Raw genomic sequence first — 57,671 nt, 5'->3', positions numbered from 1 at the left:
GCGAGCCCCCTCGCGCACCAGCTTCATACCGTTATAATCCATCGGGTTATGGCTGGCGGTAACTTCAATGCCGCCATCCACGCCGAGATGGAACGTGGCGAAATAGATCTCTTCAGTGCCGGACATGCCGATATCCAGCACATCGACGCCCGCATCCTGTAACCCCTTCGCCAGCGCCAGTTTTAAGGTTTCGCTGGTGAGGCGGACATCACCGCCTAACACGATGGTTTTCGGTTTAAGAAATTCGCCATAGGCGCGACCAATGCGCCAGGCGATATCTTCATTCAGTTCTTCGCCTAATTTTCCGCGAATATCATAGGCTTTAAAGCAAGTTAATTTTTTCATGTCGTTACCCTTTTTCAGGCAATAGTTGACCCTGACCGAAGCGGCCAATTTTGTTTTTGTCGTTATTTACATCGCGGTTCGGCATTCATTGCCTGATGCGACGCTGCCGCGTCTTATCAGGCCTACAAATCCGAACCGTAGGTCGGATAAGACGTTTACACCCGTCCGTAGCGATCCGCAAAGCGCACCACATCATCCTCTTCGAGATAAGAGCCGGAGCGCACTTCAATTAAATCGAGCGGAATTTTCCCCGGGTTTTCCAGGCAGTGCGTCGCCCCCAGCGGAATATAAATAGACTCGTTTTCGCCAAGCAGTTTGATATCACCGTCAATGGTGACTTTTGCCGTTCCCGCGACAACCACCCAGTGTTCCGCGCGGTGATGGTGCATCTGTACCGACAAGCCCTCACCGGGTTTCACGGTGATGCGTTTTACCTGGTAGCGGTCGCCTGCGTCGATAGAGTCATATTTGCCCCACGGGCGATACACTTCGCGATGTACCCGATGCTCATGGCGGCCATCGGCTTTGATTTGCTCGACCACTTTTTTCACATCCTGCACCGCGTTACGGTCGGCAATCAGCACCGCATCTTTGGTCTGCACTACCACCAGATCTTTCACCCCGACGGTGGTGACCAGGCCAGATTCGGCATACACGTAGCTGTTTTCAGTTTTGTGATTAATCACATCGCCGTGGCAAACGTTGCCCTCGGCGGTGTGGGCGCTGATCTCCCATAATGAAGACCAGGAGCCGACATCGCTCCAGCCCGCATCCATCGGCACCACAACGGCGTCTGCCGTGCGTTCCATGACCGCGTAATCCACCGACTCTTCCGGGCAGGCGAGAAACGCTTCTTCATCCACCCGTATAAAATCGAGATCCGGATCGATGGCGCTCATCGCTTTTTCACAGGCATCGAGAATATCCGGGCGATATTTTTTCAGTTCTTCGAGATAACGTCCGGCGCGGAACAGGAACATGCCGCTGTTCCAGTAATATTCGCCGCTTGCCACATAGGCCTGCGCGGTTTCCAGATTCGGTTTTTCGACAAACTGCGCCACTTCAAAGGCCACCGTATCCTGCTCACCCGCCGATACTTCACCGCGACGAATATAGCCATATCCGGTTTCAGGTAGATCCGGCACAATGCCGAAAGTCACCAGTTTGCCTGCTTCAGCATACGGCATGGCGTTACGCACGGCGGCGCGGAACGCGTCTTCATCGGCAATCACATGATCCGCCGCCAATACCAGCATTAACGGGTCGCTCTCCGGGCTATGACGTTTTGCCGCCAGCGCCGCTAGCGCAATGGCCGGTGCAGTGTTACGCCCTGCCGGTTCGAGAATAATGTTCTCGGTAAGTTTGTTCAGTTGACGCAGCTGCTCCGCAACAATAAAGCGGTGCTGCTCATTGCAAATCACCACCGGGCTTTCGCACTCCACGCCGTTCAGGCGGCAGATGGTGGTTTGCAGCATGGTGAGATCGCCTTTCAGGCATAAAAACTGCTTGGGATAAAGCACGCGGGAAAGCGGCCATAAGCGGCTACCGGAGCCACCTGCCATCACGACTGGATAGAGTTTCGACTGTGCCATAATTATCCCCGAATATCATTTATAAATTGACGTAACACGTTCTCTTTATCGAGCGTGCGTTCGGCATATTCACGTGCCACCGTGTTGTGTTTGGGCAGCAGGAGCGCCTGACAAATCCCCGTCACCAGCGCCTCGACCGATTCCGGTTCTACGCAAACCGCAATTCCCGGAAAGGTTTCGCAAAGCTGCCCCAGTTCTGTATGGGCTTCTGCGGTAATCACCGCGTTACCGCCTACCGCCAGAATATTGGTCAGTTTCGACGGCAATACGGCATCTGCCGCGCCGCGTTTTTGCACTACCAGATGGCAATCGCCCATCTTCAGCAGTGCGGGTAAAGCGTCATACGATTGCAGCGGGAAAAACTGCAAATTGGTCAGTCCACGCTGCTGCGCCATTTTTTCCAGCCGCGCTTTGCCGCCGCCCTGCCCGACAATGGCAAAAATCAGCGGTTCATCGCGCAGGCGATCGGCAGCTTCAATAACGTTTTCCAGCCCCTGCTTTTCACCAATATTGCCGGAGTAAAGAATGATTTTTTTGTTATCCGGCAGGCCAAGCTGGTTACGAAGGGCGTCAACATCAGCCTCTGCGACATGCTGAAAACGGGCGATTTCCGACCAGTTGGGGAAGAAGATGACCTTTTCCGCCGCCACGCCTTTTTCGACAGCTTTATTCATCATTGAGCGCGAAATGGTGGAAACGTTATCGACGTTATGCAATCCGCTACGTTCGAACGCCGTTGCCAGTTGTGCCACTTTGCCTTTTCCGGCAAGACCCAGTCCCAGCATGGCATCCACTTCGTAATCCTGAATATGCAGCACCGTGCGCGCGCCAGAGAGTTTCGCCAGCAGGCGCATTCCCGGTGTGCAAAACAGCGTTGGCACCACGCCGATAATGCGATCCGGCTTCCAGCAACGTTGCGCCATCAGCGGGAAAAAACTGCTGACGGCAAAACTGCCGAGATGCAACAGGCGTTTCAGGGTGCTCGGCTGTTTTGGCACATACAGCGGGCAGCGCCACACCGTAGCCACGCCCTCTTCTCGTTTGTAACGCCAGGCAGAATAGTTCTCCCCCACCTGCCACTGCGGGTAGTAAGGCGGTGCGGTAATGACCCGCACCTCGTGACCTTGCGCCGCCAGCCATTCGACCATCTCGCCGGTGTATTTGCCGATACCGGTTAACTCCGGCGAGTAGTTAATGCCGTAGACCAGTATTTTCATAATCCGGGTACTCCGGCACGCTTCTCAGCGAGAAAATAGGCGCGGCTGTTAGCGTGAACTTCGTCACTGGCGAGCAACGCGTCCGGCGTCAACCAGAGGTAATCGTCATGCTGCTCATCCGGCAGTAACAGCTCTTCTTCCGCTACCCTGAAGCGAAAACCGAGCACCACATAGTGAGTGGTGAAATCCGTGCCAGAGAAGTTATCGTCATAAAAGTGCTGCCAGACGCCGTAAAACTGGCCTGCTGTTATCGGCAGACGCAGCCCCAGTTCCGCCATCGTCAGCCGCTCAAATGCGGCTTCCAGCGTTTCGTCTTTCTGCACGCGCCCTCCCGGCACAAACCAGTAACCCTGCGCCGGGCGGTTGGTTCTTTTGCCAAGCAGAAACTCGCCGCGACTGTTCTCGACAATAAAGTCGAGAGAGACAAGCGGTGTGGAGCGCACTACCGTGGCAAAGTCTTCCTGACGTAAAAACATCATTACCCCCGAAAGCGGTCTTGATTCTCAAGGAACCACTGGTAAGTGCTGGCAAGCCCCGCTTCCAGTGAGATTTCGTGATACCAGCCAAGCTGATGCAGGCGCGTCACATCCAGCAGTTTGCGCGGCGTACCGTCCGGTTTGCTGGCATCAAAAACCACCCGACCTTTGTAACCCACCACTTTGGCGATGGTTTGCGCCAGTTCGCGGATAGTGCAGTCAACGCCCGTGCCGACGTTAATGTGCGACAACATCGGCTGGGTGTTTTCCAGCCAGACTTCGTGCGCCAGCTCCATGACATGAATGCTCGCCGCCGCCATATCATCGACGTGCAGAAATTCTCGCATCGGTGTACCGCTGCCCCACACCACCACGTCCGGTGCATTCTGTGCCGTCGCCTCGTGGAAGCGACGCAGCAATGCTGGGATCACATGCGAATTACTCGGGTGGAAGTTGTCATGCGGCCCGTACAGGTTGGTCGGCATGACCGAGCGGTAATCGCGTCCATACTGGCGGTTGTAAGATTCGCACAGTTTGATCCCGGCGATTTTGGCAATGGCGTAAGGCTCGTTGGTCGGCTCCAGCGTACCCTGCAATAACTCGCTTTCTGCCATCGGCTGTTTTGCCAGTTTCGGGTAGATGCAGGACGATCCAAGAAACAGCAGTTTGTTCACGTCGTTCTGATGCGCGGCGTGAATGATGTTGCTCTCAATCATCATGTTCTGGTAGATGAAATCCGCCGGATACGTGTTGTTGGCGACAATGCCGCCCACTTTCGCCGCCGCCAGATAGACCTGGTCAATACGTTCGCTGGCAAAGAAACCATGCACGGCGCGGCTGTCCAGCAGGTTCAGCTCGTCGCGGGTGCGTAATACCAGTTCCACATCACCGCGCTGTTCGAGCTGCCGCCTGATGGCGGAACCGACCATCCCGCGATGGCCAGCGATAAAAATGCGTTGTTTACTCATGCTTATGACTCCAGCGCAATCGCCACGTCGTAGCCGTGAGATTTCAGCAGAGAGTGTTTTTTCGCCGCTTCGAGGTCATTAGCCACCATTTCAGACACCATCTCTCTGAGGGTGATTTCTGGTTTCCAGCCCAGCTTTTCGTGCGCTTTGGTCGGGTCGCCGAGCAGCGTTTCAACTTCAGCCGGACGGAAGTAGCGTGGGTCAACGGCGATAATCACATCGCCCGGTTTAACGCCCGGCGCGTCATGCCCGGTGACGGAAACCACAATGCCCTTCTCTTCAACGCCCGTGCCTTCAAAGCGCAGTTTGATACCCAACTGTGCCGCCGCCATTTCCACGAACTGACGCACGGAGTACTGAACGCCGGTAGCAATTACGAAATCTTCCGGTTGTTCCTGTTGCAGCATCATCCACTGCATTTTTACGTAGTCTTTGGCATGGCCCCAGTCACGCAGGGAATCCATATTGCCGAGGTACAGGCACGACTCCAGCCCCTGGGCGATGTTGGCGATTGCGCGGGTGATTTTGCGGGTGACGAAGGTTTCGCCACGGCGCGGAGATTCATGGTTAAACAGAATGCCGTTGCAGGCGTACATGCCGTAGGATTCACGGTAGTTAACGGTGATCCAGTAGGCGTACAGTTTGGCGACCGCATACGGAGATCGCGGGTAGAACGGCGTGGTCTCTTTCTGCGGGATTTCCTGCACCAGACCGTAAAGTTCAGAAGTGGAGGCTTGATAGAAACGGGTTTTCTTTTCCAGACCGAGAAAACGGATCGCCTCCAGCAGACGCAGCGTGCCCATCGCATCAACGTCTGCGGTATATTCCGGTGACTCAAAAGAAACCGCAACGTGGCTCATTGCGCCCAGGTTGTATACTTCGTCCGGCTGCACTTCACGCAAAATACGCGTCAGGTTGGAAGTATCACTCAGGTCGCCATAATGCAGATGGAATTTCGGGTTGCAGGTGTGCGGATCCTGATAAATGTGATCCACGCGCTCGGTGTTGAATGACGATGCACGACGCTTAATGCCATGCACCTCGTAACCTTTCTCCAGCAGCAATTCTGCCAGGTAAGAACCATCCTGTCCGGTTACACCGGTGATGAGAGCGACTTTTGACATGTCTTATTCCTCTGTATTTTTTGAATTTATTCAGTTTCAACGCGTTCGCGTATCACCACTGCGGGGTTCCCCCGGCAAATGGCATTTGCCGGAAGCGATTTAAAAACACTGCTTCGCGCACCCACGACGGTGCCATCGCCGATCGTGACGCCAGGGGCAACAAAGACATCGGTTGCCAGCCAGCATTTCTCACCAATCACAATGGGCGTGGCGTTAATGGTGAAATGACTACTTGCATGGTCGTGGCTACCGGTGCATAAATAACTTTTTTGCGATATCACCGAATTTGCGCCAATGGTTATTTCACCGAGGGTATATAAATTGACCTCATCGCCGACCCACGCGTAATCACCTAAGGTTAATTTCCACGGATAGGTAATTTTTACTGACGGACGAATAACTACGTTTTTTCCTATTTTTGCGCCGAATAAACGTAATAAAAATGCCCGCCAGCGATACAATACTTGTGGCGACCAGGCAAATATTGTTGCCTGTACTGCCCACCACAATTGCACTTTAATAGCGTTGCCGCCCCGGAACCCTTTCGGCACCGAGAAACCACTTAAATCTTGCATCGTTTTCCCTTATATTCAGCTTTTGTTATATAAGGCTTTCGTCTTTGAGGTAGTACGTTGGCGTAAATGCCAGGATAATTCTGCCCAGAAGCCAGGTACATGTAATATTTGCCGTTGGACTTTTTTCGCGTCTGCACACAATTCCATATTATTAGTGGTAGATACCCCACCCATAGAAAATTCAGACACCAGACCATTGAGTTTTTTAAATGCATAACCGGCTTTATACATTTTGGCTGCCAGGGCATAATCGGAAGAAACTTTATATTCCAGGTCATAACGCCATTTTTTCAAACCGGATACCGGGAAAAATATCGCCTGATGACTGGCGGGCAGGCTGTGATAAATATACCAGCCCGGTTTGGCGCTACGTTTAATTTTATGCCCGTCGCCAAAATCCAGCAGCGCATCGCCGGTGATCATCACGTTATCTTTTTGCATTTTTAACTTACGGACAAAAATTGCGGCATCCTGATGAAAAATATCGCCCGAGTTGAGAAACAACGCGAACTTGCCTTGTGCCATCGCAATGCCCTTGTTCATGGCGTCGTAGATACCGTTATCTGGCTCGCTGACAAAGCGTAGGTTATAGATACCATTGAGGTTTTCCAGATACTCACGGGTGCCGTCGTTGGAACCGCCATCGACAACAATCCATTCGAAGCTGATATCGTCAGCCTGCGCCAGATGCGCCAGCGAGGCATGTGTTTTGACTATCCCTTCGAGGTTACGAAACGCGACAGTGATTATGCTAAGCAACATGTTCTTATTCTTACCTCGTAATATTTAACGCTTTTCGCAAAATAAACGGACAGACGATTAAAAAAGCATATTCCGGGCTAAATATCGAACCGGTAAAAAACAGCGATACCGGCGTAAAAAGATAAAGCTGCACGCGAAAATTACGATTATCGCCAAAAGCGTTGAGCATCATTTTTATCACTTTCCCCATGTACCACAGAGATAAAAACACCGCGAACCAGGAAAAATAAATAATCAGCAGATACAAACCATTGTCTATGGTTTTTCCGACATCCGCACCGTTAAATATTCCGAATGATGCGACATATTCATAAAGTGAGCCAAATCTGACTACACCGTCAATATGGGTCAAAGAATAACCGACCATCACCAGCGGACCGACAATACGATAATACGATGACGACCCTTCTGTGCCTAAATCTCCCAGACGGGTGGAAATATAAGGAAACGCGATTACCACACCAATCAGGAATACAGCCAGAGAAATCAATGCTAACGGTAACTTTTTCTTAATCGCTTCTTTATTCAGATACTGAAATGCCCACTCCAGCAAATAAAACAGGATAAAGGTCATAACACCTGAAAACGATCCGGATAATATTATTCCTGCGAGAATCATAGCATCAGTTTTAGGCGTTTTGATACCAAACTGTTTGATACTGAGCCAAATTGAGATTAACGCCAGAGCGAAAAATGCTGGTTCGAAATAAAGTGCCGTAGTTCGCTTACCGCCGAATTTAATGAAATTCAGTACATAGCTGTTGCTGTAAATCAGATATTTCGAAATCGACTCCATAATACTGCTGCCGCCGGTGAGAATAATTTGCGCCATCTCCACCGCCGCCAGCGCCACCACCAGCCCAACCACCAGATAAAAGAAACGTAATATCTTGCGATGGTTGTGTGGCGAAATCGTTTTAAAGCGAATGCTCCACACCATGCCAATAATGATCACAATATAGACAAATAGCATGGTTGAAGTGACGTATTTACTGGCATCCAAAGACTGACCAAACAAATAGTTAAACGCCGTGAGCCCCGCGCCAATCCCTAACGCTATCATCAATTTTTTAACGCTGATGCGCTCTAAAAACAGCAGTAATAAGACAGGCAAAAAAGTGACGATGGTGATGGGGAAACTTTCGCCAAGCTGGGCGATTTTAACGTTAACCAGCAGGTAGATCAGCGGCAGCAGCAGGTAGCTACAGATTCTGATAGAAGTTGACATACTCCTCCAGCATCTGTTGTCCACTGTAGGCGGCGCGGCTGCGCTGGCTGAACTCAGCCAGGGTGGTACCAAATATCGCCTGTGCGATTTCCGGTTTGCTTAACTGCACCAGTTGCAGCACATCTTCTTCGCTGACGGTTTTACCACCGGATTTTTGCAGCACTTCCCGCGCCGCATCGCTATGGGTGGCGATCACCGGCACGCCAATCGATAGCGCCTCACACAAAATCAGCGGGTAGTTATCGACACGAGAACTGAACACCAGCGCATCCATTTGATTGAGCGCGCTCATCAGCTTACGTTTGTCGGTTTCAAAGCCGTGATTGACCACATTACCAGCGGTGAACGGCGAGAACTTACCGAAGGTATGCAGTTCGATTTTGTCGCCCAGCGCCATCATCTCACGCACCAGTTGCTGGTTAGTTTTGCCGTCGTAACGCAGGTCATGCGCCACCACCGCGATTTTCGGCTTGCCCTGGGTTTCGCGCACCGGAGGCAAATCCGCCAGAATCGCTTCGGTTGCCATATCAATACCGTTATTGATAATCCGGCAACGCCCTGGACCGTACAGGCTATTGAAAGCGTCAGCCACATGCTGGCTGGGGGAAATAAACTGACAGCCCAGCGCCAGCATCTCGCGGAACAACTGGCGTTTACCCGCCACCAGCTGGTGTGCGCGATCAATCTTCACCGGTGGATAGTTATTTAAGGTCGGGCATTTCTGGCAGCCCGTTTTCCAGCCTTCGCAACCGTCGGTAAAGGCGCAGCGCCCGGTAACGCTCCAGTGGTCGTGCAGCGTCCAGACCAGAGTGATGTCTGGTTTGTGGTTTTTCACTTTTTCGCAAAAGCGCACCACGCTGTTAAGATTCAACCAGTAGCTGTGCAACACATGAAAATGCAGGACTACCGGCCCCGAAGTGCGGGTTATGGAACGATACAACTCATTGAAATTGCCAAACAGATCGCGATTAAACAGACGAAACAGCGCGATGTTCGCCATCGCGGTCATCCGAGGCGTATGTTTGATGACCTGCGGATAGTTCTGATGGCTGACGCTCTCTTTGCCGCCTTTGCCGTAGCCGTAGACAAAATGTGACGCCAGCCCCTGTTGCAGCGCACGCTGGTGGAGATCTAACGCCACACCTGCCGCCCCGCCTTCCGCCAGTCGCACATTAAATTGCAGAATATTCATTTAATTACCTTCACTCGCGCTTTTTCTCCCACCACCAGCGCGTTGTCCGGGACAGAGTCGAGTACCACGCTGCCCGCGCCCACGGTGACGTTGTTACCAAGCGTGATATCACCCAGAATAATGACGTTGGCACCAAGTTCGACGCCATTGCCAATGTGTGGACATGCCATGTTATCGGCGCCACGATTGCCGATAGTGACGCCGTGGCGAATGGTGAAATCATCCCCCGCGACCACGTTTTTATTGATCACTACGGCGTAACCGTGATGGATAGTAAAACGGCGGCCAATGGTCGCGGCGGCCTGGATTTCATAACCGAAAAAGCATTCAGTGATAATGCGATACAGCACCAGCAGCGGAGCCGCCCACAGATTATTGAGGGCGTTCTTTTTGCGCCACACCGAGCAAAAATGGGCGACACGATAGGCGAGAACCATGCAGCACGGGCGTAAACTCCAGCTGTTGGCGCGCAGATCTTCCAGCATCCTTAACGCCCCCGTATTCCATCAGCCAGACGTTTGCCGTTACGCACCGACAGTAGCGTCAACAAAGTCCGCCAGGTCATGCGTTTATTGCGGATCTGGTAGAGGGTAAACAGCTGATATTTTTTGCTGGCGCGGTCAAATTTGTCTTTGTGCTTGCGGTAAAAGTGGAAGTATCCGGAGAATTTTTTCGGTGACGAGGTGATCTGCATTTCACCGTGATTGATATGCAGGATCTGCGTCGCTTCTTCCACTTTCCACGGTTCGCCATACTCCACCACCATCCGCAGGAAGATGTCGTAATCCTGTGCCGCTTTCAGTTCGGTATCGAACAAACACTCTTTGAAACGCCACGCCCAGGTAAAGACCTGATTGCCAATGATATTGCGTTTATAGAACAGGCGGCGTGAATACGGCGATTTGGGATACAGTGGCAAACTTGCCGGTTGGGAATAGACTTCGCCCTGGCAAACGTAATCGTTAGCGTACAAAAAGGCGTGAGTGACCAGTTGCTGTTTATGGGCGAGGAAGACGCTCAGGCGGTTGGGCGTCCATTCATCATCGTCATCGATCCCGGTAATGTATTCCCCTTGCGCCAGCATAATAGCCTGGTTACGTACCGCGCACGCCCCGCTGTTAATGTCGTTGTGAATGTAGGTAATACGCGGATCGTTGAGGGCGGTGACGTACTGTTGCAGTTGTTCCCAGGAGGTGGAGCAATCATCCACGATGATCATCTCCCAGTTACTGTAGTCCTGGCGCAGGACCGATTTTATCGCCCGAATCGCCAGTTGTTGGCGGTTCCAGGTCGGCATATAGATTGAGATCAGCGGATTTTCTTTCATAGGTTGTTCTCCCGACTTATGAGCTGGTTTGCTTGCCGGATGCGGCGTGAACGCCTTATCCGGCCTACGGGGCGATGCGAATGCAGTGAACGTAGGTCGGATAAGATGCGTCAGCATCGCATCCGACAGCGGATCTCGTTATTTCACATCCGACTTATATTCGTATTCGTAATAGCCATAATCCTGATACGCGCTGGCGCGGCGGAAGATGGAGTTCAGAATCACCCCTTTCACCGGAATACCGTTTTGCTCAAAGCGGCTCAGGCTGGTTTCCACTTCTTTTAAGGTGTTGACTGCATAACGCGCTACCATCAACGTGGTTCCGGCGTGACGACCAACAATCGCTGCATCGGTTACCGCCAGAATCGGCGGCGTATCAATCAACACCAGGTCGTAGTTTTTACTCGCCCAGTTCACCAGTTCGGCAAAGCGTTCGCTCATCAATAGTTCAGAAGGATTTGGTGGCACCTGACCGCGCGGGATCAGGTCAAATTTGGGAATCGAAGTGGGTTTAGCAGCGGTAGTAATATCGCCCTGACCAAGCAAAATCTCTGACAGGCCATTGACGTTATTGGTGCCCAACAGCTCGTGGGTATAGCCTTTGCGCATATCGCAGTCGATCAACAACACCCGTTTATTGGTCTGGCTGATCACCGCCGCCAGGTTGGCGCAGACAAAGGTTTTACCGATTGACGGGCTAACCCCGGTCATCATCAACACATTGTTCTGCGCCTGCATCATCGCGAAGTGCAGACTGGTACGCAGACTGCGGATGGCTTCAATCGCCAGATCGGTTGGATTCCCCACCGCCAATAGCTGGCTCTGTTTATAGCGTTTAACCCCTTTGATGGTTTTGACGCTATCGCGCGCTTTCTGCCATTCCGACAGCGGGATGCTGGCATAGACGCTAATACCGTGTTCTTCCAGCACTTGTGGACTTTCGATGCCGCGATTAAACAGCGAGCGCAGCAGCACACCAACAATGGAGAGCATCAGGCCAAGAATAATCGCACCGAGAATAATCAACCCTTTCTTCGGTTTCAGCACACCAGGCTGGGTGATTGCCGGGTCAACAATGCGCACATCGCCGACGGTGCTGGCTTCGGTGATTTTCAGCTCCTGCTCTTTATTCAGCAGTTGCATATAGACCTGCTGACCAGACTCGACATCGCGGGTCAGGCGCACAATCTCCTGCTGGGTTTTCGGCATCGCCGTTACGCGCCCGTTAAGTTTGGCTTTTTCGTCTTCCAGCGCCTGCCGTTTCTCCAGCAGCGTGCGGTACGCCGGATGAACTTTGGTGAACAGCTTGGAGATTTCCGCCTCTTTAAAGGTCAGTTCGTTCAGCTGCGCGTCGATGTTCACCATCGAATCGAGCACCGCTTTCGCTTCCAGCGGCAGATCAACAGAATCTTTATCCTGACGGAAGGCATTCAGTTTGTTTTCGGCAACATCGAGGCGGCTACGTACTTCCGGTAACTGTTGCGCGAGGAAAGCGAGGCTTTTCGACGCTTCCGCCGATTTGCGCTCAATATTTTGTTCCTGATAGTTACGAGCGATACTGTTAAGAATGTCGCGGATCTGTTCGCGATCTTCACCGGTATAAGTCAGGCTCAGTACGCCAGCGTCTTTGCCGTTCTCCGTTACCGTCAGACTGTTTTGCAGTTGATTGATCATCCCCAGCGTGGAGTATTTGGTGACGGTAAACTCACTGCCCGGGCTGGCGTGAATGGCTTCAACCATCAGCGTGACGCCTTCTTTTTTCAGCATCTGGCCCGCTTGCCCACGGGCGCTAAAACCACTGTCGCTACTCAGCGTGTAGTTTTTGTTGTCCAGAACATTAAGTGTAAACACCTGATCTGCCATTTCTTTTGGACGGTTAAAGGTGGTGACTTTCACCGTCTCATTCTGACGTCCCATCAGGCGCTCCCAGCCCGCGCCGAAAATCGGGAAGGTGTTTTTGCTCACCGCAATATCGAGGTCAAGATCGTCTACCGTTTTACCGAGTACCAGACGCGAACGAATCAACTGGATCTCAGCGTCCGAGGCTGGCGGTTTGTTGGCTAACGCCGAACCAATGTCCTGCACCAGCGAATTGCCGCCGCTTTGTTCGATTTGTACCAGCGCGTCGGCACTATAAATCGGCGTGGCGAAGAAGGTGTAAATCACAGCACAGAGAGCGAACACGGCGGTGATACCAATCACCCACCAGCGCGCTTCAATGACGGTGCCGACCAGGCGACCGATATCGATTTCATCACTGCCCGTTACCGGAGCGGCATGTTGTTTTACTTTTTCTGTCATTCTTATACCTGCTCTGCGTTCAATGCCTGCGCCCACTGGCGGGCAGACCGTTCAAGTAATGTGTACACCGCTGCAAACGTTTCCCGGCTTTTGCGATACGGATCGGGGATTTCACATTCGTTATCCCAGTGACCAAACAGCATCACTTTGCCGCGCATCTCCGGCGCCATCTCGCATAAGCGTTCAATATGGCGCTTTTCCATGGTCAAAATCAGGTCATAGTTGCGACACAGGCGGCGGCTGATTTGCCGTGCACAGTGACCTTCCAGAGACAGTTGATGCTCGGCGGCGACGCTGATGGCGGTAGGATCAGCGCCCTTACCGACCAGCGCGCCGAGTCCAGCGGACTCCACATTCAGCTCCGGGTGATAACGTTGCAGTAAGCGTTCCGCCGTCGGGGAACGGCAAATATTGCCGACACAGACAACTAAAATGTTGTTAAACATGACGATTACCAGTTATGAATGTCGCTGGCTGTATCCGTCATGTAACGGACACCGCTAATAGTTGGCAGCAACTGATTGATCAGACGGTTCCAGCGGGAAACCGGGGCTGTGGTGACATACACCACGTCATAAGGTTGCAGGCGGAATTCCGTCGCCATCACCAGCGACGTGGCATCGGACATATCCAGCTGGTAGATATTGGCAATCTTGCCGTTACGCCCGCCCTCGCCTTTCAGCGGACGAATGACAAAGATGCCGCTGGCGTTGGAGGTGGTCATGTCGATACCTTCGGCATTGCCTAACGCTTCAGTCAGGGTCATGCCGCTAAAGTCCATTTTCAGGGTGCTCTGTTTCTTCACTTCACCCATCACAAACACTTTCAGATCATCATTACGCGGCACGTAGAGAATATCGCCGGGGTAAAGCAGTCGGTTCTGATTGAGGTCGCCGTTTTGCATCAGCGCCTGCAAAGAAATGCGTTCTTCACGACCATTGTGTGTCAGCACCACATTGCGCCAGTCGGCTGTGTCGGTCAGGCCACCTGCGGCATTAATGGCGTCGAGAATGGTCAGTGGTACGTTGGTGATGGCCTGCTGACCGGATTTATTCACCTGACCTGAGATATAGGCTTTTTGTGAGCGGAAGGCGGCGATATTAACGTCCACCTGCGGGTCAGCGATGTACGTCGCTAAGCGGCTGGTAATATCACTACGGATTTCAGCGAGCGTTTTCCCCACCACGTGAACCTTGCCGATATACGGGTAGAACATGGTGCCGTCAGGCTGTACCCAGTTGCCAGTGTCGCTGGAGCTGCGGTACTGACCGGCTGGCGTAGTGAGTTCCGGGTGATCCCAGACGGTGACATTAAGAACGTCGCCCGGCCCGACGCGATACTGGTAATTAGCAATCTCGCTTTCCAGCGTCATATTGGGGCGCGCCACGTTCGGGCGTGGGCGTAATTGATCAATCAGGCGCGGGGTCAGCGGATAAACATTCACCATTTTGTCGAGGTCGAAATCAGCGTCCTGCTGTTTGATGACGTCTTTACCCAGCGTAGACATATTACTGCCCGGAAGTACTGTGCAACCGCTTATCAAGGTTACTGACACCAATAATGGCATCAATTTCATTTTGGATTTCATCATTGTTTATTTATCACTTTGGCAGAGTAATTATCCTGTGCATTATTTATCGATATACACATTTACCTTGCAGCTAATTGAATAAGAATTTAACTGGCATCAGTCCTAAAAAAATTGATTTCATCCGCAGGCTATTGACAGAATAATTCAGACTGGTCTTTCAGGCATCCAGACACGCTACCGCCCCTGGCTTTTTAGCTACCAATACACTGATTTAGTTTGGTTTTTAAAACCCTCTCAGCATACAGTCGTTTATGAGAAAGGGTTATTCAAGAAATTAACTTCCGAATATAAGGTAGCATTATGGTAATTGAATATTGGCTCTCCAATAATGCAGGAGGAAGTGTTACAGCTAACGGAATAGCAGGCAAGGTAACAATTCGACAATGGGCTATTTTTAAGAATTATAGTAAGTGTAATTTGTGGTGTTTTTTAGGAGTTTCTTTAGGTTGACAATATTTAATATAGCATCTCTATATGCGATATTTCTTAAATAATATTTTATTATTACCCCTTTTAATTCAGGGATAATGCAATGTTATAGTTCTCAAATAAAGTCAGATAAATAGTGCTGCAACATTGCATTTTTGCCCTGAATTATCCATGATCGAATTGTGACATTTGTCATACAACGAATAGGTTTTGTACTTACTATGGAATGGATTGCCGATCCGTCTATCTGGGCCGGGTTAATCACGCTGATTGTGCTCGAACTGGTCCTCGGCATTGATAACCTGGTCTTTATTGCCATCCTCGCCGAAAAACTACCGCCGAAGCAGCGCGACCGCGCACGGGTTACCGGGCTGCTGCTGGCAATGTTAATGCGCCTGTTACTGCTGGCGTCAATCTCCTGGCTGGTCACCCTGACTCAACCACTGTTCAGCTTCCGCTCATTTACCTTTAGCGCCCGCGACTTAATCATGCTGTTTGGTGGTTTCTTCCTGCTGTTCAAAGCCACGATGGAGCTGAACGAGCGACTGGAAGGGAAAGACAGCAATAACCCCACGCAACGCAAAGGTGCGAAGTTCTGGGGTGTGGTGACGCAAATTGTGGTGCTGGACGCCATCTTCTCACTCGACTCGGTGATTACCGCCGTCGGGATGGTCGACCATTTGCTGGTCATGATGGCTGCCGTCGTTATCGCTATCAGCCTGATGCTGATGGCAAGTAAACCGTTAACGCAATTTGTTAACAGTCACCCGACGATCGTTATTCTCTGCTTAAGTTTCCTGTTGATGATTGGCTTTAGCCTGGTGTCGGAAGGTTTCGGCTTCGTCATTCCGAAAGGCTATCTGTACGCTGCGATTGGTTTCTCGGTGATGATCGAGGCGCTCAATCAGTTAGCCATCTTTAACCGGCGACGTTTTCTTTCCGCTAACCAGACCCTGCGCCAGCGCACCACCGAAGCGGTAATGCGCCTGTTAAGCGGGCAAAAAGAAGATGCGGAACTGGACGCCGAAACCGCATCAATGCTGGTGGATCATGATAATCAGCAAATCTTTAATCCGCAGGAGCGGCGGATGATCGAGCGGGTGCTTAATCTTAACCAGCGTACCGTCAGCAGCATCATGACCTCGCGCCACGATATCGAGCATATCGATCTCAACGCGCCGGAAGACGAGATCCGCCAGTTGCTGGAGCGAAATCAACATACGCGGCTGGTCGTTACCGATGGCGATGACGCGGAAGATTTGCTTGGTGTTGTTCACGTTATCGATCTGCTACAACAGTCGCTGCGCGGCGAACCGCTCAATCTGCGGGTGTTGATTCGCCAGCCGCTGGTTTTCCCGGAAACCTTGCCGCTGTTACCTGCCCTGGAGCAGTTCCGTAATGCCCGCACGCACTTTGCTTTTGTGGTGGATGAGTTTGGTTCAGTGGAAGGGATTGTGACATTAAGTGACGTCACCGAAACCATTGCTGGTAACTTACCGAACGAAGTGGAAGAGATCGACGCCCGCCATGATATTCAGAAAAACGCCGACGGTTCCTGGACGGCGAATGGTCATATGCCACTGGAAGATCTGGTGCAATATGTGCCGCTGCCGCTGGATGAAAAACGTGAATATCACACCATCGCCGGGCTGCTGATGGAATATTTACAGCGTATTCCAAAACCTGGCGAAGAAGTTCAGGTGGGGGATTATTTGCTTAAAACGTTGCAAGTGGAAAGCCATCGCGTGCAGAAGGTGCAGATTATTCCGCTGCGTAAGGAAGATAATTTGGAGTACGAGGTGTGATGGTATGTAGGCCTGATAAAACGCGTAAAGCGTCGCATCAGGCCTACAGCATATGTCATCTGGAAACTTACATCTTCTCCAGCAACTTCTTCACATCTTTGCCATTGCGGGAATCTTTATTGCGCTCAGCCCAGTCGTGCAGGCGACGTTTGGCTTCATCCTGTAAGTGTTTGCGCAGTAACTGATCCACTTGCAGGCTGTAATTGAGTTGCTGCCAGTTGCCGTAAACCCGCAGCGGTACTGGCGTTTCTTTGAGGAAATCAATCAGTTTGCTTTCTCCGTTCCAGCCGCCAATGACGCGAATGTCAAACTGGGTATCGCAGGTCTGCTCTGCCAGATTCAACGAGCCTTCCCCTGTCAGTGCCAACACCGGCGATTGACCTTGCATGTCGTTTAACGTCACGAGGCCATTATGTAGCGTGAGATCGGTCGTAAAGCGGTCGAGACGAGTCACATTATCGAAGTTTTCAGCGGCCTTCACATCACCGCCGTTACGTTCTACCGCTTGCTGAATCATCTGCTGGAAGTTCATCCCTTCCATGCGCGTGTCGGTCATTTCAACATGCGCTTGCCCTTGCCAGTTGTGGCGGAATGCGTCGGCATCAATATCAGCGCCAGAGAAGTCGCCAGCCAGAGACATTTTTCCGGTTAACGAAATCGGATAGTTAAATGCCTTCAGAATGGTGCCAATCTCAACGTTCTCCAGCCGTGGCTGGAAGCTTATACGTGGATTTGTTGATGTCGCGTCCAGCGTCCCCGGCAGCGATACCTGTCCACCGTTGAGTTTGCCTTGCAGTTGGGTGATTTCCAGCAAACCCAATTTATTGGTCATTTGCGTAGCAACATCAGTAAAATTCATCCCGCGCCAACGCACGTTACTGGCCTGCAACAAAATATCAGCCGCAAAACCTTTTAACCCCTGATAGGCCGGTTCATCAATACGCGAGGAAATGACCGGACGCGGCAGCATTGGCTGGTTCTGCCCCTGTTGCGTGGTTCCGTTTTCACTGTTAACGGCTTCATTAAGCGGTATGAGATTATCAAGATTCAGTTGCGAAAACTGCAATCTTAACAACCATTCGGGCTTTTCAGTCAGCGTGACCTGCGCTTGTCCACTAAGCGCGCTGTCATTCGCGGTCAAATTGATTTGATTAAATGAAAGGCGTTTATGTGGCTCTTGCCACTGAGCCTGGAAGCTCCCCTGCCCCTGAATACCTTGCTGTGGCAGATCTGCGCCTTGCAGCTGCCAGCTAATTTGCTCAATGGCTGCGGTTAAATCATGCGGATAATCAGAAGCATCCACCGTGCCCTTGAGAGATAACGTGAGATCGCGCTGATCGCGGTTAACCCGCCCGGAGAACTCAAACGAACCGCGATGCTGTGGATCTTGTTCCATTTGCAGACGGATGTTGCGAATCGTCACCTGCTCGTCATCTTCATGCTGGAACACCAGCAGACTGTCCGCCACTTTCAGACTGGAGATATCAAACGACCAGCCGCGATTTTCTGACAGATCCGGCAACGTATTGTCGCGCGGCGCAACAGGGGCATCGTCACGACGAACCGCTTCCGACTGTGGCGTAAGTTGAATTACCGCGCCTTTCAGCATCACCTGCTTAACGCTCAGTTGATGACTCAATAACGGCAATAACGCCACATCAAGGCGCATATTATCGGCGCGCACCAGTGGCTGGCTCGCGCCCTGGGCGGTGAGGGACATTCGCCCGGAGAGGATACTAAGCTGCGGCCAGACGTGCCAACGCAGCGGCCCATCCAACTGCAATTGATAACCGCTACGTGCAGCGACCTGCTTGACCATATAGTCGCGGAAATCATTCGGATTCACCAGCAACACTAACGCAGATAATCCGGCCACCAGCACGACCAGGATTATCATCAGGGTCGTCAGAAATCGTCTCATGGTATCCTCAATGAGCCTGAATTAGTCTTTATCGATTCGGCTGGCAACCGCGCCCTGCTGGTTGCGATATTTCGCATCTTCACGACGGTTGTATGGTCGCGCCGCCGGGCCGGAAAGCGGCTCAAAACTTAACGCGCCAATTAACATGCCCGGACGCAGCGCCAGCGGCAATTTACCGGAGTTGTAAAACTCAAGCACGATGCAGCCAGACCAGCCTGGATCGATACGGTGAGCGGTAACGTGAACCATCAACCCCAGACGCGCCAGTGAGGAGCGCCCATCCAGCCAGCCCACAAGATCGGCAGGCAGCGTGACCGACTCCAGCGTCACCGCCAGCGCCAGTTCTCCCGGATGGAGATAAAACGCCTCGCCCTCGTCGAGCACGATTTCATCGCTCATCACCCGATCGAGCGCGGCGCTCACTTCATCTTTGGGACCGCTCAGATCGATAAACGCTGCCGTGTGACCACGGAAGGTACGAAACTTATTGCCCAGGCGCACATCTACCGTCGCGCCATTAATACGCTCCACCGGCGGACGTGGGTTGATCGACAAACGGCCTTCATCAAGCCAGGCTTCAATATCTCGGTCACACAGACGCATGGCATTTTCTCCTTTCGCGCATCACTCCCTTAACGCCAATTACGTCAAGGGCATACCAGGTTATCACTGAACGGTACACAATTTATCAAGCTTATTCAAAAAACTGACTTATTTTCGCTTTCAATATATCGATCGCGATGCGGTTTTTACCGCCGCGCGGCACGATAATGTCCGCATATTGTTTGGAAGGTTCAATGAATTGCAGGAACATCGGACGCACCGTTTTTTGATATTGTGCCATTACAGAATCCATCGAACGCCCACGCTCGTTAACGTCGCGCTTGATGCGGCGCATCAGGCAGATGTCCAGTGGGGTATCAACGAAAATTGAGAAGTTAAGTTCGTCACGCAAACGCGCATCCGTCAGCAGCAAGATGCCTTCGAGAATAATGACTTTCTTCGGCTCAACCTTCACCGTTTCTTTCATACGCGTATGTTCAACGTAGCTGTAAACCGGCAGGTCGATAGCCGAGCCGCGTTTCAACGCTTGTAAATGTTCAAGCAACAGACTGTGATCCATCGCGCTCGGATGGTCATAGTTGGTCTTAACGCGTTCTTCCATCGACAGATGGCTTTGATCTTTGTAGTAACAATCTTCCGGAATAACGCCGATGTGTTCATCACCCACTTGTTCACGTAATTCACGATAAAGGGTACTGGCAATGAGACTCTTGCCGGAAGCCGATGCGCCAGCAATACCGATAATGACGCACTGATGAGACTGATCAGTCATAAATTTAGCGACCTGATTAACCTGGATGTTAGGAAGGGGGCGCCGAAGCGCCAAACGCGGCAATTATAGGGATTTCATCCGCCTGATACCAGTCGAATAGCGTTGCCGCACACTTAGAGTTAATTGTTGACGATCAATTCCCTGACGCAAATTTAATTGTTCGGTTTTAACGCAAGGTAAAAAATGTTGTGTAAAGTTGCACAAATTATCTGCCACCACGTCACTTTATGAACAATCCGCATATAAAATGTAAAACTTTTGTACTAGCATAAACACAGATACTAATACTGACGACCTGGTCATACGGATAGAGCGGTAATGAGTAAACCATCACAACGTGTTTTAATTACCCTGCCTCATCCCCTGCTTCACCTCGTCAGTTTAGGTTTAGTCTCATTCATCTTTACCCTTTTCTCGCTTGAGCTTTCACAGTTCGGTACGCAACTTGCGCCACTCTGGTTCCCCACGTCCATTATGATGGTGGCATTTTACCGCCATGCCGGACGGATGTGGCCGGGAATCGCATTGGCCTGCTCGCTGGGGAATATCGCCGCATCCGTACTGCTCTTCTCTACCAGTTCGCTGAATATGACGTGGACGGCAATCAACATTGTTGAGGCCGTCGTGGGGGCAATGCTGCTGCGGAAATTGCTGCCGTGGTATAACCCACTGCAAAATCTGGCTGACTGGCTACGTCTCGCATTTGGCAGCGCCATCGTGCCGCCAGTATTGGGTGGCGTGCTGGTTATCCTGCTGGTATCAGACGACGATCCGCTTAGAGCATTTCTAATCTGGGTACTTTCCGAATCAATCGGCGCACTGGCGCTAGTACCGCTAGGATTGTTATTTAAGCCACATTACCTGCTCCGTCACCGTGATCCACGGCTGTTGTTTGAAACACTACTAACGTTAGCCATCACGCTGACGTTAAGCTGGCTCTCGATGCTATATCTACCGTGGCCTTTTACTTTCATTATTGTGCTGCTGATGTGGAGCGCCGTGCGCCTGCCACGGATGGAAGCCTTTTTGATCTTCCTCACTACAGTGATGATGGTGTCGCTGATGATGGCGGCCGATCCGACTTTACTTGCCACGCCGCGAACCTACTTGATGAGTCACGTACCGTGGCTACCATTTTTGCTGATCCTGCTGCCCGCCAACATCATGACCATGGTGATGTACGCCTTTCGCGCTGAACGCAAGCATATTTCAGAAAGCGAAACCCGCTTTCGTAACGCTATGGAATATTCCGCCATCGGCATGGCATTAGTGGGCACCGAGGGGCAATGGCTGCAATCCAACAAAGCGTTATGCCAGTTTCTCGGTTACAGCCAGGAAGAGTTGCGCGCCCTCACCTTCCAGCAACTTACCTGGCCGGAAGATCTCAATAAAGATCTGCAACACGTTGAGAAGCTAATTAGCGGTGAAATAAATACCTACTCGATGGAGAAACGTTATTACAACCGTAATGGCGACGTTGTCTGGGCGCTGCTTGCCGTCTCGCTGGTACGCCACACCGATGGCACGCCGCTCTACTTTATTGCGCAGATTGAAGACATAAACGATCTTAAACGCACCGAACAGATTAACAAACGCCTGATGGAACGGATAACGCTGGCTAATGAAGCGGGTGGGATTGGCATCTGGGAGTGGGAACTGAAGCCGGATATTTTTAGTTGGGATAAGCGGATGTTCGAGCTATATGAAATTTCGCCACATATCAAACCGAACTGGCAGGTGTGGTATGACTGTGTGCTGCCGGAAGATCGCCAACACGCCGAAAAAGTGATTCGTGATTCATTACAGGCTCGCTTGCCTTTTAAGCTGGAATTTCGCATCACCGTGAAAGACGGTATTCGTCATATCCGCGCCCTCGCCAATCGGGTGCTGAATAAAGAAGGCGAAGTCGAACGATTGCTCGGTATTAACATTGATATGACCGAAGTGAAACAGCTGAACGAGGCGCTGTTTCAGGAAAAAGAGCGCCTGCACATTACGCTGGATTCCATCGGCGAAGCCGTAGTCTGTATTGATATGGCGATGAAAATTACCTTTATGAATCCGGTTGCCGAGAAGATGAGCGGCTGGACACAAGAAGAGGCGTTGGGCGTTCCACTATTAACAGCGTTGCAAATTACATTTGGCGACAATGGGCCGTTAATGGAGAACATTTACAGTGCCGACACGTCGCGTTCCGCTATTGAACAAGATGTCGTTCTCCACTGCCGCAACGGCGGAAGCTACGACGTCCATTACAGCATTACGCCGTTAAGTACGCTGGATGGCAGCAATATTGGTTCGGTACTGGTCATTCAGGATGTGACTGAGTCACGCAAAATGCTGCGCCAGCTTAGTTATAGCGCCTCCCATGATGCCCTGACGCATCTCACTAACCGTGCCAGTTTTGAAAAACAACTGCGAATACTGCTGCAAACGGTAAGCAGCACGCATCATCGACATGCACTGGTGTTTATCGATCTTGATCATTTTAAAGCGGTGAATGACAGCGCCGGGCACGCGGCGGGTGATGCTTTACTGCGTGAACTGGCGTCGTTGATGCTCAGTATGTTGCGCTCCAGCGACGTGCTGGCGCGACTCGGCGGTGATGAATTTGGTCTGTTGCTACCGGACTGTAATGTTGAAAGTGCCCGCTTTATCGCCACACGCATTATCAGTGCGATTAATGACTATCACTTTATGTGGGAAGGCCGCGTGCATCGGGTAGGTGCCAGCGCAGGGATTACCCTTATCGATGACAGCAATCATCAGGCGGCAGACGTGATGTCGCAGGCCGATATCGCCTGTTATGCTTCGAAAAATGGTGGGCGTGGTCGGGTGACGATTTACGAACCACAGCAAACTGCCAAACATAGCGAACAGGCGATGATGTCACTCGATGAACAGTGGCGGATGATCAAAGAGAATCAACTGATGATGATCGCCCACGGCGTCGCTTCACCACGAATCCCGGCTACGCGTAATTTGTGGCTGATTTCGCTTAAACTCTGGAGTAGTGAAGGTGAGACTATTGATGAACTGGCATTTCGTCGTAGCTTCAGCGATCCGGCGCTCAATCTCGCTCTTGACCGTCGGATAATACATGAGTTTTTCCAGCAGACAGCAAAAACGGTTGCCAGTAAAGGCTTAAGCATCGCCCTCCCCCTTTCCGTTGCCGGGTTAAGCAGCGCCCCGCTGGTGGATAAACTGCTTGAGCAACTGGAAAGCAGTTCCCTACCGTCACGGTTATTACATCTGATTATTCCGGCTGAAGCGATTTTCGACCACGCAGAAAATATGCATAAATTGCGGCTGGCAGGCTGCCGGATCGTGCTCAGTCAGGTGGGGCGCGATTTGCAGCTCTTCAACACGCTGAAAGCAAATATGGCGGATTATCTGCTACTCGACGGTGAGTTATGCGCCAGCGTACAGGGGAATTTGATGGATGAGATGCTGATATCGATCATTCAGGGTCATGCCCAGCGGCTGGGAGTGAAGACCATCGCGGGGCCAGTAGCGTTGCCGCTGGTGATGGATACGCTTTCCGGCATGGGTGTTGATCTGATTTATGGCGATGTCATTGCCGACGCTCAGCCTCTGGATTTGCTGATTAATAGCAGTTATTTCGCGATTAACTGAGTATTGCCTGATGCGACGCTGACGCGTCTTATCAGGTCTACAATTCGCTCATTCCCCAGGCTGGATAAGACGACCAGCATCATACTTCTTCTGGTTGCCAGCCTTCCGTATACCAGATATGCAACAGCGCATAAGAACGCCAGGGTTTCCAGCGTTCGGCATAACGGCGGATTTGTGCCGGCGTCATTCCTGGAAATCGCTGTTTAATCAAATAATCATCCGGCAGGAAAACATCTTTCGCTTGCCAGCCACGCAAGGCGAAATAATTCGCCGTCCAGCGCCCAATTCCAGGAAATGTTTGCAGCGTTTTCATCGCTTGCTCAACGTCGCCCGGCATTTTCATCGGCAAGGAGCCATCCAATGCCGCATTGGCTAAATGAATCAGCGCCTCTGCCCGTTTCAACGGCATCCCCAACCCTTTTAGTGCCTGCGGGTCGGCTGCAGCCAGTCGTTGGGGGGTGGGAAAGCAGACATATTCAGGGAAATCATCCAGCCGTTCGCCATAAAGCTGCGCCACTTTAGCAGTCAATTTTGCCGCCATCGCCACGCTCACCAGTTGGCCTAAAATCGCGCGCACGCCCTGCTCAAAAGCATCAACACTCCCGGGCAGACGTAGCCCTGGCCGCGCAGCGCCTAACTCGCCCAATGCACCGTTAACAATCTGCGGATTACATTGCAGATCAAACAGGCGGCTCATTTTCGCCAGGCACTCGGTCGCTACCGCTTCTAATCCCGAACTTACATTCACTTGCAACGTATTAGTTTCGACATCAGGAACCACCTTTATCACGCCGCGATGTTCGCCCACCGCCAGACTACGGGCATAATAATTGTCCGTGACTGTTTCTACGCCACTCACCGCACGGACGGCAAGAAATCCCAACATCCACGACCAGTCATACGGCGGCTGCCAGTTCAGGGTATACATCGCATCTCCTTTTTTATCCGCTTTCAGCATAAACGTTATTCAGACGCTGCGCTTTGCTTTCATATTCCGGTTGTCGCGACGGCAACATTTCGCTAAAGTCACGCCCCTTCTTCACCGGCATGGGGATTATTTCGTGTTTATTGGTTTTGATTACGGTACAGCAAACTGTTCAGTGGCGGTGATGCGCGACGGTAAACCGCAGATGTTGAAAATGGAAAATGACAGCACGCTGCTGCCTTCAATGCTTTGCGCACCAACGCGTGAAGCAGTAAGCGAGTGGCTGTACCGCCATCATGATGTTCCGGCAAACGATGATGAAACGCAGGCGCTGTTACGTCGGGCGCTTCGTTATAACCGCGAAGAAGATATCGACGTCACGGCGAAAAGCGTGCAGTTCGGTCTTTCCTCACTGGCGCAGTATATTGATGATCCGGAAGAAGTGTGGTTTGTGAAATCACCGAAATCGTTCCTCGGTGCCAGCGGGTTAAAACCACAGCAGGTGGCGCTGTTTGAGGATCTGGTCTGCGCAATGATGTTGCACATTCGCCAACAAGCGCAGGCGCAACTGCCAGAAACAATTACCCAGGCAGTCATTGGTCGTCCAATCAACTTCCAGGGATTGGGCGGCGATGAAGCAAACGCCCAGGCGCAAGGGATTCTGGAACGTGCGGCGAAGCGTGCCGGATTCAAGGATGTGGTATTCCAGTACGAGCCGGTGGCGGCAGGGCTGGATTACGAAGCAACCTTGCAGGAAGAAAAACGCGTACTGGTGGTGGATATCGGCGGTGGTACTACTGACTGTTCATTGTTGCTGATGGGGCCGCAGTGGCGTTCGCGTCTCGATCGTGAATCCAGCCTACTGGGTCACAGTGGTTGCCGTATTGGTGGTAACGATCTGGATATCGCGCTGGCATTTAAACATCTGATGCCGCTGCTGGGCATGGGTGGCGAAACCGAAAAAGGTATCGCCCTGCCGATCCTACCGTGGTGGAATGCGGTTGCCATCAACGACGTACCTGCGCAGAGTGATTTCTACAGTAGCGCCAACGGTCGCCTGCTTAACGACCTGGTACGCGACGCCCGCGAGCCAGAGAAAGTCGCCCTGTTACAGAAAGTCTGGCGGCAACGTTTAAGTTATCGTCTGGTGCGCAGCGCGGAAGAGTGCAAAATTGCCCTTTCAAGCGCAGCGGAAACCTGCGCGTCGCTGCCGTTTATCGGTGACGAACTGGCAACGTTGATTAGCCAGCATGGACTGGAAAGCGCCCTCAACCAGCCGCTGGCGCGGATTCTGGAACAGGTGCAACTGGCGCTGGATAACGCCCAGGAAAAACCAGACGTCATCTATCTGACAGGTGGTAGCGCCCGATCGCCGCTGATTAAAAAGGCACTGGCGGAACAGCTGCCGGGCATCCCGATTGCAGGTGGCGACGACTTTGGCTCCGTCACCGCCGGGCTGGCGCGCTGGGCAGAAGTAGTATTTCGTTAAATAAGAAATGGCTCAGCAGCGGCTTAAATCTGCCTGCGCCTGAGCCAGTTTTCCTGCCGCCTGATGTAACGGCGCCATCAACGGCATGGTGCGTGCGGGAGCATGAAGGCGAAATCGCTGTAACTCTGCCGCGCCCTCTGTCAATGCGGCTTCCAGCCGATGACGTTTGGCGGTCATTTTCGCCATTACCGCTTGTCTGTCTGCTGGCGTTACCGCTTCGTTCGGCCTGAAAACAAAACGGCGTTCGCAACTCGCTTTCCAGTCGATAACCGCCTGGGTCAGATGATCACCAAAACCTTTTACTTGCTTAACTCCACGGCGGTTCACATCTGCCGCTGTTTCGATACCAAAGGACCGTAACGCCGCTTTACGCGCGGGACCAACGCCGGGAATAGAGGCAACATCAATAAAAAATCCCTCCAGAAACTTCTGCTTCTGGCGTTCCCTTGCGGTGTTGTGAAGTGCTGTCAACTCGCGTTTTTCGTCTTCCGGCAATCCCAAAAGCTCGTCCTTCATTTTTTCAAGCATCGTCCGTTTGGCGATAAAACCTTCCAGCCCACCCACCTGCTGGATCTGGTTAACCAAATGATCATAGTCCATTTTTGCACGATTAAACGCCTCACGGCGTTGCTGGATTTCTGCTTTGTACGCTTTGCTTGTCAGGCTGCCAATAATCCAGATAGCCGCCAGCACAGGAACTAAAATAATATAACGCGGTTCTGCCTGAAGGCCGCAAAGCAGCAGCGATAACGCTGACAGTGCGATCTCAATCAGAATGATGTATTCACTCCGTAACAGGCCTAAAGGAAGCGGTCTGCCAGTCGGTTGGAAGTGATCGGGTAATGGCAGTTGCAATGCTGGCGGTGCTACTGATGCCATCACCATCGCCCAGACTTTCGCCAGCACAAAATCCCCGCCGGTGGTAACAACCTCTTCGCCGAGATCAATAAAATAGATAACGCCTTGATTATCCAGAGCACACCACGGGCAGTCGGTCAAATGACCGGGGTAAACATGCATTACCGAAGCAGTACATTTCTTTAACTGTTGGCGTAGAGAATCCAGTGCCGCTACCCACGCTTTTGCCGTCGGACGCGCGGTTGCCACGCCACTTTCGGTGAATGCCTGCTGAAACATGCCTTCAACATCACCCGGTAACATCGATAGCGGAATAGATCGTGGCGGCGGTTTTAAGCCACGTCGCTGATTGTCTGATGCATAGGCATAACGGAAATGAGCAATATCCTTCTCCAACGCATTACCCGCTTCGGCAATAAGCGGTACACCGGAATAAGGATGCCGACCACCAAACAAGACGTGAAAAATCAGCAACGCAAGGCCAAAATTATCGTGATTTACGGTGCGCTCAAATCCAACAAATGACGGCAAGGTTTGCAGCTCTGGCGGCGTAAAATGCGACACGCCGACTTCGCATAAATGCAGCGTGCCATTAGCGTTAATCTGAAAGGAGTCGCTGTCGATCAACACCACTTTGCTGTCACGGCCTACCATAAAGCTGTTCTGGTTTACGTCACCCACGACATGCCCGTGCTCGTGAACCGTAGCAAAAGATGAAGCAATATTGCGCGCAACATAGAGTAGAAAATCCCATGCACAATGAGGGTAACGTTGACGACGATGTGCCGGGCTATAGATCATATGAATAGGTTCTTTGCCGGAGACTTTCGGCATCATAAAACCGATAACTTTTCCGCCTCGTCCAGCGTGAAGCGTTGACTGCGGCCAGGCGACATAATTGAGCAACTGCGCGTCAGCTGTCGCAGCCATAAAGGCAAGTTTGTCCCGTTTTAAGGCGGGTGGCGGCGTGTGATAAATCTTGGCGACGCTATCGACAAACTCATTGATATCATAAACCGCGCCTTCGCCGCCTTTGCCTAATTCATGACCTGGCGTCACGCAATCGCCAGCTGCGGTATATATAGTTGATTTCACGGCAACCACATGGCCAGCGCCAGCGTTTTATCATCATCGGTGCGTTCATTCACTGCGGGGCAGGACAAAAATTGCTTTAGCAAATCTGGCAATATATCGCGTTGTTCTGACGTTGCTGACGCCAGTCCATTGAAAAATGGCGCAAAGAAAGGTACATGGGGAGAATTTTCCATCATATTTAACGCCAGCCGCTGAATACCGTCCGTAAATGCAGCCACTTTTATCACCTGCGCATCGCAACTGTAAGTCTCAAGGCGCGTGACAGCATCTTCATCAGTAATGAAATAGGTCATATTGGCATATTCGCCATTCATCGGCGTTAGTGGTAGCTGTAGCCCTTCACCAAAAACCACCACCACGCCACCATCGCCAATCTGCATAATCAACGTGCCGGTCGCTGATGATATAACGCCCAGAAAAGTACAGGAAAAATCACGAACCGCCAGTTCTTCAGCTTGTGCACGGGCACTAATACGGTGGCGAATTGCCAGCACAATATCTGTCGCAAGCACATCATTCAGACCACATTCACCACCCTGTACTTTTTGCATCATAAACGCCATCGCTTCATTGACGGCGAGCGTCGCGCCTTCGCCACCCTGCGAAACGCTACCTGCACCATCAGCAAGGAACATCACCAGTAACGGTTGCTGGTCGTTTAGCCAGACAACCTGCATCTGGCAGGCATCCTGGCAAGGTAAGTCCGCGCTGATATGCGACGTTCCGACGGCTGATGAATAGACCAGACGCCAGCTCACACTGACGTCCAGCCTTTTGGCGCTTCCAGTACAACTTCCGTTCCCGGCGTGGAGCGGGAAACCGAACGTAGCGAACTGGATAACCAGCTAAACAGTTCACGGAATTGTAATCCCTGCAACGGCAAAGGCTGACGGACGCTGATTTGTGCCAGAGTATTCATATCAGCCCCCTGAACACCGATGGTAAAGAAGGCAAACTTCTTATCTTCTTCTCCCTGAAACACTTTACTGGCAGCAGCCTGCCACTCATCGGTTGGCGCGCCATCGGTGATCAAGAAAATCCACGGGCGATAATACGAAATACCATTTGCACGGTACTCACGTTTCCGCTCCTCAACCATATTCAGGGCTTTGGTAATTGCAGCGCCCATTGGCGTATTGCCTTGAGCAAACAAGATGGGCGGGAAAAAGTTAGCGGCGCTGGTAAATGGTTGTTCCACATGCACCGGGCCGAAAGTCACAATGCCGAGTTCCACTCTTTTTAAGGCCAGCGGATCTGCAAGCAGTTCATCGCGAAAGGTCACCAATCCTGCGTTAAGTTCGTTAATGGGTCTACCGCTCATAGAGCCAGAAACATCCAGCAGCAAAATACAAGGGCAACGTGGTTCCGGGTTACTGGCAAAATCGCTGGTGGCAAACGTAATTTGTTCGCTCATAAGAAATCCTTTCTTAGAGAATTATTGAGGTTCGGTATCATACCGAGAGCAATAATAAATTTAGAGCAAGCGAAGATACTTTCAGAATTAAGCCCGGCGGCGCAGATAAGTTTGCTATTCGCCTCGCAAGAACGTGGGCTTACAGATTGACAATAAGGGTGGAGTAACATAAGTTCAGGAGTGAGGGTAGAGCGGGGTTTCCCCCGCCCTGGTAGTCTTAGTAAGCTGGCCAGCTAATGACTAAGAGCACCACGATGATGAGTATCTTCATCATGACCCTTTCCTTATTTAGCCCCCTTCCTCGGGAGGGGCTTTCCCGTTTCAGCGTCCCGCTGAAATCGTCGGCTTACCTCCTTTCGCCATGTACGCAGTCTATCGCTGACTCGCGGATAACATAGTTTCATCTGTGATTATTGCGTAACGACTCGCAAAGAATATTTGCTGGCAGGATCGCAGACGGCAAAGCCTGCGGATTGACAATCTGACCGTGAAGGCATATTTTCAGGAGTGAGGGTAGAGCGGGGTTTCCCCCGCCCTGGTAGTCTTAGTAAGCCGGGAAGCTAATGACTAAGAGCACCACGATGATGAGTATCTTCATCATGACCCTGTCCTTATTTAAGGCCCCTTCCTCGGGAGGGGCTTTCCCGTTTCAGCGTCCCGCTGAAATCTTCGGCTTACCTCCTTTCGCCATGTACGTAGTCTATCGCTAACTTGCAGAGAAAATAGTTTCCTGCGTCATTACTGGATGCGCGCTCGCAAAGTGCACCACCATTCAGACTATTCGCGAAACTGTTTCATAATTCCTCCATTTTTCTCCCTTATTGGCTGGCTACACTAGTAACATTGCGCGAAACGTTTCAGGAAGAGAAACTCTTAACGATGAAAGACAGTTATAAATCCCGTTGGGTAATCGTAATCGTGGTGGTTATCGCCGCCATCGCTGCATTCTGGTTCTGGCAAGGCCGCAATGAATCCCAGAGCGCAGCCCCAGGTGCGACGAAACAAGCACAGCAGCCGCCAGCGGGTGGTCGCCGTGGTATGCGTTCCGGCCCTTTAGCACCAGTACAGGCGGCAACCGCCATTGAACAGGCCGTTCCACGTTATCTCACCGGGCTTGGCACTATTACCGCCGCTAATACTGTTACGGTGCGCAGCCGCGTGGACGGTCAACTGATGGCGTTGCATTTCCAGGAAGGCCAGCAGGTCAAAGCAGGCGATTTACTGGCAGAGATTGACCCCAGCCAGTTCAAAGTCGCATTAGCACAAGCCCAGGGGCAACTGGCAAAAGATAAAGCCACACTTGCCAACGCGCGCCGTGATTTGGCGCGTTATCAACAACTGGCAAAAACCAATCTCGTATCTCGTCAGGAACTGGATGCCCAACAGGCGCTGGTCAGTGAAACCGAAGGCACCATTAAGGCTGATGAAGCAAGCGTCGCCAGCGCGCAACTGCAACTCGACTGGAGCCGGATTACTGCGCCAGTCGATGGTCGCGTTGGCCTGAAGCAGGTTGATGTCGGTAACCAAATCTCCAGTGGTGATACCAGCGGGATTGTGGTGATCACCCAGACGCATCCTATCGATTTGCTCTTCACCCTGCCGGAAAGCGATATCGCCACCGTTGTGCAGGCACAAAAAGCCGGAAAACCGCTGGTTGTTGAAGCCTGGGATCGCACCAACTCGAAGAAGTTAAGTGAAGGCACGCTGTTAAGTCTCGATAACCAAATCGATGCCACTACTGGCACCATTAAAGTGAAAGCGCGCTTCAATAATCAGGATGATGCGCTGTTTCCCAATCAGTTTGTTAACGCACGCATGTTAGTGGACACCGAACAAAACGCCGTGGTGATCCCCACCGCCGCCCTGCAAATGGGCAACGAAGGCCATTTTGTCTGGGTGCTGAATAGCGAAAACAAAGTCAGCAAACATCTGGTGACGCCGGGCATTCAGGACAGTCAGAAAGTGGTGATCCGCGCGGGTATTTCCGCAGGCGATCGCGTAGTAACAGACGGCATTGATCGCCTGACTGAAGGAGCGAAAGTGGAAGTGGTGGAAGCCCAGAGCGCCACCTCGCCGGAAGAGAAAGCCACCAGCCGTGAATACGCGAAAAAAGGAGTGCGCTCCTGATGCAGGTGTTACCTCCGAGCAGCACAGGCGGCCCGTCGCGCCTGTTTATTATGCGCCCTGTCGCCACCACGCTGCTGATGGTGGCGATCTTACTCGCCGGGATTATCGGCTATCGCGCCCTGCCCGTTTCGGCGCTGCCGGAAGTGGACTACCCGACTATTCAGGTGGTCACGCTCTACCCCGGCGCCAGCCCGGATGTCATGACCTCTGCCGTTACCGCGCCGCTCGAACGCCAGTTTGGGCAGATGTCTGGCCTGAAACAGATGTCATCGCAGAGTTCCGGCGGCGCGTCAGTTATCACCTTGCAGTTCCAGCTAACATTACCGCTGGATGTCGCCGAGCAGGAAGTGCAGGCCGCGATTAACGCCGCCACTAACCTGTTGCCGAGCGACCTGCCTAACCCGCCGGTTTACAGCAAAGTGAACCCGGCAGATCCGCCAATCATGACACTCGCTGTCACCTCAACCGCCATGCCGATGACGCAGGTGGAAGATATGGTGGAAACCCGCGTCGCGCAGAAAATCTCGCAGATTTCCGGCGTCGGGCTGGTGACGCTTTCCGGCGGTCAGCGTCCGGCTGTTCGTGTCAAACTTAACGCCCAGGCGATTGCCGCTCTTGGACTAACCAGCGAAACCGTGCGCACCGCCATTACTGGCGCTAACGTTAACTCAGCCAAAGGTAGCCTCGACGGCCCTTCCCGCGCGGTCACGCTGTCGGCGAACGACCAGATGCAATCCGCAGAAGAGTATCGCCAGCTAATCATCGCCTACCAGAACGGCGCGCCGATTCGTCTGGGCGATGTCGCAACTGTAGAGCAAGGTGCAGAAAACAGCTGGCTCGGCGCGTGGGCGAACAAAGAACAGGCCATAGTGATGAATGTTCAGCGCCAGCCCGGTGCTAACATTATCTCTACCGCCGACAGCATCCGGCAGATGCTGCCACAACTCACCGAAAGTTTGCCGAAATCGGTAAAAGTAACGGTGCTTTCCGATCGCACCACCAATATCCGCGCATCCGTCGATGATACTCAGTTTGAATTGATGATGGCTATCGCGCTGGTAGTCATGATTATCTACCTGTTTTTGCGCAACATTCCGGCGACCATCATTCCCGGCGTTGCGGTGCCGCTGTCATTAATCGGCACCTTCGCAGTCATGGTGTTTCTCGATTTTTCGATCAACAACCTGACGCTGATGGCGTTAACTATCGCCACCGGATTCGTGGTCGATGACGCCATCGTGGTGATCGAGAACATTTCGCGCTATATCGAAAAAGGCGAAAAACCGCTGGCGGCGGCGCTCAAAGGCGCAGGTGAAATCGGTTTTACCATTATCTCGCTGACCTTCTCGCTGATTGCAGTGCTGATCCCGCTACTGTTTATGGGCGATATCGTCGGGCGACTGTTCCGCGAGTTTGCCATTACCCTGGCGGTAGCAATTTTGATCTCAGCCGTGGTGTCGCTGACCCTGACGCCGATGATGTGCGCGCGGATGCTCAGCCAGGAGTCGTTGCGTAAACAGAACCGCTTCTCCCGTGCCTCGGAGAAAATGTTCGACAGGATAATCGCCGCCTATGGTCGTGGACTGGCGAAAGTGCTGAATCATCCGTGGCTGACCTTAAGCGTGGCGCTCAGCACGCTGCTGCTTAGCGTGCTGCTGTGGGTGTTCATTCCGAAAGGTTTCTTCCCGGTACAGGACAACGGCATTATTCAGGGCACCTTGCAGGCACCGCAATCCAGCTCCTTTGCCAATATGGCCCAGCGGCAACGCCAGGTCGCGGATGTGATTTTACAAGATCCGGCAGTGCAAAGCCTGACCTCATTTGTTGGCGTTGATGGCACTAACCCGTCGCTGAACAGTGCGCGTTTACAGATCAACCTCAAACCGTTGGATGAACGTGATGATCGGGTGCAAAAAGTCATCGCCCGTCTGCAAACGGCGGTGGATAAAGTGCCGGGCGTCGATCTCTTCCTGCAACCAACGCAGGACCTGACCATCGATACTCAGGTCAGCCGCACCCAGTACCAGTTTACCTTGCAGGCCACGTCACTGGATGCGCTCAGTACCTGGGTGCCGCAGCTCATGGAAAAACTCCAGCAGCTTCCACAGCTTTCTGATGTCTCCAGCGACTGGCAGGACAAAGGGCTGGTGGCGTATGTCAATGTTGATCGCGACAGCGCCAGCCGTCTGGGGATCAGCATGGCGGATGTCGATAACGCCCTGTACAACGCGTTTGGTCAGCGACTGATTTCCACTATTTATACTCAGGCTAACCAGTATCGCGTGGTGCTGGAACACAACACCGAAAATACCCCAGGCCTCGCGGCGCTGGATACCATTCGCCTGACCAGCAGCGACGGCGGCGTGGTGCCGTTAAGCTCAATTGCCAAAATTGAGCAGCGTTTTGCGCCGCTCTCCATCAACCATCTGGATCAGTTCCCGGTAACGACCATCTCCTTTAACGTGCCGGATAACTATTCGCTGGGCGATGCGGTGCAGGCGATTATGGACACCGAAAAGACGCTGAATCTACCGGTGGATATCACCACGCAGTTCCAGGGCAGCACCCTCGCCTTCCAGTCGGCGCTTGGCAGCACTGTCTGGCTGATTGTCGCGGCAGTGGTGGCGATGTACATCGTGCTCGGCATTCTGTACGAAAGTTTTATTCACCCGATCACCATTCTCTCGACGCTGCCCACGGCAGGTGTGGGCGCATTGCTGGCATTACTGATTGCCGGTAGTGAACTGGATGTGATTGCGATTATCGGCATTATTTTGCTGATCGGTATCGTGAAGAAGAACGCCATCATGATGATCGACTTCGCGCTGGCTGCTGAGCGTGAGCAAGGCATGTCGCCGCGCGATGCAATCTACCAGGCTTGTCTGTTGCGTTTTCGTCCGATCCTGATGACCACTCTGGCGGCACTGCTTGGCGCGCTGCCGCTGATGTTAAGTACCGGAGTCGGCGCGGAACTGCGCCGTCCGTTAGGCATCGGCATGGTCGGTGGTCTGGTTGTCAGCCAGGTGCTGACACTGTTTACCACGCCGGTGATTTATCTGCTGTTCGACCGTCTGGCATTGTGGGCAAAAAGCCGCTTTGCCCGTCATGAAGAGGAGGCGTAAGTGAAGTTTTTTGCCCTCTTCATTTACCGCCCGGTGGCGACGATTTTACTGTCGGTTGCCATTACCCTGTGCGGCATACTGGGCTTCCGTATGCTGCCGGTCGCCCCGCTGCCGCAGGTCGATTTTCCGGTGATTATGGTCAGCGCCTCGCTGCCCGGTGCGTCGCCAGAGACAATGGCGTCTTCCGTTGCCACGCCACTGGAACGCTCGCTTGGGCGTATTGCCGGGGTCAGTGAAATGACCTCCAGCAGTTCGCTCGGCAGCACGCGCATTATTTTGCAGTTTGATTTTGACCGGGATATCAACGGCGCGGCGCGCGATGTGCAGGCGGCGATCAACGCCGCACAAAGTTTGCTGCCCAGCGGGATGCCCAGCCGCCCGACCTATCGCAAAGCAAACCCGTCGGATGCGCCAATTATGATCCTGACGCTGACGTCCGATACTTATTCCCAGGGTGAACTGTACGATTTCGCCTCGACGCAGCTGGCTCCGACGATTGCGCAAATCGACGGCGTCGGTGATGTCGATGTCGGCGGCAGCTCGCTGCCCGCCGTGCGCGTCGGGCTGAATCCGCAGGCGCTGTTTAATCAGGGCGTATCGCTGGACGATGTGCGCACCGCCATCAGCAATGCCAACGTGCGTAAACCGCAGGGGGCGCTGGAAGATGGTACTCACCGCTGGCAGATCCAGACTAACGATGAACTGAAAACCGCCGCTGAATATCAGCCGCTGATTATTCATTACAACAACGGCGGCGCGGTTCGTCTGGGCGATGTGGCGACGGTGACCGACTCTGTACAAGATGTGCGCAACGCCGGGATGACCAACGCCAAACCGGCTATTTTGCTGATGATCCGCAAACTGCCGGAAGCCAATATTATCCAGACGGTTGACAGCATCCGGGCAAAATTACCGGAGTTGCAGGAGACCATTCCGGCGGCGATTGATCTGCAAATTGCCCAGGATCGCTCCCCCACCATTCGCGCCTCGCTGGAGGAAGTCGAGCAAACGCTGATTATCTCGGTGGCGCTGGTGATTCTGGTGGTCTTTTTATTCCTGCGCTCAGGTCGCGCCACCATTATTCCCGCCGTTGCGGTGCCGGTTTCGCTGATTGGTACGTTTGCGGCGATGTACCTGTGCGGTTTCAGTCTCAATAATCTTTCGTTAATGGCGCTCACCATTGCTACTGGTTTCGTAGTGGATGACGCCATCGTGGTGCTGGAAAACATCGCCCGTCATCTGGAAGCGGGGATGAAACCGCTACAGGCCGCACTGCAAGGTACTCGCGAAGTCGGCTTTACGGTGCTGTCGATGAGTCTGTCACTGGTGGCGGTGTTCCTGCCGCTACTGTTGATGGGTGGATTGCCGGGGCGCTTATTGCGCGAATTTGCCGTGACGCTTTCAGTCGCCATTGGCATTTCGCTGTTGGTTTCTCTGACGCTAACGCCGATGATGTGCGGCTGGATGCTGAAAGCCAGCAAGCCGCGTGAACAAACACGGTTACGTGGTTTTGGCCGGATGCTGGTTGCCCTGCAACAAGGCTACGGTAAGTCGCTGAAATGGGTACTCAATCACACCCGTCTGGTGGGCGTGGTGCTGCTTGGCACCATTGCGCTCAATATCTGGCTGTATATCTCGATCCCGAAAACCTTCTTCCCGGAGCAGGACACCGGCGTGCTGATGGGCGGGATACAGGCGGATCAGAGCATTTCGTTTCAGGCAATGCACGGTAAGTTGCAGGATTTCATGAAAATTATCCGTGACGATCCGGCAGTGGATAATGTCACCGGATTTACCGGCGGTTCGCGAGTGAACAGCGGGATGATGTTTATCACCCTCAAGCCACGCGCCGAACGCAGCGAAACGGCGCAGCAAATTATCGACCGTCTGCGCGTAAAACTGGCGAAAGAACCGGGGGCGAATCTGTTCCTGATGGCAGTGCAGGATATTCGCGTTGGTGGGCGTCAGTCGAACGCCAGCTACCAGTACACGTTGTTATCCGACGACCTGGCGGCGCTGCGCGAATGGGAGCCGAAAATCCGCAAAAAACTGGCAACGTTGCCGGAACTGGCGGACGTTAACTCCGACCAGCAGGATAACGGCGCGGAGATGAACCTGGTTTACGATCGCGACACGATGGCGCGGCTGGGGATCGATGTGCAGGCCGCCAACAGCCTGCTGAATAACGCCTTTGGTCAGCGGCAAATCTCGACCATTTACCAGCCAATGAACCAGTATAAAGTGGTGATGGAAGTGGATCCGCGCTATACCCAGGACATCAGCGCGCTGGAAAAAATGTTCGTCATTAATAACGAAGGCAAAGCGATCCCGTTGTCGTATTTCGCCAAATGGCAACCGGCAAACGCGCCGCTGTCGGTGAATCATCAGGGATTATCGGCGGCCTCGACCATCTCGTTCAACCTGCCGACCGGGAAATCGCTTTCGGACGCCAGTGCGGCAATCGATCGTGCGATGACGCAGCTTGGCGTGCCTTCGACGGTGCGCGGCAGTTTTGCCGGAACGGCGCAGGTGTTCCAGGAGACGATGAACTCGCAGGTGATCCTGATTATCGCGGCGATCGCCACGGTCTATATCGTGCTGGGAATGTTGTACGAGAGCTACGTGCACCCGCTGACCATTCTCTCCACCCTACCCTCGGCGGGCGTTGGGGCGCTGCTGGCGCTGGAGCTGTTCAATGCCCCGTTCAGCCTAATCGCCCTGATAGGGATCATGTTATTAATCGGCATTGTGAAGAAAAACGCCATCATGATGGTCGATTTTGCGCTCGAAGCTCAAAGGAATGGAAATCTGACGCCGCAGGAAGCCATTTTCCAGGCCTGTCTGCTGCGTTTTCGTCCGATTATGATGACTACCCTGGCGGCGCTGTTTGGTGCGCTGCCGCTGGTGTTATCTGGCGGCGACGGCTCGGAACTGCGTCAACCATTAGGGATCACTATTGTCGGCGGTCTGGTAATGAGTCAGCTCCTGACGCTATATACCACGCCGGTGGTGTATCTTTTTTTCGACCGTCTGCGGCTGCGTTTTTCGCGAAAATCTAAAGAAACGGTAACCGAGTAAATGACAGATCTTCCTGACAGCACCCGCTGGCAATTGTGGATTGTGGCTTTCGGCTTCTTTATGCAGTCGCTGGACACCACCATCGTAAACACCGCCCTTCCCTCAATGGCGCAAAGCCTGGGGGAAAGCCCGCTGCATATGCACATGGTCATTGTCTCTTATGTGCTGACCGTGGCGGTGATGCTGCCTGCCAGCGGCTGGCTGGCGGACAAAGTCGGCGTGCGCAATATTTTCTTTACCGCTATCGTGCTGTTTACCCTCGGTTCGCTGTTTTGCGCGCTTTCCGGCACCCTTAATGAACTGTTGCTGGCACGTGCGTTACAGGGCGTAGGCGGTGCGATGATGGTGCCGGTCGGCAGGCTAACGGTGATGAAAATTGTTCCGCGCGAGCAATATATGGCGGCGATGACCTTTGTCACGCTGCCCGGTCAGGTCGGCCCGCTGCTCGGTCCGGCACTGGGAGGCCTGCTGGTGGAGTACGCGTCGTGGCACTGGATCTTTTTGATCAACATTCCGGTGGGGATTATCGGTGCGATCGCCACGCTAATGTTAATGCCAAACTACACCATGCAGACGCGGCGCTTCGATCTCTCCGGCTTTCTGTTGCTGGCGGTTGGCATGGCAGTGTTAACGCTGGCGCTGGATGGCAGTAAAGGCACAGGACTTTCGCCGCTGGCGATTGTCGGCCTGGTGGCGGTTGGCGTAGTGGCACTGGTGCTTTATCTGCTGCACGCCAGAAATAACAACCGCGCCCTTTTCAGTCTGAAACTGTTCCGCACCCGCACCTTTTCGCTGGGTCTGGCGGGAAGTTTTGCCGGACGTATTGGCAGCGGTATGTTGCCCTTTATGACGCCGGTTTTCCTGCAAATCGGCCTCGGTTTTTCGCCGTTCCATGCCGGACTGATGATGATCCCCATGGTGCTCGGCAGCATGGGAATGAAACGTATTGTGGTGCAGGTGGTTAACCGCTTTGGTTATCGTCGGGTGCTGGTGGCAACCACGCTGGGTCTGTCGCTGGTCACATTGCTGTTTATGGCCACCGCGATGCTTGGCTGGTACTACGTTTTGCCATTCGTTCTGTTTTTACAAGGAATGGTCAACTCAACGCGTTTCTCCTCCATGAACACCCTGACGCTGAAAGATCTACCAGACAATCTGGCGAGCAGCGGCAACAGCCTGCTGTCGATGATTATGCAATTGTCGATGAGTATCGGTGTGACCATCGCCGGGCTGCTGCTGGGTCTTTTTGGCTCCCAACATGTCAGCGTTGACAGCGGCACCACACAAACCGTCTTTATGTACACCTGGCTTAGCATGGCGTTTCTCATCGCCCTTCCGGCGTTCATCTTTGCCAGAGTTCCGAACGATACGCATCAAAACGTGGCTATTTCGCGGAGAAAAAGGAGCGCGCAATGAAGTTCTGGCGACCCGGCATTACCGGCAAACTGTTTCTGGCGATCTTCGCCACCTGCATTGTGTTATTGATAACAATGCACTGGGCAGTACGGATCAGTTTTGAGCGCGGCTTTATCGATTACATTAAGCATGGTAATGAACAGCGGCTGCAAATGCTCGGAGATGCACTTGGCGAGCAGTACGCCCAGCACGGTAACTGGCGCTTTCTGCGTAATAACGATCGTTTTGTATTTCAGATACTGCGCTCATTTGAACATGATAATAATGAAGACAAACCGGGTCCCGGTATGCCGCCACACGGCTGGCGTACTCAGTTCTGGGTGGTCGATCAAAACAACAAAGTGCTGGTTGGCCCACGCTCTCCCATTCCACCGGACGGTACAAGGCGCCCTATTCTGGTCAATGGTGTTGAAGTTGGCGCGGTGATCGCCTCACCCGTTGAACGGTTAACCCGCAATACCGATATCAATTTCGATAAACAACAGCGGCAAACCAGTTGGTTGATTGTCGCTTTATCTACCTTACTGGCGGCGCTGGCGACATTCCCACTGGCGCGCGGTTTGCTCGCTCCAGTGAAACGGCTGGTGGATGGCACGCACAAACTTGCGGCGGGCGATTTCACAACCCGCGTGACGCCCACCAGTGAAGATGAACTGGGCAAACTGGCACAAGACTTCAACCAGCTCGCCAGCACGCTGGAGAAAAACCAACAGATGCGCCGCGATTTTATGGCTGATATCTCTCACGAACTGCGCACGCCTTTAGCAGTACTGCGCGGAGAACTGGAAGCTATTCAGGATGGCGTGCGTAAGTTCACACCGGAGACAGTGGCTTCTTTACAGGCGGAGGTCGGTACACTGACCAAACTGGTGGATGACCTGCATCAACTGTCGATGTCAGATGAAGGTGCTCTCGCCTATCAAAAAGCGCCTGTGGATCTGATCCCGCTGCTGGAAGTGGCAGGCGGCGCTTTTCGTGAACGTTTCGCCAGCCGTGGCCTGAAGCTGCAATTTTCCCTACCGGATAGCATTACCGTATTTGGCGATCGCGACCGTTTAATGCAGTTATTCAATAACTTACTGGAAAACAGTCTACGTTACACCGACAGCGGCGGCAGCCTGCAAATCTCCGCCGAGCAGCGCGACAAAACGGTGCGCCTGACCTTTGCCGACAGTGCGCCGGGCGTCAGCGACGAACAACTGCAAAAATTGTTTGAGCGTTTTTACCGCACCGAAGGTTCCCGCAACCGTGCCAGCGGCGGTTCCGGCCTGGGACTGGCGATTTGCCTTAACATTGTTGAAGCGCACAGTGGTCGCATTGTTGCCACTCATTCGCCTTTTGGCGGGGTAAGCATTACAGTAGAGTTACCGCTGGAACGGGATTTACAGAGAGAAGTATGACCGAGTTACCAATCGACGAAAACACACCGCGTATTTTGATCGTGGAAGATGAACCGAAGCTGGGGCAGTTGCTCATTGATTATCTGCGTGCTGCGAGCTATGCGCCGACCCTTATCAGTCACGGTGATCAGGTACTGCCGTATGTGCGGCAGACCCCACCGGATCTGATCCTGTTGGATCTGATGCTACCAGGCACTGATGGTCTGACACTTTGCCGGGAAATTCGTCGTTTTTCCGATGTCCCCATCGTGATGGTTACGGCAAAAATCGAAGAAATCGACCGTTTGCTGGGGCTGGAGATTGGCGCCGATGACTATATCTGCAAACCGTACAGCCCACGGGAAGTGGTGGCGCGTGTTAAGACCATTTTGCGCCGCTGCAAACCGCAGCGCGAGTTGCAGCAACAGGATGCCGAAAGCCCGTTGATTATCGACGAAGGTCGTTTTCAGGCTTCATGGCGTGGCAAAATGCTTGATCTGACGCCTGCAGAATTTCGTCTTTTGAAAACCCTCTCCCATGAACCGGGAAAAGTATTCTCCCGCGAGCAATTACTCAATCATCTTTATGACGATTACCGCGTGGTAACCGACCGCACCATCGACAGCCACATTAAAAACCTGCGCCGTAAACTGGAGTCGCTGGACGAAGAGCAGTCATTTATCCGTGCCGTTTACGGTGTCGGTTACCGCTGGGAAGCTGACGCCTGTCGTATCGTTTAATGTATCGTTGCCCTGGCGAGGGCAAAATTTCCTGTTTATTAACCCGTCATGCCCCTCTCTGAAAGGAGAGGGATAACACCGTATCCGCATTCAGATTCCTGCATATTTATCAGTAATCTCCCCCACCCTTTAGAGGGTATTCCCCTGATTGGCAGTCAACTGAATATCACCCATACTTAAATCGTTACATACTGTTTTCGATACGCAATTTCAATCAAGGAGTCATTATGGCTGGTTGGTTTGAACTCAATAAGAGCAGTGAAAATCAGTTCCGGTTTGTGCTAAAAGCGGGCAATGGCGAGATCATTCTCACCAGCGAACTGTATACCTCAAAAGCCGCTGCGGAAAAGGGCATTGCCTCGGTGCAAAGCAACAGCCCGCAGGACGAACGCTATGAGAAAAAAACAGCGAGCAACGGCAAATTTTATTTCAATCTGAAAGCTGGCAATCATCAGATAATCGGTTCCAGCCAGATGTATGCCACCGCTCAATCACGCGAAGTCGGAATTGCTTCTGTAAAAACCAATGGCGCAAGTCAGAAGGTGAAAGACAATACTTAATAGTTAAGCCGGGCGCGGATAACGCGTCCGGCTTTATTTCTAATAAACACTTATTTATTGATGATTAAGATTAATCTGCGCCATTAAAATAGTAGGCACAGGCAAGCACTCATTCTCCTCTCTTTGTTTAACACTCCCCATCCTTATCCTCCTGAACATGTTCATATAGCAAAATATCTTCTAATACTTTTCGTGGCGCTATCCGGTTTATGACATACACTGACGTAAGATTTTTACTTACAAGAGAGCATAAACATGGCCAGAACGATGACGGTTGATCTCGGCGATGAGTTGCGTGAATTTATCGAGTCCTTAATTGAATCCGGCGACTATCGCACCCAAAGCGAAGTGATCCGTGAGTCACTGCGCTTGCTTCGAGAAAAACAAGCAGAGTCTCGCCTGCAAGCGTTACGTGACATGCTTGCAGAAGGGTTGAATAGTGGTGAAGCTCAGCCGTGGGAAAAGGATGCGTTTTTACGGAAGGTGAAAGCAGGGATAAGGAAATAATGTGCGTATTATTAAGCTCATGCCAAAAGCCAACGAGGATTGAGAAGGCATCTGGTATTACAGTTATCACCATTTCGGCGAACCACAAGCCGACAAATATGTTGAACATCTTTCAGACGTTCTCCAGATTCTGAGTAACAATAATATTGGTACTCCCAGACCTGAATTAGGCGAAGGCATTTTTGTTCTTCCTTTTGAACACCACGTTATTTATTTCCTGTAATCACTAGGGGAAATTATCGTCACTCGTATCCTTAACCAAAACCAGGACGCTACCAGACATTTACACTGGAGCTAAACCCGCCGATTGCGCTACAATGCCCGCCCTTAAAGTGGGGACACTCCCCTAACCGCTTCATCAGGTGAAGCGGTTCTGACCTGTCATCAGAACGAGAGAATTATGTTTAAACCGGAACTCCTTTCCCCGGCGGGAACGCTGAAAAATATGCGTTACGCTTTCGCTTATGGCGCAGATGCTGTTTATGCGGGACAACCGCGTTATTCCCTGCGTGTGCGCAACAACGAATTCAACCACGAAAATCTTCAGCTCGGCATCAATGAAGCCCATGCGCTGGGGAAAAAGTTTTATGTCGTGGTCAACATTGCGCCGCATAACGCTAAGCTGAAAACCTTTATCCGTGACCTGAAACCGGTAGTGGAAATGGGGCCGGATGCGCTGATTATGTCCGATCCGGGGCTGATTATGCTGGTGCGTGAGCACTTCCCTGAAATGCCGATCCACCTTTCGGTGCAGGCCAACGCCGTAAACTGGGCGACGGTAAAATTCTGGCAGCAAATGGGCCTGACTCGCGTGATCCTCTCCCGCGAACTGTCGCTGGAAGAGATCGAAGAGATCCGCAATCAGGTGCCGGATATGGAACTCGAAATTTTCGTTCACGGCGCGCTGTGCATGGCCTACTCTGGTCGCTGCCTGCTCTCTGGCTACATCAACAAGCGCGATCCGAATCAGGGCACCTGCACTAACGCCTGTCGCTGGGAGTACAACGTCCAGGAAGGCAAAGAAGATGACGTCGGCAACATCGTACACAAATACGAGCCGATTCCGGTGCAAAACGTCGAACCGACGCTGGGTATCGGCGCGCCAACTGACAAAGTGTTTATGATTGAAGAAGCCCAGCGCCCGGGCGAGTATATGACCGCGTTTGAAGATGAACACGGCACTTACATCATGAACTCGAAAGATCTGCGCGCTATCGCCCACGTTGAACGTCTGACTAAAATGGGCGTGCATTCGCTGAAAATCGAAGGCCGTACCAAATCTTTCTATTATTGCGCACGCACCGCGCAGGTTTATCGTAAAGCGATTGATGACGCAGCCGCAGGAAAACCGTTCGATACCAGCCTGCTGGAAACTCTGGAAGGTCTGGCGCATCGTGGTTACACCGAAGGTTTCCTGCGTCGTCATACTCACGACGATTATCAGAACTACGAATACGGTTATTCCGTTTCTGACCGCCAGCAGTTTGTTGGGGAGTTTACCGGTGAGCGCAAAGGCGATCTCGCGGCGGTAGCGGTGAAAAATAAGTTCTCCGTTGGCGACAGCCTTGAACTGATGACGCCACAGGGCAACATCAACTTTACCCTTGAGCATATGGAAAATGCCAAAGGTGAAGCGATGCCGGTTGCACCTGGCGATGGTTATACCGTGTGGCTCCCGGTTCCGCAGGATCTTGAGCTCAATTACGCACTGCTGATGCGTAATTTCTCTGGTGAAACCACGCGTAACCCGCACGGTAAGTGATTAATTTCGATTATTTTTCCCGGATGGAAAATTCTTAGAAACCGATCACATACAGCTGCATTTATTAAGGTTATCATCCGTTTCGCTGAAAAACATAACCCATAAAATGCTAGCTGTACCAGGAACCACCTCCTTAGCCTGTGTAATCTCCCTTACACGGGCTTATTTTTTTGTACCACGACTTTCATCCTGTTCTGACACCGCCTTTTCTTTTCTGCTCTACACTATCTACAGACCAATCATAAAGGCATACGACCATGGCAGATTTTCCCGCCAGCTTACTGATTCTTAACGGCAAAAGTGCTGACAATGAAACATTACGCGAAGCAATTATGCTGCTGCGTGAGGAAGGAATGACTATTCATGTGCGGGTTACCTGGGAGAAAGGTGATGCTGCGCGTTTTGTTGAGGAAGCCCGCCAGCTTGGCGTGGCAACGGTGATTGCCGGCGGTGGCGATGGCACTATTAATGAAGTCTCCACGGCGTTGATTCAGTGTGAGGGCAATGAAATTCCTGCGTTGGGGATATTGCCGCTAGGTACAGCGAACGATTTTGCCACCAGTGTGGGTATTCCTGAGGCGCTGGATAAGGCACTTAAACTGGCAATTGCTGGTAACGCTATTGCGATTGATATGGCACAGGTCAACAAACAAACCTGTTTTATCAACATGGCGACGGGCGGATTTGGTACGCGCATCACCACGGAAACACCCGAGAAATTAAAAGCCGCGCTAGGTGGCGTCTCTTACATCATTCACGGCTTAATGCGCATGGATACGCTGCAACCGGATCGCTGTGAAATCCGTGGTGAAAATTTTCACTGGCAAGGCGATGCGCTGGTTATTGGTATTGGCAACGGGCGTCAAGCCGGTGGCGGTCAACAACTGTGCCCAAATGCGCTGATCAATGATGGTTTGCTACAACTGCGTATTTTCACCGGCGATGAAATTCTTCCAGCTCTCTTCTCAACCTTAAAACCTGACGAAGAAAACCCGAATATTATTGATGGCGCTTCGGCATGGTTCGAGATACAAGCGCCGCATGAAATCACCTTTAATCTTGATGGCGAACCGTTAAGCGGACAACGTTTTCATATCGAAATACTTCCGGCAGCATTGCGTTGCCGGCTACCACCAGATTGCCCGCTGTTAAGGTAAGTACAAAGCAAGCGCAGAAGCAGGATCCGCAGACCGGCATCATCCCAGGATTCTTCTGCGCTCGCAATTTTTTCATGCGGCCACCGTTTCCAGTAACTGCTCAAGTGATGCATACCTGGCTACCGCAGAGTTAAAGCACGGCTGTTGAAAATCCTCGGCTACAACAACCGTTTTAATTCCCGCTGCCTGTGCAGCTTTAAAACCACTCAGGCTATCTTCTATAACCAGACAATCTGCGGCGGGCAGGCGTAATTTTCGTAGTGCGGAGAGGTAAACTGCCGGATGTGGTTTGCCGTGGCTTTCGTCGTCGGCACTGCAAATCACCGAAAAACAGTGTTCGATTTTGAGTTTTGTCAGCACCGCATCAATCACCTGATAAGATGAAGAGGTCGCCAGTGCCAGTTGGTATCCTGACTGGCATAAAAAGGTGAGCACATCCTTTACCCCCGGCATAGCTTCCCCTTTTTCAGCAATTAATGCAGTAATCAGGCGACGGATCTCCGCCTCCAGTTGCGTGGGCGTAACAGACAGATGACAGTATTCGCACCAGGTTCGGGCTATCTCATCAAGCCTTTTCCCTTTCGTCAGCCTGATACACTCTTCATCGCTAACGCTGGCACCCCATCGTGCCAGCGCCCCTTGTTGCGCCTGACGCCATAATCCTTCCGAATCAATAATGACGCCGTCCATATCAAAAATGACTGCTTTGCAATTAAACATCGTTCCTCACAATAAAGCCTGGCCTTACACCAGGCTGCCTCCATCAGGAAATAACGGCGGGTTCACCTTCACAGACTTGCTGGTTTGAGAATCCCGGTTGTTCGACGCGAATAAACGGACAAATGATAAACGCGATGATGTACAGGGTTGTATAAGCGATAACCACACCAATTGTACTGAAATAAGGTAACAGCACCACCGCTATCGCAGGGGCCAAAAAGTTAGACAGACCGGCAGAAAGGTTATAAACCGAAATCGCCGCGCCTTTGTGTTTTGGCTCCAGCGCCGGGAAAACCGCCGCCATCGGCACGAACGCTGCAACAAAGATCCCCAGCGCAACGGCGGGCACCATTGCCATCCAGTAGTTATGCCCGAAGTATTGCGGCATGTAGTAGAAAGCCAGACTGGAAAGCGCCATTCCCACACAGCCGAACCAGCGAACAACTTTCATCCAGCCAATTTTCTCTGCCAGTACGCCCCAGAAAATGTTGGTGAAAATCGTCGTGAAGAAGAAGACCGCCCACACCTGTAGCCACTCGGACGTGGTAAAGCCCAGCTCATCGACAAACATCATCGGCATAATCACCGCAAAGCCAAACAGTGACAATGTATTGATAATTCGCACAATACTGGAGAGCAAAATATTGCGGTTGGTATAGAGCAAGGTGACAGCACGGCCAAGCTCGCTGAACTTCTCTTTAGTCGTCAGAGCTTGCATATGATGCGGAGTCTGGATTTTACGCATTGAAACCAGCGCAAGAATACCGCCAGTTACGCAAAACGCCAGCGCCAACCATAGAGTACCCATTTCGCCGATAACCGGGATGGTAAAGCTGGGAATGTAACTACCGAAAACACCAATACCAATGGAATAAACGGCCCAGAACCAGCCCAGCGCGGCACTGGTACTGTCGCTGCGCACGTTATGCACAACGGCAACGATAAAGGCGTAAAGGAAGAGAGGATATGCCAGACCACGAATGCCGTAGAACAGCAGAATTAATGCATAGTTCGCCTGCCCCAGACCGAAGACCAGAAACAGCACATGGAAAATACACCACAGCACAAAACCGATGAACATGGTTTTTTGCGGCGTGATAATTTCCGCCACCACGCCGGATACCCATGCAGAGAGCGCCGCCGCCAGGCCATACAGCGTAAAAGCAAATGAGGCTTGTGCAGGCGTAAAGCCCAGCGCCTTAATATAGTGCGAGAGGAATGCCAGTTCAAAACCATCGCCGGTCATAAAGATAGCAATGGCAATATATCCCCAGACCAGATTTAAAGGTAATCCCAGCCATTGTTTATTCGTTAACGACATAGTGACCTCGTTTGTAGGGTACAAAACGCCGCTCCGGCGTCACCACCGGAGAGCATTAATGACAGTTGTTATTGGTTGCGATAGTTAAGATCGTTGCTATATAGCGAGTTAAATTGTTGATAACGTTGCATCAAAGCCTGATGACGTTCAGCATCGCCGTGCCAGGTTTGGTAGACTTCCGGTTTTTCGCAGACCGCCGCCAGCGGTTTACCGGCGGCGAGACAAGCCAGACGCGCCGCGCCAAGCGCGCCACCGGTTTCCCCACCTTTATGCGTTACCACCGGCATGTTGAGAATATCCGCCAGCAGTTGCGCCCAGAACGGACTTCTCGCCCCGCCTCCCACCAGCGAACATTGTTCAATAGCCGTTCCACTCTCTTGCAAAACACGCAGCCCGTCAGCGATACCAAAACTCACGCCTTCCAGTACGGCATAGCCCATCAGTGCCCGCTGGCTGGAATGGGTCAGCCCCCAGAACATCCCTCTGGCATCAGGATCGTTATGTGGTGTCCGTTCTCCGGAAAGATATGGCAGAAACATCGGGGCACTGGCTTTTTCTGCTGGTGAAAGCTGGGCTATCTCTTCGAGTAATTCTGTTTCGGTAACGCCCACCAGACGGCAAAACCATTGCAAACAACTGGCGGCGCTAAGCATAACGCTCATCTGATGCCATAAATTCGGCAGCACATGGCAAAATGCGTGAACGGCTGATTGCGGTGCCGGACGATAAGCATCAGTCACCACAAACAGAACGCCCGATGTCCCCAGAGAAATAAACGCATCGCCGGGAGATACTGCGCCCACACCGATGGCGCTGACCGCGTTATCCCCTCCGCCGCCTGCCACCACCACCGAAGGCGTCAGCCCCCAGCGTTCGGCTACGCGCGGATCGAGCGTGGCAGAGACATCACAACCTTCCACCAGTTCCGGCATATTTGCCCGCGTCAGGCCGCACTTTTGCAACAGCGTGTCTGACCAGTCACGTTTTGCCACGTCGAGCCACAACGTGCCCGCCGAATCCGACATATCGGAGATTTTTTTGCCGGTCATTTTGAAACGCAAGTAGTCTTTCGGCAGTAACACCGTCGCAATACGCGCAAAGTGCTGCGGTTCATGGCGCCGTACCCACAACAGTTTCGGCGCAGTAAATCCGGGCATCGCCAGATTGCCAGCCACCTGATGCAGCTCCGGTGCTATCTCTTCCAGCTCCGCACACTCAAGTGCACTGCGGGTATCGTTCCATAAAATCGCCGGACGAATCGCCTCCCCGGTAGCATCCAGCAGCACTGCGCCGTGCATCTGGCCAGAAAGGCCAATCGCTTTAATCGCCTGCCAGTGATGACCGCATTTTTCCCGTAGCGTTGACATCAGATATTCCGTCGCCTCCCACCAGGCCTGCGGCGATTGTTCTGACCAGTGTGGATGGGGCCGCTGAATAGTCAGTGGCGCGCTATGTGTGGCGACTATTTCATTATTTTCATCAATGACCAGCGCCTTAACTTCCGATGTTCCCAGATCGATGCCCAGATACATAACCGCCTCCAGGTTAATTAATCAGCGTGTAGACGTCAGCAATTTTTTCGCGCAGCAGCGCGGCAAAATCGGCACGGTCGGTTAAATCGCCGAACAGCGCCTTGTCACTGGCATAAACGGCTATCGGGTCGGCGGATTCGAACATCGCATGTACCGCAGGCGCATCAAGAATCCCGTCCTGGTATTCATACGGAAGTTTGCCGAGATGCCACTGCTGCATAAACACATAGAACAGTGCCGGTAACATGGCGGTAGCGTTCGGACGGACACCGCGCTGGTAACATTCGCGCAGAGTAGGCGCAATCATCGCCGGAATTTTTGAGAAGCCATCGGCGGCAACGCGCTGGTTGGTGTCCTGAATATGTGGATTGGTAAAACGTCTGAGCACCACATCACGATAAGTCGCAAGATCAATGCCGTTGTCACCCAGGCAAGGTATGACATCCTCCGTTACGTAGCGATCGGCAATCTGATAAATAAAATCAGTCAGCGTACTTTCGTGGATATATTTCTGACCAACCAGAGTACCTGCCCAGGCGATACAGCTATGAGAAGAGTTAAGAATACGAATTTTCGCTTCTTCATAAGGAATAACCGACTCCACCAGCTCCACGCCGACATTCTCCAGCGCCGGACGTACATCGCGGAAATTATCTTCCACTACCCACTGGATAAAGGTTTCGCCCATGACCGGGGCTTTATCACTCATCCCGGTTTGCGCTTTGATACGTGCCGGAAGTTCTGCCGACGGGCGTGGCGTAATACGATCCACCATGGTATTCGGGCAGGTCGCATTGGCGCTTAACCAGTCGATAACGGTCTGTTTACCCGTAAGTTGTAAGAACTCCACCAGGCCATCATGGAAACGCTCGCCGTTATGCCGCACGTTATCGCAGTTCAGCAGGGTCAGCGATCCGGCGTTATTTGCCATACGAGCTTCAAGAATGCGGGTAACAACACCATAAATGGTTTTGCATTCCCCCTTGAGGTCGGCAGCTAAATCAGAGTTTGTAACTTCCAGCTTATGGCTGGTATTGAGGTAGTAGCCCCCCTCAGTCACCGTAAAGGCAATCACTTTGGTTTTCGGGTCAGCGCCTTCGGTAATCAGCGGTTGTAAGTCGGCCTGCCAGGGCAACAATTTCTGAATTGAGGTGATCTCTTCATATTCGTTCTCCCCTTCCGGGCTAACCGTTTCCAGAACATAGCGGCCTTTTTGCGCCATCAACGCCTGCACAACGTGTTCGGCATCGTTACGAATATTGCCCGCCGCGATACTCCAGCGAGTATCCCCCGCCACCAACAGGCGATGCAGATACCACGCCTGGTGTGCGCGGTGGAAAGAACCTAAACCGATATGCAGCCATGTGTATTTTTCGTTCATTGTCTGTTCTCCATTGACGTTATGGCTGCACTGTAAATGAACATTTAGCTTAAATAAGAGCGTTAGATCACAAAAGAGCAAATGATCTTTAAAATTACAAATGACCAGATGCAGGTAAAAACTTGCCTCACGGCAGAGCTGTCGCCAGAATGACGCTATCTGTTGTGGGATTTTCTCTATCCCACACGCAATCTTGAGGCAGGGAAACGTGAACAAAGAAGATGACATCAGGCTCGATCAAAAAGTACGAGCAGCATGGATGTATTACATCGCCGGACTTAACCAAAGCGAAATCGCCAGTCAGTTAGGAACTTCTCGTCCGGTAGTCCAGCGGCTCATTGCCGCCGCTAAAGACGAAGGGATTGTGTCGATTGGATTGCATCATCCTGTGGCGAATTGTCTCGATTACGCGCAACTTTTAAAGGAAAAGTACCATTTAACCGACTGTAATATTGTGCCGGTATACAGTGTTGATAGTACCCTCGATAGCGTGGCATTTGGCTGTTATCAACTGATGGCGCGTTATTTACAAGGTGATAAACCGACTATTGTCGGTATCGGTTCTGGCTTAACCCTAAAGAAAACCATCAGACGGATTGATTTTGATAGCCAAAACACCCGTTGTGTTGCCCTGATCAGCGCCATGAACGAACACGGACAATGTAACTATTACGACGATGTACCACTACTGCTGGCGAGAAAGATTCAGGGCAAATATTATCAATGGCCTGCCCCGCGCTATGCCCAATCGCGGGAAGAGCATCAAATGTGGTCAACCAACCGACTGTTTCGCAATGTCTCTGCGGTCGCCTGTAATTCCGATGTCATTTTTGTCGGTATTGGCGCATTAGGTCGGCAAAGCCCGATCTTCAAAGATGGCTTTATCAATGAACAGCAACTGGAAGAGTTAACGATGCTCGGCGGCGTTGGGGAAATTCTCGGGCGCTTTATCGACGCCGACGGCAACGTGGTGGAAAACCATATTAACCGGATGATCACCAGCTACGATATCCGCGAAAGTCAGTGCCCGCGCATCGCCGCCGCCTGCGGTGAAGATAAACGCCCGGCAATTCTCGCGGCGTTAAAAGGCGGATGGATCAACGGCCTGGTGACCGATGAACACACCGCACGTTGGTTATTGACTCGCTAGCCCCCGCCTGGAACTATTTCATCTTCTGCTTGCGAAATAAATCCCGATAGCACAGGTTATCGGGATTTTTATAAACTGAATGATCACCTTATTCGCTTTGCTCTACACCGTAATTAATTTCACCCGTGTATTCTGCAATGCCAGTTTATCCACCTCTGACACGGCATCATCAGTAATAATAATGTCAATTTTTTCGATTGGCAGTACCTGATTAAATCCACGGCGGTTGAATTTCGTTGAGTCCAGTACAGCAACCACTTTATTTGCTGCGGTGACCATAGCACCGCCAATCGAATAACCTTCATTAAAGGTGGTAATGCCATTTACCGCATCGATACCGTCAGCGCCGACAAACATTAAATCGGCATTAATATCCTGCAATGAACGCTCGGCAATGGAACCATGCATCGAGCGCGTTTTATGGCGTACCGTGCCACCACAAACCACCAGCGTAATATCTTTATTTTCAGAAAGGGCAAATGCCGCCGGGAGACTGTTGGTAATCACCGTGATATTTTTGGCAGTCATTAATCCTTCGGCGATAAGCATTGTCGTACTTCCGCTGTCGAGAATAACGGTCATCCCTTCGTGGATCATTTTTACTGCTGCCTGTGCAATTCTGTTTTTCGGCGCACTGGCGAGCTGAAAGCGATCTTTAAATCCTACTTCCTGTGTCTCGGTTTCGCTATTGCCGGACATTATTTTCGCCGCACCACCATGAAAGCGCGTGACCACGCCTTTTTGTTCGAGAAAGCGCAAATCGGCACGGATTGTCGCTTCCGAGGCAGCAAATATTCCCGCCAGATCCTGAACAAGCACGGTTCCCTGTTCATTCACTAATTGGATGATCTTATTCCTTCGCTCGAATGAATTCATCGTCATTTACCCATATTCAATTGCGCATAGTGTAAACGAAGGGGGGGCATTGGTGAATGATCTGTTTTTCACAACGGTGAGCCAGCATCACGCTGGCCCACGGTTTCAGGGAATGAGTAGCACCTTACCCGGCATGGTATTGCGAGCGATGTCACGCACCGCCTGAGCGAAGCTTTCAAAACCGCCACGGTGAGCGATTAATGGCTCCAGGCTTAACTTACGTTCTGCCAGCAACCGGCTCGCTGTTTCCCACTCCTGCCCAGGCCACGGGCTGGAGTAGTTCATCCAACTGCCGATAACCGTCAGCTCTTTACGCAATATTTTGCCAAACGTCGCCGACGTTAAATGCAGATCCTGATGCAACGTGCCCACCAACGCCAGTTGTGCATGAGGCCCGGCAATCTCTACCGCCAGTTCGACAGTTTGCGGTACGCCAGCCGTCTCAAGGATAAGCTGATTAAAACGCAGTTCGCGTAAAACAGCCTGCATATGTGGCGCACTCATTTCACTGCTGTTAAATGTTTGCGTGGCACCAAAGGATTTTGCCAGTGCCAGTTTTTCTGGGCTAATGTCGATAGCCGTCACACTCTTCGCCCCCAGCGCACTGGCGCACTGGATCGCCAGCAGGCCGATAGTTCCGGCACCAATAATAATGACGTTTTTATTTTCACAGCCTTGCGCCAAATGGAAAGCGTGCAGGCCGACGGTAATTGGTTCAATAAAAGCGCCATCCTGAATCGGCATTTCCTCCGGTAGTGCGAAGACATTTTTTCGATTCACCACAATATATTCTGTCAATCCCCCGTTGCGCCGTGATCCAATAAAATCATATTTCGCACACTGGGAATAAAAGCCTTTCAGACATTCCGGACATTGAAAACAGGGTAATAACGGCACACAGGCGACCGCATCGCCAGGTTGTAAATCATTTACCCCACTCCCCACAGCATCAACAAAACCACTAAATTCATGCCCTAATGTTATGGGGTAATAATGTGCACCATTTTTAAATATCCGGGGCAAATCGGAACCACATAATCCCGAACTGGAAATTTTAATTCGCACATCATCCTGATGATGAATTTCGGGTAACTCGTGCTCTTCCACGCGGACAATACCATCAGTATCATTAACAACTGATTTCATAAAAACTCCTGAGTGATAAAGGGGGATATTCTCCCCCTTGGGTATAATTTATTGTGCGACAGCAGCTTTATCTTTGTTAATAACACCGCGCGCCCGACGCCAGGTCATAAAAATACCGGTGAGATAAATAGCACCGATAATAATGAAACCGGGGATATTCTGCGGGGAGAAAACCTGAATCAGTAACCAGGTGATGGGTGAACCGCCCTGATCCATCGAGGCCACCATGCCTCCGGCTTTTAACGCGCCCGCATTGGCAGCCAGTTGGGTATGCAGGCCAATAGTTTGCGTCGCAATCCACAGGGTGATGCTCATAATGATGATGCCTGAGATCAGGGTGCGGAACAGGTTTCCACGATGCACCGCGACCGCCATCGCTACAAAGAAGCCGATGGTGGCAAGGTCACCAAACGGCAGCACCTGATTACCCGGCACACAAACGGCAATCAATATAGTGAGCGGGATAAAAATCAGGCTTGCCGACACCACAGCCGTATGCCCCAGCAGCAACGCCGGATCAAGCCCAATCAAAAACTCCTGACCGCCGAACTTCGCCTGTAAACGGCTACGCGCCTGCTTCGCGATGGGTGTTAAACCATCCATGATGGGCTTGATCACCCGTGGCATCAGCAGCATCACCGCTGCCGTTTTTACTGCCAGTTGCAATACACCTTTGACATCGTAACCGGCAAGAATGCCGATAATCAGTCCCATCACAAAACCCACAGTGACCGGTTCGCCAAAAGGGCCAAATTTGCGCTGAATATCGTCGGCGCTAAATTTTATTCGGTTAATACCAGGGATTTTTTCGATAATGGCATCGACCAGCACCGCAATCGGCCCCATATACGCCGATGTGCCGTGCGGAATGGCAATGCCTTCCAGCTCAAAGAAATCACGGGTATCGCGTGCAAACCAGTCGCCCAGCTTATAAACAAACGCTGCGTGAATCACCACACCCGCGATGCCAATCATCCATGAACCCGTCGCCAGATGCAGCAACGCGCCGGTGAAGGTCATATGCCAGATATTCCAGATATCGACATTCACTACCCGCGTCATACGCGTGAGCAGCATTGCCACGTTAACCAGAATCGCAATCGGAATAGCCACCAGCGCAATTTGCGACGCCCAGGTCATTGGAGATGATCCCGGCCAGCCGACATCGACCACATGCAGATTTAAGTCGAAATTTTCCGCCATCGCTTTCGCCGCCGGGCCAATGGAATCCAGCATTAAGCCAATCACCAGACCGATGCCAACAAAGCCAATCCCGATATGCAGACCCGCTTTAAAGCAATCGCCTGCTTTCATGCCTAATATTTTTGAAAAAATAATAATGACAATCGGCAACATGACCGTAGGGCCAAGGTCGAGAATATAACGCATGACTTCTGAAAACATAGGTCACCCCTGTAAGATAGTCAGAATTTTATTTTGTAATGCTTCGATCCCTACACCAGAAACAAAAGGCATACCGTGAACTAACGGAATATCACCAAAACTGCGGTCAACTTTGGCAGTCGTACAAATCAGATGGACTCCATCCATATAAGTTTCTATTTCATTAACCCGACACTGGATTAATTCAACAGGGATATTATGGCTCTGACACAGCTCTTTAATTTCTTCCGCCGCCATCGTAGAAGTCGCAACCGCGCCTCCGCAAGCGACAATAATCTTGCGTTTCATAAATAGTCCTTTTTATTAGTACAGAGGGATTTTATTCATTTGAATCTAAAACAGATGTTTTGAAATATTCCATTAATTGCACTTCAGGAATGCTGATAAGCGTTTCGACCACATCGGGTTGTTGCAGCTTGCCAAATAAACGGCGTAAAAGTTTCAGTTGCTGCTGTGGATTTTCTACAATCAGGGCGATGATTAATGAAACCGCCACTTCATTATCATCATCGGCTTGCTGAAAATTGATTTTATCCGCGAGTCTTAACAGATAAATGGCTGACGTTTTTGCATGAATCGCCTCGCAGTGCGGTATTGCAATGGCGTGCTGTTCCAGCATGATCCCGGTGGGGAACTCCGCTTCTCTGCCAATTAATGCCTGCGGCCAGGAGTCATGAACAACGCCTTGTGCGACCATTTCGTTGCCAATATGGGTTAGTGCTTCGCGGCGATTGGCAAAAGAAATTCCGCTACGAACAAATAACTTTGTCATATTACATCCTTATTATTTTGCACAACCGTAACGATAGGCGCGCAGAACATCAAAAATTTTATCCATAATAAGCTGATGTGGTATCGCCTTGAGTTCCTCACTCTGGATGCGTTCAAATTGCTTTGGTAAATACTGACTAATTATACCCAGTGGAATTTCGACACAGTCAAGGTTCGCCATCATCATCTCGACGCTATTTTTAATTCGGCTATGCGGCCAGTAATAACGGATACGATCAGAAAGGCTATAACGAATATCCAGTAAAGAATCGTTAAATCCAGTACGGTAATATTTTTTCCAGTATTGCGGTTCGTCGAGCATGACTTCTTCAATCACGTCAAGACAACTGCTGCGATTTTCCGGCGCGATAAGTTCCTGCTCAATTTGTGCCAGCGCAAATATCGCCTCACGTAAAGCAAAGGTTAATGCTGGCCCTACTTTCAAAATTGCAAAGTGATCGCGGACTAATTCCCAATAAGCCGTCCGGGTCTGGTAATCGGTGGAATGTGCTTCATAAACCATTTTGCTGTTTTCTATCCATTGCGCCAGCGCCTGCGCTTCTTGCGGCTGATAATGGATAATATTGCTGTGATCAAATTCAACGCCAGGCTGTACCACTATCGCAATCACGCGCGTTAACGCCTCTGTCAGGCCACGGGCAATAAACGCTTTTTGATGTGTGCGTAAAGTATTGGCAGCATCTTCTACCTTTGTGATGTGCACCGACTGAATGGCGCTGGCCTCACCGCCCGGAACCGGAACTTCGGTGCCAATCACATAAGTCAGTTGTTCACGCTGGTCATCTGTCGCCACGCTTTCCGCAGCAAAGCAAAGTACAGCGGCACGTTCAGCTACCGTTTCTGGCGCTAACGGTACAGGATCACCCGCACAGGACATTGACGCATCAAGATGAATTTTACTGAAACCGGCACGAACATATGCCTTTACCAGCTCGACGGATTTTTCCATCGCCGCATCCGCATTTTCTTGCTGCCAGCAGTTTGGCCCCAGATGATCACCGCCGAGAATAATGCGCTCGCGCGCAAACCCAACTCTATCGGCAATCGCAAAAACAAATTCGCGAAAATCTGCCGGTGTCATTCCGGTATAACCGCCAAATTGATTGACCTGGTTTGACGTTGCTTCAATCAGCACTTTGCGTGTGCTGTTGAGATCGAAAGCCAGCGCCGCTTCAATAACCAACGGATGCGCCGAACAGACTGAACAAATTCCGATATGTTCACCGGCTTTATGCCGGGCAATTAACGTTTTCATGGTTTTTCCTTGTTAAATGGCAGATGCGTTATGCCCTGCCTTCGCAGCCGCAATCGGCAATCACTTTGCGCACCACATCGCGCATTGCGAATTTTGCCGACTGTAAATAATCCCGGGGATCGGTCGCCTCTGGATGCTCCGTCAGATAACGTTTTAACGCCTGCGAGAAGGCATTTTTCAGCTCCGTCGCGACATTGATTTTGCAAATTCCCAGGTTAATGCTTTGACGAATGTCCGCAGAAGACAGTCCCGACGCACCATGCAGTACCAGCGGTAGCGCAACCTGCTGACGAATGGCCTCAAGGCGGGAGAAATCCAGCGCCGGTGCGCTGGCATACATACCGTGAGCGGTGCCGATTGCGACCGCCAGGGAATCAATCCCGGTTGCCTCGGCATATTCACGCGCCTGTACGGGGTTGGTGTACAACGCATCGGCTTCATTGACTTGCACATCATCTTCCTGGCCGCCAAGTTGCCCCAGCTCCGCTTCGACGCTGACATCAAAGCGATGGCAAAAATCCACCACCTCTTTGACCCGTGAAATATTTTGCGCATAAGGCAAATGCGAGGCGTCAATCATTACTGAGCGCACGCCGGAGCGCACTTTCTGAGCGATATCTTCAAACTTTGTGTGATGGTC

At 51.9% G+C, this 57,671-nt stretch carries 48 protein-coding genes and 2 pseudogenes (2 of these 50 cut by a window edge); 15 read left to right on the top strand and 35 right to left on the bottom strand.

All coding sequences use genetic code 11. From position 1 onward, the window contains the following. The 15 genes from cpsG to wza form a co-directional block, all read right to left on the bottom strand. Positions 1 to 345, bottom strand: partial view of a colanic acid biosynthesis phosphomannomutase CpsG gene (gene cpsG, locus A7Z29_RS06905; RefSeq protein ID WP_105289992.1) — the 5' portion only. 1,026 nt of this gene lie to the left of the window's left edge; only the first 345 of its 1,371 coding nucleotides appear in the window; the start codon lies at positions 343 to 345; its stop codon lies off the left edge, out of view. Positions 346 to 500: 155 nt separating this feature from the next. After that, on the bottom strand, positions 501 to 1,937 hold the full coding sequence (gene cpsB, locus A7Z29_RS06900) for a mannose-1-phosphate guanyltransferase (protein ID WP_000079280.1): 1,437 nt from the start codon (positions 1,935 to 1,937) through the stop codon (positions 501 to 503). Between the two features lie 2 nt (positions 1,938 to 1,939). Then, positions 1,940 to 3,154 (bottom strand): colanic acid biosynthesis fucosyltransferase WcaI, encoded by a 1,215-nt coding sequence (gene wcaI / locus A7Z29_RS06895; RefSeq protein WP_105289991.1) that lies wholly within the window; start codon positions 3,152 to 3,154, stop codon positions 1,940 to 1,942. Then, the gene (gene gmm / locus A7Z29_RS06890; RefSeq protein WP_105289990.1) at positions 3,151 to 3,630 is read right to left on the bottom strand and encodes a GDP-mannose mannosyl hydrolase; all 480 of its coding nucleotides are present in this window, start codon (positions 3,628 to 3,630) and stop codon (positions 3,151 to 3,153) included. The genes wcaI and gmm overlap by 4 nt, the downstream gene beginning before the upstream one ends. 2 nt (positions 3,631 to 3,632) lie before the next feature. Continuing rightward, complete coding sequence (gene fcl / locus A7Z29_RS06885; RefSeq protein WP_105289989.1) at positions 3,633 to 4,598, bottom strand: GDP-L-fucose synthase; 966 nt, start codon at positions 4,596 to 4,598, stop codon at positions 3,633 to 3,635. Between the two features lie 2 nt (positions 4,599 to 4,600). Then, positions 4,601 to 5,722: a GDP-mannose 4,6-dehydratase gene (gene gmd / locus A7Z29_RS06880; protein WP_000048207.1), complete on the bottom strand. Its 1,122-nt coding sequence runs from the start codon at positions 5,720 to 5,722 to the stop codon at positions 4,601 to 4,603. A 26-nt stretch (positions 5,723 to 5,748) separates the two neighbouring features. Continuing rightward, complete coding sequence (wcaF, locus tag A7Z29_RS06875) at positions 5,749 to 6,297, bottom strand: colanic acid biosynthesis acetyltransferase WcaF (protein ID WP_001153565.1); 549 nt, start codon at positions 6,295 to 6,297, stop codon at positions 5,749 to 5,751. A gap of 15 nt (positions 6,298 to 6,312) precedes the next feature. Then, positions 6,313 to 7,059, bottom strand: coding sequence for a colanic acid biosynthesis glycosyltransferase WcaE (wcaE, locus tag A7Z29_RS06870; protein ID WP_000927036.1), 747 nt, complete (start codon positions 7,057 to 7,059; stop codon positions 6,313 to 6,315). A 10-nt stretch (positions 7,060 to 7,069) separates the two neighbouring features. Continuing rightward, positions 7,070 to 8,287: a colanic acid polymerase WcaD gene (wcaD, locus tag A7Z29_RS06865; RefSeq protein ID WP_000107803.1), complete on the bottom strand. Its 1,218-nt coding sequence runs from the start codon at positions 8,285 to 8,287 to the stop codon at positions 7,070 to 7,072. Then, positions 8,262 to 9,479: a colanic acid biosynthesis glycosyltransferase WcaC gene (gene wcaC / locus A7Z29_RS06860; RefSeq protein WP_001023868.1), complete on the bottom strand. Its 1,218-nt coding sequence runs from the start codon at positions 9,477 to 9,479 to the stop codon at positions 8,262 to 8,264. Before wcaC ends, wcaD begins: the two co-directional genes overlap by 26 nt. Then, complete coding sequence (gene wcaB / locus A7Z29_RS06855) at positions 9,476 to 9,964, bottom strand: colanic acid biosynthesis acetyltransferase WcaB (RefSeq protein WP_000888726.1); 489 nt, start codon at positions 9,962 to 9,964, stop codon at positions 9,476 to 9,478. Before wcaB ends, wcaC begins: the two co-directional genes overlap by 4 nt. A gap of 2 nt (positions 9,965 to 9,966) precedes the next feature. Continuing rightward, complete coding sequence (gene wcaA, locus A7Z29_RS06850; RefSeq protein ID WP_000662438.1) at positions 9,967 to 10,806, bottom strand: colanic acid biosynthesis glycosyltransferase WcaA; 840 nt, start codon at positions 10,804 to 10,806, stop codon at positions 9,967 to 9,969. A gap of 138 nt (positions 10,807 to 10,944) precedes the next feature. Beyond that, positions 10,945 to 13,107 carry a tyrosine-protein kinase Wzc gene (gene wzc / locus A7Z29_RS06845; protein WP_105289988.1) on the bottom strand — a complete coding sequence of 721 codons (2,163 nt, stop codon included), beginning with the start codon at positions 13,105 to 13,107 and terminating at the stop codon, positions 10,945 to 10,947. Between the two features lie 2 nt (positions 13,108 to 13,109). Then, positions 13,110 to 13,553, bottom strand: coding sequence for a low molecular weight protein-tyrosine-phosphatase Wzb (wzb, locus tag A7Z29_RS06840; protein ID WP_000482919.1), 444 nt, complete (start codon positions 13,551 to 13,553; stop codon positions 13,110 to 13,112). A gap of 5 nt (positions 13,554 to 13,558) precedes the next feature. After that, entirely contained in the window at positions 13,559 to 14,698 is a 1,140-nt protein-coding gene (wza, locus tag A7Z29_RS06835) for a polysaccharide export protein Wza (RefSeq protein WP_000978081.1), read from the bottom strand. Positions 14,699 to 15,348: 650 nt separating this feature from the next. Here wza and A7Z29_RS06830 point away from each other — a divergent pair. Continuing rightward, positions 15,349 to 16,932 carry a TerC family protein gene (locus A7Z29_RS06830; protein WP_105289987.1) on the top strand — a complete coding sequence of 528 codons (1,584 nt, stop codon included), beginning with the start codon at positions 15,349 to 15,351 and terminating at the stop codon, positions 16,930 to 16,932. Between the two features lie 67 nt (positions 16,933 to 16,999). On the opposite strand, the gene asmA is transcribed toward A7Z29_RS06830, so the two are convergent. From asmA to udk, 3 genes are all read right to left on the bottom strand, one after another. Further along, positions 17,000 to 18,853, bottom strand: coding sequence for an outer membrane assembly protein AsmA (asmA, locus tag A7Z29_RS06825; protein ID WP_105289986.1), 1,854 nt, complete (start codon positions 18,851 to 18,853; stop codon positions 17,000 to 17,002). Between the two features lie 21 nt (positions 18,854 to 18,874). Next, a complete protein-coding gene (dcd, locus tag A7Z29_RS06820; RefSeq protein WP_001234767.1) occupies positions 18,875 to 19,456 on the bottom strand; it encodes a dCTP deaminase in 582 nt (193 codons plus the stop codon). A 91-nt stretch (positions 19,457 to 19,547) separates the two neighbouring features. Then, positions 19,548 to 20,189, bottom strand: a complete 642-nt coding sequence (gene udk, locus A7Z29_RS06815) for a uridine kinase (protein ID WP_000132077.1) — start codon at positions 20,187 to 20,189, stop codon at positions 19,548 to 19,550. Between the two features lie 318 nt (positions 20,190 to 20,507). Between udk and A7Z29_RS06810 the strand changes: the two genes are divergently transcribed. Then, the gene (locus tag A7Z29_RS06810; RefSeq protein ID WP_105289985.1) at positions 20,508 to 23,825 is read left to right on the top strand and encodes a diguanylate cyclase; all 3,318 of its coding nucleotides are present in this window, start codon (positions 20,508 to 20,510) and stop codon (positions 23,823 to 23,825) included. Positions 23,826 to 23,904: 79 nt separating this feature from the next. Here the strand turns inward: A7Z29_RS06810 and alkA are convergent, their stop codons facing one another. Further along, the gene (gene alkA, locus A7Z29_RS06805; protein WP_105290028.1) at positions 23,905 to 24,753 is read right to left on the bottom strand and encodes a DNA-3-methyladenine glycosylase 2; all 849 of its coding nucleotides are present in this window, start codon (positions 24,751 to 24,753) and stop codon (positions 23,905 to 23,907) included. A 133-nt stretch (positions 24,754 to 24,886) separates the two neighbouring features. On the opposite strand from alkA, the gene yegD reads away from it, so the two are divergent. Beyond that, positions 24,887 to 26,239 carry a molecular chaperone gene (gene yegD, locus A7Z29_RS06795; RefSeq protein ID WP_105289984.1) on the top strand — a complete coding sequence of 451 codons (1,353 nt, stop codon included), beginning with the start codon at positions 24,887 to 24,889 and terminating at the stop codon, positions 26,237 to 26,239. Between the two features lie 12 nt (positions 26,240 to 26,251). On the opposite strand, the gene A7Z29_RS06790 is transcribed toward yegD, so the two are convergent. From A7Z29_RS06790 to A7Z29_RS06770, 5 genes are all read right to left on the bottom strand, one after another. Further along, the gene (locus A7Z29_RS06790) at positions 26,252 to 28,192 is read right to left on the bottom strand and encodes a helix-hairpin-helix domain-containing protein (protein WP_105290027.1); all 1,941 of its coding nucleotides are present in this window, start codon (positions 28,190 to 28,192) and stop codon (positions 26,252 to 26,254) included. After that, entirely contained in the window at positions 28,189 to 28,950 is a 762-nt protein-coding gene (locus tag A7Z29_RS06785; protein ID WP_105289983.1) for a PP2C family serine/threonine-protein phosphatase, read from the bottom strand. Before A7Z29_RS06785 ends, A7Z29_RS06790 begins: the two co-directional genes overlap by 4 nt. Next, entirely contained in the window at positions 28,947 to 29,606 is a 660-nt protein-coding gene (locus tag A7Z29_RS06780; protein WP_000003183.1) for a vWA domain-containing protein, read from the bottom strand. The genes A7Z29_RS06785 and A7Z29_RS06780 overlap by 4 nt, the downstream gene beginning before the upstream one ends. 217 nt (positions 29,607 to 29,823) lie before the next feature. Continuing rightward, positions 29,824 to 29,880, bottom strand: coding sequence for a type I toxin-antitoxin system Ibs family toxin (locus tag A7Z29_RS06775; protein ID WP_100692412.1), 57 nt, complete (start codon positions 29,878 to 29,880; stop codon positions 29,824 to 29,826). A gap of 270 nt (positions 29,881 to 30,150) precedes the next feature. Continuing rightward, the gene (locus tag A7Z29_RS06770) at positions 30,151 to 30,207 is read right to left on the bottom strand and encodes a type I toxin-antitoxin system Ibs family toxin (protein WP_100792650.1); all 57 of its coding nucleotides are present in this window, start codon (positions 30,205 to 30,207) and stop codon (positions 30,151 to 30,153) included. 278 nt (positions 30,208 to 30,485) lie between these two features. Here A7Z29_RS06770 and mdtA point away from each other — a divergent pair, with 278 nt between their 5' ends. The 11 genes and pseudogenes from mdtA (at position 30,486) to yegS (ending at position 45,454) form a co-directional block, all read left to right on the top strand. Further along, positions 30,486 to 31,733 carry a multidrug efflux RND transporter subunit MdtA gene (mdtA, locus tag A7Z29_RS06765; RefSeq protein ID WP_000655413.1) on the top strand — a complete coding sequence of 416 codons (1,248 nt, stop codon included), beginning with the start codon at positions 30,486 to 30,488 and terminating at the stop codon, positions 31,731 to 31,733. Continuing rightward, positions 31,733 to 34,855, top strand: a complete 3,123-nt coding sequence (gene mdtB, locus A7Z29_RS06760; RefSeq protein WP_105289982.1) for a multidrug efflux RND transporter permease subunit MdtB — start codon at positions 31,733 to 31,735, stop codon at positions 34,853 to 34,855. The genes mdtA and mdtB overlap by 1 nt, the downstream gene beginning before the upstream one ends. Then, positions 34,856 to 37,933, top strand: a complete 3,078-nt coding sequence (gene mdtC / locus A7Z29_RS06755) for a multidrug efflux RND transporter permease subunit MdtC (protein ID WP_105289981.1) — start codon at positions 34,856 to 34,858, stop codon at positions 37,931 to 37,933. It begins immediately after the preceding gene. Further along, on the top strand, positions 37,934 to 39,349 hold the full coding sequence (mdtD, locus tag A7Z29_RS06750; protein ID WP_105280174.1) for an MFS transporter: 1,416 nt from the start codon (positions 37,934 to 37,936) through the stop codon (positions 39,347 to 39,349). Next, a complete protein-coding gene (gene baeS / locus A7Z29_RS06745; protein WP_000675167.1) occupies positions 39,346 to 40,749 on the top strand; it encodes an envelope stress sensor histidine kinase BaeS in 1,404 nt (467 codons plus the stop codon). The genes mdtD and baeS overlap by 4 nt, the downstream gene beginning before the upstream one ends. Beyond that, on the top strand, positions 40,746 to 41,468 hold the full coding sequence (baeR, locus tag A7Z29_RS06740; protein ID WP_000137883.1) for an envelope stress response regulator BaeR: 723 nt from the start codon (positions 40,746 to 40,748) through the stop codon (positions 41,466 to 41,468). The genes baeS and baeR overlap by 4 nt, the downstream gene beginning before the upstream one ends. A gap of 227 nt (positions 41,469 to 41,695) precedes the next feature. Further along, entirely contained in the window at positions 41,696 to 42,028 is a 333-nt protein-coding gene (locus A7Z29_RS06735) for a YegP family protein (RefSeq protein ID WP_000929406.1), read from the top strand. 209 nt (positions 42,029 to 42,237) lie between these two features. Further along, positions 42,238 to 42,535, top strand: a pseudogene (locus A7Z29_RS06730) (type II toxin-antitoxin system ParD family antitoxin). Positions 42,536 to 42,584: 49 nt separating this feature from the next. Then, positions 42,585 to 42,833, top strand: a pseudogene (locus A7Z29_RS06725) (type II toxin-antitoxin system RelE/ParE family toxin). Positions 42,834 to 42,935: 102 nt separating this feature from the next. Then, positions 42,936 to 44,297, top strand: coding sequence for a prephenate-dependent tRNA uridine(34) hydroxylase TrhP (gene trhP / locus A7Z29_RS06720; protein ID WP_000476029.1), 1,362 nt, complete (start codon positions 42,936 to 42,938; stop codon positions 44,295 to 44,297). A gap of 257 nt (positions 44,298 to 44,554) precedes the next feature. Then, positions 44,555 to 45,454: a lipid kinase YegS gene (gene yegS / locus A7Z29_RS06715; RefSeq protein ID WP_105289980.1), complete on the top strand. Its 900-nt coding sequence runs from the start codon at positions 44,555 to 44,557 to the stop codon at positions 45,452 to 45,454. 72 nt (positions 45,455 to 45,526) lie between these two features. Here the strand turns inward: yegS and A7Z29_RS06710 are convergent, their stop codons facing one another. The 4 genes from A7Z29_RS06710 to dalD form a co-directional block, all read right to left on the bottom strand. Further along, positions 45,527 to 46,174 carry an HAD family hydrolase gene (locus A7Z29_RS06710; protein ID WP_000481299.1) on the bottom strand — a complete coding sequence of 216 codons (648 nt, stop codon included), beginning with the start codon at positions 46,172 to 46,174 and terminating at the stop codon, positions 45,527 to 45,529. 43 nt (positions 46,175 to 46,217) lie between these two features. Continuing rightward, entirely contained in the window at positions 46,218 to 47,495 is a 1,278-nt protein-coding gene (locus tag A7Z29_RS06705; RefSeq protein WP_000060036.1) for an RbtT/DalT/CsbX family MFS transporter, read from the bottom strand. Between the two features lie 68 nt (positions 47,496 to 47,563). Next, positions 47,564 to 49,027: a xylulokinase gene (xylB, locus tag A7Z29_RS06700; RefSeq protein ID WP_000280577.1), complete on the bottom strand. Its 1,464-nt coding sequence runs from the start codon at positions 49,025 to 49,027 to the stop codon at positions 47,564 to 47,566. Positions 49,028 to 49,040: 13 nt separating this feature from the next. Then, entirely contained in the window at positions 49,041 to 50,408 is a 1,368-nt protein-coding gene (gene dalD, locus A7Z29_RS06695) for a D-arabinitol 4-dehydrogenase (RefSeq protein ID WP_001003647.1), read from the bottom strand. Positions 50,409 to 50,616: 208 nt separating this feature from the next. On the opposite strand from dalD, the gene A7Z29_RS06690 reads away from it, so the two are divergent. Continuing rightward, the gene (locus tag A7Z29_RS06690) at positions 50,617 to 51,558 is read left to right on the top strand and encodes a sugar-binding transcriptional regulator (protein ID WP_105289979.1); all 942 of its coding nucleotides are present in this window, start codon (positions 50,617 to 50,619) and stop codon (positions 51,556 to 51,558) included. A gap of 102 nt (positions 51,559 to 51,660) precedes the next feature. Here A7Z29_RS06690 and A7Z29_RS06685 read toward each other — a convergent pair whose 3' ends face one another. The 7 genes from A7Z29_RS06685 to A7Z29_RS06655 form a co-directional block, all read right to left on the bottom strand. Next, positions 51,661 to 52,434 (bottom strand): DeoR/GlpR family DNA-binding transcription regulator, encoded by a 774-nt coding sequence (locus A7Z29_RS06685; RefSeq protein WP_198599417.1) that lies wholly within the window; start codon positions 52,432 to 52,434, stop codon positions 51,661 to 51,663. A gap of 105 nt (positions 52,435 to 52,539) precedes the next feature. Beyond that, positions 52,540 to 53,580: a galactitol-1-phosphate 5-dehydrogenase gene (gene gatD, locus A7Z29_RS06680; RefSeq protein ID WP_105289977.1), complete on the bottom strand. Its 1,041-nt coding sequence runs from the start codon at positions 53,578 to 53,580 to the stop codon at positions 52,540 to 52,542. Between the two features lie 48 nt (positions 53,581 to 53,628). After that, positions 53,629 to 54,984 carry a PTS galactitol transporter subunit IIC gene (locus tag A7Z29_RS06675; protein ID WP_000490656.1) on the bottom strand — a complete coding sequence of 452 codons (1,356 nt, stop codon included), beginning with the start codon at positions 54,982 to 54,984 and terminating at the stop codon, positions 53,629 to 53,631. Between the two features lie 3 nt (positions 54,985 to 54,987). Beyond that, positions 54,988 to 55,272: a PTS galactitol transporter subunit IIB gene (gene gatB / locus A7Z29_RS06670; RefSeq protein ID WP_000823282.1), complete on the bottom strand. Its 285-nt coding sequence runs from the start codon at positions 55,270 to 55,272 to the stop codon at positions 54,988 to 54,990. Between the two features lie 31 nt (positions 55,273 to 55,303). After that, positions 55,304 to 55,756 (bottom strand): PTS galactitol transporter subunit IIA, encoded by a 453-nt coding sequence (gene gatA / locus A7Z29_RS06665; protein ID WP_085460879.1) that lies wholly within the window; start codon positions 55,754 to 55,756, stop codon positions 55,304 to 55,306. A gap of 12 nt (positions 55,757 to 55,768) precedes the next feature. Next, positions 55,769 to 57,031 (bottom strand): tagatose-bisphosphate aldolase subunit GatZ, encoded by a 1,263-nt coding sequence (gene gatZ, locus A7Z29_RS06660; protein ID WP_105289976.1) that lies wholly within the window; start codon positions 57,029 to 57,031, stop codon positions 55,769 to 55,771. 28 nt (positions 57,032 to 57,059) lie between these two features. Then, positions 57,060 to 57,671 carry the 3' portion of a tagatose bisphosphate family class II aldolase gene (locus tag A7Z29_RS06655; RefSeq protein ID WP_105289975.1) on the bottom strand. Its footprint extends 243 nt past the window's final position, so only the last 612 of its 855 coding nucleotides appear in the window; its start codon lies beyond the right edge, outside the window — the gene reads right to left on this strand; the stop codon is at positions 57,060 to 57,062.

Origin of the sequence: Escherichia sp. MOD1-EC6842 (genome assembly GCF_002965705.1) — a bacterium.
Taxonomy (GTDB): domain Bacteria; phylum Pseudomonadota; class Gammaproteobacteria; order Enterobacterales; family Enterobacteriaceae; genus Escherichia; species Escherichia ruysiae.
The sequence above is the reverse complement of the archived record's forward strand: the minus strand, read 5'-3'. Positions and strand labels throughout refer to the sequence as shown.

Excerpts from the sequence above, each read along its gene's own strand:
- xylB (WP_000280577.1), bottom strand. The coding sequence starts at position 49,027 with ATGTATCTGGGCATCGATCTGGGAACATCGGAAGTTAAGGCGCTGGTC.
- A7Z29_RS06830 (WP_105289987.1), top strand. The coding sequence starts at position 15,349 with ATGGAATGGATTGCCGATCCGTCTATCTGGGCCGGGTTAATCACGCTG.
- A7Z29_RS06675 (WP_000490656.1), bottom strand. The coding sequence starts at position 54,984 with ATGTTTTCAGAAGTCATGCGTTATATTCTCGACCTTGGCCCTACGGTC.
- A7Z29_RS06735 (WP_000929406.1), top strand. The coding sequence starts at position 41,696 with ATGGCTGGTTGGTTTGAACTCAATAAGAGCAGTGAAAATCAGTTCCGG.
- gmd (WP_000048207.1), bottom strand. The coding sequence starts at position 5,722 with ATGTCAAAAGTCGCTCTCATCACCGGTGTAACCGGACAGGATGGTTCT.
- trhP (WP_000476029.1), top strand. The coding sequence starts at position 42,936 with ATGTTTAAACCGGAACTCCTTTCCCCGGCGGGAACGCTGAAAAATATG.
- asmA (WP_105289986.1), bottom strand. The coding sequence starts at position 18,853 with ATGAGACGATTTCTGACGACCCTGATGATAATCCTGGTCGTGCTGGTG.
- wcaC (WP_001023868.1), bottom strand. The coding sequence starts at position 9,479 with ATGAATATTCTGCAATTTAATGTGCGACTGGCGGAAGGCGGGGCGGCA.
- wzc (WP_105289988.1), bottom strand. The coding sequence starts at position 13,107 with ATGACAGAAAAAGTAAAACAACATGCCGCTCCGGTAACGGGCAGTGAT.
- wcaE (WP_000927036.1), bottom strand. The coding sequence starts at position 7,059 with ATGTTGCTTAGCATAATCACTGTCGCGTTTCGTAACCTCGAAGGGATA.
- wcaB (WP_000888726.1), bottom strand. The coding sequence starts at position 9,964 with ATGCTGGAAGATCTGCGCGCCAACAGCTGGAGTTTACGCCCGTGCTGC.
- A7Z29_RS06705 (WP_000060036.1), bottom strand. The coding sequence starts at position 47,495 with ATGTCGTTAACGAATAAACAATGGCTGGGATTACCTTTAAATCTGGTC.
- A7Z29_RS06710 (WP_000481299.1), bottom strand. The coding sequence starts at position 46,174 with ATGTTTAATTGCAAAGCAGTCATTTTTGATATGGACGGCGTCATTATT.
- wcaI (WP_105289991.1), bottom strand. The coding sequence starts at position 3,154 with ATGAAAATACTGGTCTACGGCATTAACTACTCGCCGGAGTTAACCGGT.
- A7Z29_RS06780 (WP_000003183.1), bottom strand. The coding sequence starts at position 29,606 with ATGAGCGAACAAATTACGTTTGCCACCAGCGATTTTGCCAGTAACCCG.
- A7Z29_RS06810 (WP_105289985.1), top strand. The coding sequence starts at position 20,508 with ATGAGTAAACCATCACAACGTGTTTTAATTACCCTGCCTCATCCCCTG.
- wza (WP_000978081.1), bottom strand. The coding sequence starts at position 14,698 with ATGATGAAATCCAAAATGAAATTGATGCCATTATTGGTGTCAGTAACC.
- gatD (WP_105289977.1), bottom strand. The coding sequence starts at position 53,580 with ATGAAATCAGTTGTTAATGATACTGATGGTATTGTCCGCGTGGAAGAG.
- dcd (WP_001234767.1), bottom strand. The coding sequence starts at position 19,456 with ATGCGTCTGTGTGACCGAGATATTGAAGCCTGGCTTGATGAAGGCCGT.
- gatB (WP_000823282.1), bottom strand. The coding sequence starts at position 55,272 with ATGAAACGCAAGATTATTGTCGCTTGCGGAGGCGCGGTTGCGACTTCT.
- wcaD (WP_000107803.1), bottom strand. The coding sequence starts at position 8,287 with ATGTCAACTTCTATCAGAATCTGTAGCTACCTGCTGCTGCCGCTGATC.
- fcl (WP_105289989.1), bottom strand. The coding sequence starts at position 4,598 with ATGAGTAAACAACGCATTTTTATCGCTGGCCATCGCGGGATGGTCGGT.
- gatZ (WP_105289976.1), bottom strand. The coding sequence starts at position 57,031 with ATGAAAACGTTAATTGCCCGGCATAAAGCCGGTGAACATATCGGAATT.
- alkA (WP_105290028.1), bottom strand. The coding sequence starts at position 24,753 with ATGTATACCCTGAACTGGCAGCCGCCGTATGACTGGTCGTGGATGTTG.
- dalD (WP_001003647.1), bottom strand. The coding sequence starts at position 50,408 with ATGAACGAAAAATACACATGGCTGCATATCGGTTTAGGTTCTTTCCAC.
- cpsB (WP_000079280.1), bottom strand. The coding sequence starts at position 1,937 with ATGGCACAGTCGAAACTCTATCCAGTCGTGATGGCAGGTGGCTCCGGT.
- baeS (WP_000675167.1), top strand. The coding sequence starts at position 39,346 with ATGAAGTTCTGGCGACCCGGCATTACCGGCAAACTGTTTCTGGCGATC.
- mdtB (WP_105289982.1), top strand. The coding sequence starts at position 31,733 with ATGCAGGTGTTACCTCCGAGCAGCACAGGCGGCCCGTCGCGCCTGTTT.
- udk (WP_000132077.1), bottom strand. The coding sequence starts at position 20,189 with ATGACTGATCAGTCTCATCAGTGCGTCATTATCGGTATTGCTGGCGCA.
- A7Z29_RS06685 (WP_198599417.1), bottom strand. The coding sequence starts at position 52,434 with ATGAATTCATTCGAGCGAAGGAATAAGATCATCCAATTAGTGAATGAA.
- wcaF (WP_001153565.1), bottom strand. The coding sequence starts at position 6,297 with ATGCAAGATTTAAGTGGTTTCTCGGTGCCGAAAGGGTTCCGGGGCGGC.
- wcaA (WP_000662438.1), bottom strand. The coding sequence starts at position 10,806 with ATGAAAGAAAATCCGCTGATCTCAATCTATATGCCGACCTGGAACCGC.
- mdtD (WP_105280174.1), top strand. The coding sequence starts at position 37,934 with ATGACAGATCTTCCTGACAGCACCCGCTGGCAATTGTGGATTGTGGCT.
- baeR (WP_000137883.1), top strand. The coding sequence starts at position 40,746 with ATGACCGAGTTACCAATCGACGAAAACACACCGCGTATTTTGATCGTG.
- yegS (WP_105289980.1), top strand. The coding sequence starts at position 44,555 with ATGGCAGATTTTCCCGCCAGCTTACTGATTCTTAACGGCAAAAGTGCT.
- mdtA (WP_000655413.1), top strand. The coding sequence starts at position 30,486 with ATGAAAGACAGTTATAAATCCCGTTGGGTAATCGTAATCGTGGTGGTT.
- gatA (WP_085460879.1), bottom strand. The coding sequence starts at position 55,756 with ATGACAAAGTTATTTGTTCGTAGCGGAATTTCTTTTGCCAATCGCCGC.
- gmm (WP_105289990.1), bottom strand. The coding sequence starts at position 3,630 with ATGTTTTTACGTCAGGAAGACTTTGCCACGGTAGTGCGCTCCACACCG.
- wzb (WP_000482919.1), bottom strand. The coding sequence starts at position 13,553 with ATGTTTAACAACATTTTAGTTGTCTGTGTCGGCAATATTTGCCGTTCC.